Below are 57,671 nucleotides of genomic sequence, written 5' to 3' on the forward strand. Positions count from 1 at the left end.
GTGTCGCCAGGGTCAGGCCCAGCGCCACCACGGCCACGAACTGGGCGGTGCGCCACAGGATGTGACCTCCACGGCGCACCGGGACCGCCAGAGCGGCCAGGACGGCGCCCACCGATATCGCGACGACCATCAGGGTGAGCAGATCACCGGCGTGCTCCGCGGGAAGGCCGGCCCTGCTGTCCCAGGCGACGTAGGCGAGAAGGCCGTACGCGGGAAGGAGGGCGAACATCAGGACGCAGGTCTGCCGCACGTCCAACGGGGGTCGCACACCGGGTCGGCGCACCTCGACGAGGGCCGCCGTGGAGGCCCGGACCGACGCGAGGCGCTGGGAGATGACCGGTGTGGGGGACGAAACGGAATTCTGCATGCCGAACAGGGTCGCGCGCGCAACGTTCCCGTGCAAGGCGTCCACCGAACCCGCGTACGAATGGTGATCCGACGGTGATGTGTCCGCCACCGCGCCGCCACGGCCCCTCAGTCCACGACGCTCCGCGCCTTCGCCTCCGGCAGGCGCGATCGCACGTACTCCAAGGCCTGTTCGAGGAGCGTCTCGACGTCCTCACGGACGTCCATCTCCAACCCCGGCTCTCCGCTCTCCAACGGCTCCAGGGTGTCGAACTGCGATTGCAGCAACGCGGGCGGCATGAAGTGGTCCTTGCGGGTCTCCATCCGCTCCCAGATCACCTCGGGGCTCCCGCTCAGATGCAGGAAGTACACCTCGGGCGCGCCCCGGCGCAGGACGTCGCGGTAGTCGCGTCGCAGGGAGGAGCACGCCATGACGGTGGAATCACCGTGGGCGTCGTGCTCGGTGATCCACCCGGCCAGTTCGCGCAGCCACGGCCATCGGTCATGGTCGGTCAGGGCGATACCCGCGGCCATCTTGTCGATGTTGGCCGGTGGATGGAAGTCGTCGGCCTCGGCGAAGGGGAGTCCGAGCCGTTCGGCCACTCGTCGGGCGACGGTGCTCTTACCGCTGCCGGCGACTCCCATGAAGACGAAATGCATGGCTTCTCCGTGTCCTGGTGCCCCTGCACGGCCGCAAGCGCCACCATGAATAGTGATATCAATCAGTCCGGCTAGGCTTCAGCCTGACCCCTGGCCGGATGTGGCCAGGCCGGACCCGTCCCGGAGCCCGAGGAGAACGATGGGAACTGACCACCGCACGCTGCACAACCGGGTGCTGGCGGTGCTCGGGCCGGCCATCGCCGCAGGTGAGTACGCGACCGGTCACACCTTCACCCTCCAGGGCCTCGAACAGGACTTCGGCGTCTCCCGGACCGTCGCCCGCGAGGCCGTCCGTGTCCTGGAGTCCATGCGGCTCGTGGTCAGCCGCCCCCGCACCGGTATCCGTGTGCGCCCCCGCGGTGACTGGAGCGTCTTCGATCCCCAGCTGATCCGCTGGCGCCTGGCCGGACCGCAGCGGATGGAACAGCTCCGGTCCCTCAACGAACTGCGCTCCGCGGTGGAACCCGGTGCCGCCGCCCTGGCCGCCGAGCGCGGTGGCACCGAGGAACGTGCCGGGCTGGTCGTGATCGCCGACCAGATGGTCCGCACCGGCCGCAGTGGGGATCTGGAGGCCTTCCTCCAACTGGACATCACCTTCCATCGCCGCATCCTCGAACTGTCCGGCAACGAGATGTTCCTCGGCCTGTCCCAGGTCGTGTCCGAGGTTCTGGTCGGGCGCACCTCCTATCACCTGATGCCGCGCAACCCCCGACCCGAGGCCCTGCGATTGCACAAGGCCGTGGCCCAGGCCATCCGCGACGGTCTGCCCGACGTCGCGGAGGCGGCGATGCGCTCCATCGTCACCGAGGTCTCCGCGGCCCTGGAGGAGGAGCCCCAGGGCGACCTCGACACGCAGCCGGCGCGCTGACGGGGCGGGCGCCGGACCGCGCCCGCCCCGACGGCTCACAGCACGAGGCTGAGGCCGAACGCGAGCCCGAAACCGATGAAGCCGATCAGGGTCTCCATGACGGTCCATGTCTTGAGCGTGGTCTTGACGTCCATACCCAGGAAGCGTCCGACCAGCCAAAAACCCGAGTCGTTGACGTGCGACAGGGCGGTGGCCCCGGAGGCGATCGCGATGACGATCAGCGCCAGGTCGACCGAGGACAGGCCGGTGGAGGCCTGGACGGCCGGGGCGATGAGGCCGGCCGCCGTGGTGATGGCCACGGTCGCCGATCCCTGGGCCACGCGCAAGGCGAGCGCGATGACGAAGGCGGCCACGATGACCGGAAGACCGGTCGACTCCAGGGTGTGGGCCAGGGCGGCTCCGATACCGCTGGTGTGCAGTACACCGCCGAACATGCCGCCCGCACCGGTGATGAGGATGATGGCGCAGACCGGGCCGAGCGCCCCGCCGACGATCTCCTCGACCCTTTGGCGGGTGAAGCGGCCCCGGCTGAGTACGAGCATCGCGTAGATCACGGTGATGAGCAGCGCGACCGGGGTCTGCCCGATGAGCTGGGCCGCCTGCGTCCACAGGGCGTTCTCGGCGAAGACGCCGGTGGCGACCAGGGTGGTCACACCCGTGTTGGTGAAGATGAGCAGCATCGGCAGCAGCAGGACGCTGAGCACGGTGGCGAGACCGGGCGGGTTCTCGTGCGTGACCGTGCCGTCGGACATGATGTCCTCGGGAACCGGGAGCTCCCACTTCCTGCCCGCCCACAGGCCGAACAGATAGCTGGCGAGATACCAGGTGGGAACGGCCAGGACGAGGCCGACCAACAGCGTGAGGCCCATGTCGGCGCCGATCTCCACCGCGGCGGTGACCGGACCGGGGTGCGGGGGCACGAAGGCGTGCATGACCGCGAAGGCGCCCGCCGTGGGCAGGGCGTACAGGAGCACGGAACCGCCGACACGGCGGGCCACGCTGAAGACGATCGGCAGCATGACGATGAGGCCGACGTCGAAGAAGATCGGGAAGCCGAAGAGCAGCGAGGCCACTCCCAGGGCCATGGGGGCGCGCTTCTCCCCGAAGGCCTTGATCAGCACACCGGCCAGGACGGCGGCTCCGCCGGTGACCTCCAGCATGCGGCCGATCATCACTCCCAGGCCCACGAGCAGGGCGACACTGGCCAGAGTGGTGCCGAAGCCGCCCAGGAGTGTCGGCACCACCTCCGACACGGGGATGCCGGTGGCGAGCGCGGTCAGCAGGCTGACCAGGACGAGCGCGATGAACGCGTGCAGTTTGAAACGGATGATCAGGAACAGCAGGAGGGCGATGGCGCCCGCGGCGATCCCGAGGAGGGGGCCCGTTCCGTAAACGGGTTCGAAGTTCTCCACGGCGGAAGCCTTCCGTCGGTGTGCGTGGGTGTCGGGCCGCCTGGGGGTACGGCTTCGTCCCGCACGGAGGCAGGCGCCGAGAATGGTAATACCATTTGTGAGGTTCTGTGAACGCCGACGCTCTCACGTGTGACGAACACCAGGTCGCTCGGCTTCGAAAAAGCCGATCATATGATGACTTCCGCGTTTGGTGTGATGTATGACACCCCCAGCCCCAGGGGGCGCGGGGCGCCGATCCCGGCGGGCCGTTCGGAGGTCCCACGCCGCCCCTGGGGCGGGCTTCATCCGGCACATCCCCGCGCCAGGGGCGTTCTCACCCGGAGGATCGAGGGAGGAGCCGCTCATCCGACCCGGGCGAGGTGGCGGCGGACCACCTCACACCCGTGTCAGATGGAACAGACACCGGTGGACGGGCACCAGGGTCGATCCGCGCCGACTCCCTCGCCCCTCCCCCCGTTACCGCTTACCCCTCCGTGCCGCCCGTCTCATCCTTCCGGCCCGCTCCAGGACCTGGTTCCTCTGCGTGTCGCGTGCGGCCTCCTCTTCGCGGGGGGAGGAGTGCGCGTACCCGACGATGGCGCGCACCGTCCGCGCCGAGTAGACGACATGCGTCGGCACGTCCCAGCCCAACTCCTGCCGCAACCTCGCGGTCAGGGCGAGCACGGTGATGGAGTTGGCCCCCAGGCGGAAGAAGTCACTGTCGGGCGTGACCTCCCCCTGCCCCAGCAGTTCCTGCCAGATACGGACGACCGTGCCCGTCTCCGGGTGCTCGACGTACGGGCCGTCGACCACACCGGGACGATTCCGGACCTCGCTTCTCAAGGCGCCGTAGTCGAGCTTGCCGTTCTCCGTGAGGGGAAAGGCCTCCAACACGTGGACGAGATCGGGCACCAGGTAGCCCGGCACGCGCTCGTGCAGCCATCGTCGCAGCTCATGGCCGTCGATCCCGTCCGCCTCCACCGCGGCCCGCAGGGTGGACGTCCCCGCTATCCGCTCCGCGTACGCCGCGGCCCTGCGCACCGACGGATGCGCCTCCAACTCGGCCTCGACCTCGTCCGGTTCGACACGGTGGCCGCGGACCTTGACCTGGCGGTCGAGACGACCGAGGTACTCGAACGAGCCGTCGGGAAGCAGCCGGGCCCTGTCTCCCGTGAGATAGGCCCTCGCCCCACCGAAGCCCTCCAGGGTGACGAAACGGCGTGCGGTCAGCTCGGGGTCGTCGAGATACCCGTGGGCGAGGCCGTGGCCGGTGACCGCCAGCTCTCCCGGCACACCCACCGGCAGCGCGTTCAGAGCGTCGTCGACGACCACCGCGCCGGAACCGTCGACCGGCGGCCCGATGGGCGTCGAACGCAGGCCCGACAGGTCGCGAGAGACCCGGTAGCAGCAGGAGAACGTGGTGTTCTCCGTCGGACCGTAACCGTTGACGAGGTTGGCGCGGGGGACATGGGCCGAAGCCCGTACGAACAGGTCCGGGGGCACGGGCTCGCCACCCACCAGGAGGTGGGTCATACCGGCCAGCCGAGCGGGCTCGGCCTCCAGTAGCCTCTCGAACAAGGAGACGGTGAAGAAACCGGCGGTGACACCGTGGCGTTCGACCGCCTCGCACAGCCTCCTGGGGTCTTGCAGCTCCCTGTCGCCGGGCACCACGAGCCTGCCTCCGTTGGCCAGGGCTCCCCAGAGCTCGAACGTGGCCGCGTCGAAGGAGGTGTTGGAGACCAACATCGTGGTGTGGCCGTGGTCCAGTGGCAGGGTGCGGTTGCCGCGGACGAGGCGTACGACGGCCTTGTGCGGGACCCCGACGAGCTTCGGTTCCCCACTCGTGCCGGAGGTGGGCATGACGTAGGCGAGGTCCTCGGGCCCCGGGGCCGCCGCCACCTTCTCTCCGCTCGAATCCGTTCGCGCTTCGAGGGCGTCCACGAGGACACACGGCAGCTGCTCGGACAGACCGAGGTCCTCGGCGATGTCCGATCGTGTCACCCAGGCGCTGACCGCGGCACGTCCGACCAGCCGGGGAAGGCGGGTCCGGGCGTGCTCAGGGGCCAGGGGCAGGTAGGGGGCACCCGTGCGCAGCACGGCGAGCAGCGCGGCGGGCAGATCGGCGCACTTGTCCAGGACGACGGCCACCGGACCGTGTCCGTCGGGGACCGTGCGCCCCAGGGCGAGGGCGATCCGGTCGGCGCGCTCGCTCAGCTCCCGGTAGGTGATCCGGTGGTCGCCCTCCTGGACGGCGACCGTCTCCGACCGCTCCCGCACTTGTTCGGCCACCAGGTCCACGACGCTCTCACCGACCGCCTCCGTGCTCGGCAGAGCCGTCGTCCTGATGAGCTCCTCCTCGTCCGGGCCGAGGTGTGGCAGATCGGCCAGCGGAGCGTCGGGATCGGTCATCGCCGCCGCCCAGAAGCCGCTGAAGGCCTCCGCCACGGACTCCAGAGCGCCGGGCGCGCATGCGGTCCCGACCCATTCGACACGGGGTGGGCCGTCGCCCCCTTCGTCCAGGAACAGAGTGAGTTCGTGGTGGGAGTTCGAGGGCAGACCCGGCCACCTGCGGATCCGTTCCTCTCCTCCGTCCTCGCCGGCTTCGGGAAGCCCCTGGACCCGCTGTGCCAGGACGACCCTGGCGTGCGCGGGGTTCTCCCGACGCGTTCCTTGGTTCAGGTCCGCGGCCATGTCCTCGAAGGAGAGGTCGCGGTGTTCCATCGCCTCCCGAAAGAGGCTCGCCACCGCCTCCAGGTAGGTCCGCAGACTCCGCCCCTCGCCGGCCCGGTCCACATGGTCGCGCACCGGGAGCAGGTTCACCATGTGTCCGATGGCATCGGTGCAACCGATGTCGTGACGCCGGGACACGGCAACCGAGACGGTGTTGTCAGGATGGCCCTGACGACGCCGGGAGAGGGCCTTGAACACCGCGAGGACGAGAACGAACGGCGTCGTTCCGGACTCACGGGCCAGTTCCCGTGCCCGCTCCCAGAGGGGGAGTCCTCGTGTGAGGCGGAACCGTCGCGTTCGGTCCGCGTCCCGTTCCATCGGTGAAGGCAGGGCGGGCACGTCCGGGACGTCCCTCAGTCGCTCCTTCCAGTAGGCCAGGAGCGCCTCGGCGCGCTCGGGGTCCGGACCCGCCAGTGCCTTGATCGAAGCGGTGCCGGGAACACCCTCTGACCGGGAACCGGTCGGTCGTCCCTCGCAGGCGTGGACCAGATCGCGTTCGAGGATCGCCGCCGACTCTCCGTCGAACACGAGGTGGTCGGCCGCGAAGAGCAACGCCCCGAATCCGGGCCCCCGGAGCAGTTCGGCCGTCCACGGCCGAGACCCCGCGTCCAAGCGCCGGGTGAGCGCCTCACGGACCCGTACGTCCACCTCCGACCTGTCCGCCACGCGGACCACGGGCAGGTCCACGGAGACCGTTTCGGCGACGTGCTGGGCGAGAGTCCCCTCCTCGGTGCGTCGAAAGGTCGTCCGCAGGGCCTCATGCCGGGCGACGACCTGTTCCAGCGCCTCACGCAGACACTCATCGGAGAGGGACTCCGGTATGTACAGCGCGTGCACCACCGTGGTCGCCGACGAGTCCGGGTGGAGTTCACGCCAGGCCCACAGTCCTTGCTGCGCACGGGTCGCGGGGTAGCGCCCGGTGGACGCGGGAGGCTCCGTTGCCCGAGGAGAGGTGTCCATGTCCGCCAGGGCGCGGACGGTACGTGCCGACAGCACGTCGGAGGCCGTGGCGGGTATCCCCTCCTCCCGTAGCCGGACGGAGATGCGCACCGCGTCCAGGGACACGCCGCCCAACCAGTGGAAGTCGTCATCGACACCCACCTCGTCGAGGCCCAGCGCACCGGCCCAGGCCCGGCACATGAGTCGTTCCCGAGGTGTGCTCGCCGCCACGTACGGAGGGCCGTCCGTAGGCCGACGCCGTCCCTCGGCGAAGAGGGCCTCCACGTCCACCTTCCCGTTACCGGTCAGCGGGAAGGCGGAGGTGACGACCACACGGGAGGGCACCATGTAGGCGGGGAGTTCGGCCGCCGCGTGTTCCCTCAGGGAGGAGGGCCGCGTGTCCTCGTCCGCCTCCACCGCCGCGACCACCTTCCGTCGCCCGGGATCGCCGACCACGCCGACGACACAGCGGCGCACCCCCGGCACTCGACTGAGGACCGCCTCGATCTCACCCGGCTCCACGCGGAACCCGCTGACCTTGACCTGGTCGTCCCTGCGCCCGACGAACTCCAGTTCACCGCCGGGCAGAAGACGGCCGTAGTCCCCCGTCCGATAGGCCCGCCGACCGTCCAGGAGGACGAACCGCTCCGCCTCCTCCGCCTCGTTCCTCCAGTAACCACGTGCCAGGCACGCGCCCGACACCACGATCTCGCCGACTTCGCCGGACCCCACCGGGCGCAGGCTCTCGTCCAGGAGGACGACACCGCTCCCCGCCACGGGCTTCCCGATGGGAGTCCGCCGAGCCGGATCCGACACCCGGTCGAACAGGTGGAGGGTGGCGGTGATGGTGGTCTCCGTGGGACCGTAACCGTTGACGACTCGCAGCCCGGGGCAGGCCTGACGAAAACGCTCCAGGACCCCCTGGGAAAGGGGTTCGACTCCCACCAGCACGCGCTTCAGGCCGAGGCCGCCGAGGTGTTCGGCCGCCTCGACCACGGGAGCCACCAGACCGGGGGGAACGTAGACGCTGTCGATGTCACGGTCGGACAGGAACCGCCACAGTTCCTCCCCTCCTCGGAGGGACGAGGGCGGGGGCACGTGGAGTGTGCCGCCGTAGGCGAGAGTGGAGAAGATCTCCCACACCGACACGTCGAATGCCGTGGGCGCGACCAGGCAGCCGGCGAACTCCGAGGGCGAGGGCGCCAGCGCCTCGTAGGAGTCCAGCATGTTCAGCACGCCGGCGTGCTCGACGAGGACGCCCTTGGGCCGCCCGGTGGAACCCGACGTGTACATCACGTACGCGAGACCGTCCGAGGGACGGGACACGGGAGGAGGTACCGGGGCATCCGCCGGTGGTCGCTCCACCTCGTCCAACCGCAGGCAGGGTCGCCCGCCGTCATAAGAGGCACGAGGGTCGGCGACGACCAGGGCGTCGGGCTCCAGGTCGGCGATGAGCAGTTCGCGGCGTGAGGCCGGGAGTGCGCTGTCCACCACGCAGTAGGCGGCGCCGGCGTACAGCACCCCGAGCAGGGCCACGACCGTCTCGGCCTCCCGTCCGCCGAGAACGGCGACCCGCCCTCCGGGACGCACCCCCCGCTCCGCCAGGGCGGTGGCCGATGCGGCCGCTCTGCCGAGCAACCGGGAGTAGGTCAGACCCGGCCCCGTGGCGGGACGGAGTGCCTCCCGGTCGGGGTGGAGCGCGGCCTGCCTGGCGAACGCCTCCTGGAGCGTGCGCGGTCGTCCCTCGCCGTCCCAGTGGTCCCGTTGACGGCTTGGCAACTTCATTGAGGCTCCTCCTCGGGTCTTCGGCGGTCGTGTCCCAGGCGCGTCCGGTGTCAGGGGCGCCATACGAAACGGCCCGAGGCGGCGGGGCCACGCCGGTCGAAGAGCTCTTCGACCGGGGTCCGGGGGCCCCTTTCCGCCAAGAGTTCGAGAAAGCGTGTGACGCGCGCCAGCAGGCGTTCCACGCTGGAGGGAAGGTACCGGTCGGCCGCGTACAGGGCATGGACCAGCAGTCCATCGCCACGGGGCAGGAATTCCACGGCCAGCGGGAACTTGGGGGTGGTGGGCAGGGGGACGTCGATCGGCCGCACCCCGCCGTCCGTCGACTCGGTGTCGAACATGGTGGCGATGACGGCGAACAGAGGGTTGTCCTCGTCCCCGCCGCCTCGGCCCAGGTGGTGGACCAGGTCCAGGTACGGAACGTCGGCGTGGGTGAGCGACTCCGAGAACACGGCCCGTGTCCTGTTCAGTACCGACCCGAGTGTCTCCTCCGCCCCTTCCCCGCCCACGTCCAACCTCAGCACGACGGGATCGACGAACATGCCCACGACGCCCTCGAACTCCGCGCGGGCCCGGTTGGCCCGGTTGGTGCCGATGACGACCTCGGATTCTCCGCACCACCGGGAGAGGGCCAGCGCCAGTCCGGCCAGTCCCGCGGTGTAGAGGGTGGCCCCGGCCTCGCGGGTGATGCCGCGCAGGGCTTCGAGTACGGACGACGGTAGGAGACGCGTCGCGACCGCCACCTCGCGGGGCGCGTCCTCGGCGATCTCACGGTCGGCCGGCGGGACGGTGGGGCCGACATCCGCCAACCGGTGCTTCCAGTGGTCCAGGTTTCCCGGGTATTGGGGGGCCGCACGGATATCGTGCTCCCACTGGACGAAGTCGCCGTACCCGCCTGGAGCCGCCGGTTCGGGCAGGAGCCTTCCCTCCAGAAGGTCCTCCAGCTCTTCCTGGATGATCTTGATGGACCAGGCGTCGATCGAGATGTGGTGGCAGACGAAGAGGACGTGCACCGGGCCCTTCCGGCTGTGCGTTATGAGCACGCGGGTGGAGAAGGACGCCAGATCGAAGGAGAGGTCCACCCGGGTACGGGCCGTGGCCGCGAAGGCTTCCACGGGATCACCGTGATCCAGCTCCTCCACCTCGACGGGCACGTCTTCCACGCCGAGCACGACACGCCGGGGGACCTGATCCTCGTCCCAGCGGTAGGCCGAGCGCAGGACCTCGTGCCGGGCGAGGAGCTCGCGGACGGCCTCCCGTGTCCGCTCGACGGTGAAGCCGTCGGGCAGTACCCAGCCGAAGGGGACGTTGTAGTCCGTCCTGTCGGGGTCCAGCTGGTAGAGGTACCAGAGGCGCTGCTGCATGCTGGACATGGCGCCCTCCCCCACCCTGTCCGCCTCATCGCCCGTCGTCCGCGGCCCGGGCTCCTCGGCCAGGTCGACGATGTCCGCGACCGACTCGGCCGCCAACAGGGTGCCCAAGGACACGCTCCCGCCCAGGGCCGGCCTCAAGCGGGCGGCGATCTGCATCATCTGCAAGGAGTCGATGCCCAGACTGGCGAAGCTCCGGCCCAGGTCGACGTGCTCGTGTCCGCTGACCTCCCGGACCGTGGCCAGGACGATGTTCGAGGTCTGGTCCTTCGAGGGGTCCTCCGTGTCGAGCCGTGCCGCCTCGGCGACCTTGGCCAGTTCCTCCTCCACCAGCGCGCGCCGCGACTCCACGTCGCGGACCGCGGGGACCACGACCGGCCTATCGACGCGCAGACTCCTGAGGAGCAGTGCGGCGCCGTCCGCGGTCCCGAGTCCGTCGGCGGTGCTTCCACCGTCACCGTTCCAGCCGTCCCAGACCGCCGAGATCCACCGCCCGCCCGGCCCGTCCGCCTCGGTGGCGAGCGCGTCCAGATAGGCGTTGGAACTGACGTAGGCGCCGAAACGCAGTGCGCCGATGATCGTCGATATGGAGGAGAAGAGGACGACGAAGTCGTGGTCTCGCCCGTGCAGGGCACGGTACAGGCCGGCGGCCCCCACCACCTTGGCCTCGGTGAGGTCGAGCGCGGAACCGGTGTCCAGGTCCGCCAGGAGCGGGAAGTCCCCGGTCTCGGTGTGCGCGGCCAGATGGAAGACTCCGTCCACCCGCCCGTGTTCGGTCGTGAGCTGATCCAGCAGTCGCTCCAGTGCCCCTGGTTCGACCAGGTCCACCTTGCGGTGGACGACGACGCAACCGCGATCCCGCGCTGTGTCGAGCAGGGACCGCACATGCTCGTCGGGTACGCGATCGGGGTCCCGTCCGGTGAGGACGATGGTGGCCCTCACCTGTGAGGAGATGGCTTCGACCACCACGGGACCCAGCTTGCCGGTGCCTCCCAGCAGCAGGTAGGTGCCCCCTTCCTTGAGGGGGCAGGGCAGGTCCTCTGTGGCGGGTTCGTGGAAGAGACGGTAACGGATGCCCTGACGCAGGGCCAGGTCACGCCCTCCGGGAGAGGCCAGCTCTGCGACGATCGCCTCGACCTCCTTCTCCGGAGACTCCGCGGACCGCGGGTCCAGGTCGACGGTGGAAACGGTCAGTCCCGGCCATTCGTGCGGCGCGCACCTGATCAGGCCGACCACCGCGGAGGACCCGGCGTCACCGGATTCTCCGGGTGTCACGGAGCACCGTCCCCGGGTCACCACCATCAGCCCGGACGGAGCGCTCTCACGCAGATGGCGCAGAGGGCGCATCAGACCGTGTTCCAGCCATGCCTCCAGTGCCGGACGGTCCAGAGGGGCGCCGACGGCCGTGTCCGGTGCCGTCAGGGTGAGGTCCACCAGGACCGGAGCCGGACCGTCCGGATCGGGCAGCGGTACGGAGGAGGGGTCGGAGAGCGACCGCGCGTCCACACCGGCGTCGGCCAGCCGCGCGGCGAGCGCGGGGCCGAGCCGGTCTCCCTCCGTGTGCCGGATGAGCACGCGGGAGGGCAGTGTGCCACGGGCCCCGCCCGTCGGCGCCGGGTCGGGACGCCACACCGGTACGTCGAGCACCCGGTCCGACCGCGTGCCGGGCCGGACGGACGCGGGCGTATGCCCGGCGGGTGTGTGGTTCCACAGGCGGCGCCTCTGGAAGGGGTAGGGGGGCAGGATCGTGAAACGCTCGCCTCGCGTGCCGTTGGCGAGGTCCCAGCGAACCGGTGTCCCCCTGACCCACGCCTGGCCCACTCCGCGGAGCAGGCCGGTCAGGGGGGCCTCACCGTCGACCGCTCCGACGGTGAGGGCTTGTCCACCGTCGACGTTCCTGCGCACCAGCTTGGTGAGGGAGTCGCCCGGTGAGGCTTCGACGAAGTCGGTGTACCCGGCCTCACGCAGTGTCCCGAGGGCCTGCCGCAACCGGACGGGGCGGCACAGGTGCCGCACCCAGTGGTCGGGGTCCTCGGCTTCTCCGGGGTTCGACCAGGAACCGGTGAGCGTGGACACCACGGGGCGCCGCGCGGGTTCGCGCCGGACGGAGGTCAGTACCTCCCGCAGTTCGGCACCCGCCTCCGACATCAGGGCGCTGTGCGGTGCGATGCGGCCGGGCAGGACGCGGGCGTCGATCCCATGATCGAGCAGAGCGGTGAGCTGTGCGCCGACCGAGTCCACCGGACCGCTCAACAGGACCCGGTCGGGGGCGTTGTCCCCCGCCAGTTCCATTCCTGGCAGAAGCAGGTCGACCGCCTTCTCGGCGGAGCACGACACCGCCACCATGCGGCCCTCGGGGGTGGCCCGCATGAGTCGGTCACGGGCGGCGAGAACGACCATGAGCTCCTCCCTGCCGAAGACCCCTGCCAGGTGTGCGGCGGCGTACTCGCCGACGCTGCTGCCGCACAGCGCTCCGGCCTCGACCCCCAGGTCCTCCAGGAGTCGGACCAGGGCCACCTGTACCGCGGCCAGGGAGGGCTGATAGGCCAGCTCGCGCATGCCCGGGTCTCTTCCGCTCACTCCGTCCAGGAGTTCGCGGTCGGACATGCCGTGCGCTTCGGCGAAGCTCCTGATCTCATCGCGGAACACCCCGAAACGCTCATAGAGGTCCCAGGGCGCGTAGGACACCTCCGCTCCCTGCCCGGCGAAGAGGAACGCCAGAGCGGGCGCCTGTTCGGGCGCGGGTCGCGTCTGGACCGGACCGGTGAGGGAGCGTCGCGCCTCGGCGGGGTCGCCGACGACCGCGACGCGGCGGTGGGCCCGCTCCCTGCGCCCGGCGCCGAGCGTGTGCGCGACCTCGGTGAGGTTTCGGCCGGAGGCGTCGATGAGGTCCGCCACATCCGCCGCGAACCCGGCCAGGGAAACCGGATCGTGAGCGGACAACGGCAGGGCCACCGGACCCGTGTGCCTTCCGGGGGTGTCGTCCCGGGCCGGGCCGTAGTCCTCGACGATGACGTGCGCGTTGGTGCCGCCGACCCCGAAGGAGCTCACACCCGCGCGGCGAGGTCCCTCCGTGGGCCAGGGGGTCGCGGCCCTCGGCACACGGAAGGGGGAATGGTCCAGATCCAGTTCGGGATTGGGGTCGTCGAAACCGAGGAGAGGGGGGATGACCCCTTCCTTCACCACGTGCACGGCCTTGACCAGGCCGGCGACCCCGGCGGCGCGGTCGAGATGACCGAAGTTGGCCTTGAGCGACCCCAAGGCGCAAAAACCGGTCCGCTCCGTGAACAGCCCGAAGGCGGACCGAGCCGCCTGGATCTCGATGGGATCGCCCAGGCGCGTCCCCGTTCCGTGCGCTTCCAGGTAGCCGATGGTCTCAGCCGGCACATCGGCGGCCGCCAGGCAGGTCGCGATCACATCGGACTGGCCCTGGACGTTGGGTGCCATGAAGCCCGACTTGGCACGCCCGTCGTTGTTGACGGCGCTTCCCCGGATGACCGCGTGGACCGGACGTCCCGAGGCCAACGCGTCCCCCAGACGCTGCAAGGCGACCACCGCGCCTCCGTTGCCCGGGACCGCGCCCCTGGCTCGGGCGTCGAACGGCAGACACCTGCCGTCGGGGGAGGTGATCATGCCCTCCTGGTGGACGTAGCCCAGGTGCTGGTCGGGGTCCACGGAGACGCCTCCGGCGAGGGCGATGTCGCTCTGCCCTCCACGCAGGCTCTGGCAGGCCATGTGAACCGCCACGAGCGAGGACGAGCAGGCCGTCTGCACGTTCACCGCCTCGCCCCGCAGGTCCAGGAGATAGGCGACCCTGGTGGCCAGGAAGTCCGGGCTGTTGGCGATCATCCGTTGGTAGCGCGCGTTCTCGTCCCCGGTGCCTCCCGGCTCGGGGCGGTACCGGCTCGGCGCGGCCGCCGCGTACACCGAGACCGGGGCGCCCCCGTCCGGTACCACGGCCGACGCCTCCAAGGCCTCCCAACACATCTCCAGGAACAACCGGTGCTGCGGGTCCAGAAGCTCGGCTTCGGCCGGGCTGACACCGAAGGCCTCGGGGTCGAACAGGTCCTGGTCGGCGACCAGGCCCCCCGCGAGGACCCTGCCCTCGCCCGTGGGTCCCTCCCACCTGCTGACGCACTCGTCACCGTCGCGGCATGCGGCCCAGAACGAGGGGATGTCGGGGGCCTGGGGGAATCTGCCCGACATCCCGACCACCGCGATGTCGAACTCGGGGTCGTAACCGGTTTCGTTCATGTCAGAGCTCCCGCACTCCAAGGTCCAGTGGCGTTCGGTCCTCCGTCGTCCCCCGAGACGGAGAGCGAGGACAGCAGCCGGGCGACGAAAGGCGCGTTCTCCTGGCTCATCACGCTGTAGTGGGTGCCGGGCACCCAGGCGATCCGGGGCGCCGAGCCGAGCGCGGCCGACCACCCCAGGTCCTCCGGAGCGTCGTGCCACCCCTTCTCGTCACGCCCTCGCACCAGCAGGAAAGGGGCGCGGGGACGCACCGCGTCCCATCCCCGGCGTACGACCTCCAGGTGCCAGAGATAGGCGTCGACGAAGGGACGGAGGTCGTCGGCCTCCACGGCGTCCGTTCCCCGCTCTCCCCGCAGCCACGCCGCGATCGTCTCCAACGCGTCCTCGACCGTCTCCGTCCGCCGGGCCAGTTCCTCGGGGAACACGGCCGGGTCCACCTCGAAGAGTCCCGCGAGGCGGCCCAACAGCGTTTCCTCCCGCGAACCCAACAGGTCGGGGGTGCCCGAGTCGATGGCGGCCACACCCAGGATCCGATGTCCCTCGGCCTCGGCGAGGGCGGCCATGGCCACGGCCACCGGGCCCCCGAAAGACCATCCCGCCAGCACCAACGGTCCGGGATCCTCCCGCCGCAGCTGGCCCCAGTAGCACTCGGCCAGAGCTTCGACGGCGCACAGCTCCGGCGGGCCCGGTTCGAGGTTCTCGTACGCGTAGACCGCGCTTCGGCCCGCGAGGTGCGGGAGCAGGCGACGGAAGGAGGTGGAGAGCCCGCTGGCGGGATGGACGAGGGCGATGGCCGGCTCGTCGCCCTCCCGTAGCAGGACAAGGTTGTCGCTCTTGTGGTTCATCTGCTTTCCACATGGGTGGACCGGAGCGTGCCCGCCCCGGGCGTGCGGGCGCTTCCCCGTAGGACGCGGTCCGACGCCTAGGGGGCGGGCACGAGCCCCTGTCATGAGAGGGTCAGGAGGTGTGGTCGATCAAAGCCGCTATCGAGGCCACGGTCGGGTTGCGCACCACCTGCCGCAACGACAGTTCGCGGTGGCCTCCGGCCCGGAGCCGGTTCACCAGCCTCGCCAGGAGGAGGGAGTGTCCGCCGGCGTTGAAGAAGTCGGTGCGGGGATCAGGCCACCCCTGCTGGAGGATCTCCTTCCACACGGTGGCCACGGCGAGCTCCCGCGGTGTGTACTCCTCGGGTGAGAACGCCTCCCGCTCCGCCGAGCGTTCCAACAGCGCCTTGCGGTCGACCTTGCCGGTCACCCCTGTGTCGAGGCGCTCCAAAGGCGTCACCGAAGCCGGCAGCATGGGCGTCGGCAGTACCTCACGTAGGCGTTCGAGGACGTACTCGGCTTCGGCCCCACCCGTGGTGAACAGCCGCAGACACCGCTCCTCGGAGCGATCGTCGAGGACCACCACGGCGTCCTGGACGCCCTCGATCCCCTGGGCCACGCGCTCCAGTTCCCCGGGGTCGATACGCCAGCCGTTGATCTTGACCTGGCTGTCCGCGCGGCCCATGAGCCGCAGGTCTCCCTCGCGGTCGATGTACCCGACGTCTCCGGTGCGGTAGGAGGGACGGGAGGACCCGGCCAGGTCGAGGGGGGTGAACGGCGACGGGCCCTCGTGCCCCGCCACATAGCCGCTGGACAGTCCCGGGCCGGTGATGACGACCTCACCGCGGACGCCTCTGGGCAGGACGGCGCCGTGGGAGTCCACCACCGCCAGCCCCGCGCCGGCCACAGGCCGGCCCACGTGAACACGGTCGGGGTCCGTGATCCGTCCGGCGGTGGCGGTGGCGGTGGCCTCCGTCGGCCCGTAGAGGTTCCAGATCTCGGCGTCCGGGTAGCGTTTCCCCACTCGACGTACCAGTTCGGAGGGCAACGGCTCGCCCCCGACCAGGAACCGCGTGATCGGCATGACGGTCTCCCGGCGTTCGTCGGCGGCCAACAGCTCGGACAGGTAGCCGGGAACACAGTTGAGGACGATCCGGCCGTCGAGTCCGGCGAGCTCGTCGCGCACGGCCTCCGGGTCGAGGCGGTCCGACTCCAGTAGGCGCACGGCCGCACCGGAGTAGAGGGATCCCAGCGTCTGCTTGATGCTGGCGTCGAAGACGGGGCTGGAGACGAAGGGGAACTCCTCGCCCTCACCCAACAGGGACTCCTCCACCCATCGCAGATAGTTGTCCAGGCTCCCTCGGCTGATCTCCAGGAGCTTGGGTCTGCCGGTCGACCCCGACGTGCGCATCATGTACGCGGGTGCCTCGGAAGGCATGTCCGCGGGTGCGGTCGGAGAGAAGGGCCGTGTGTCCAGTCCGGCGAGCTCGATTCGCTCGCAGGAGGGCGGCAGACGGAGCTCAGGGCCTCCTTCCCCCTCCACGATCAGCGCTGACGCCTCCGAACGTTCGAGCGCGTCCAGGAGGCGGGCGGGGGGTTCGTCCTGGGAGAGGGGGATGAACACCGCTCCGACCCACAGGACGGCGGCCTGGGCCGCCACCAAGTCGAACCCCGGCTCCAGTGCGACCGCGACCACCGCCCCCCGTGGCAGGTGGGACAGGGCCTCGGCGATCCGCCCCATCCGGTCCCGGAGCATGCCGTAGGTCCAGGTCCGCTCTCCCTGACGGCAGGCGGGGACGTCCGCGCGTTCGGTGAAGTGCCTCTCCAGGCGTGCGGTGACCGACTCTCCGGAGGGCCGTTCCCTCTCCTCCATGAAGCCGGCCGAGACCCCGTCGGGGAGGAGTTGCAACTCCGAGAGTCGGGCTCCGGGGCGGGCGATGAGGTCTCGGAGCAGCCCCGACCACATGGCGACCAGGGCCTTGAGCCGTTCGGCTCCGCCTCGCTCCGTCTGCGCCCGAAGTTCCCAGACGCCGTCATGTCGCCAGGAACCGAGAGCGATACCACCGCCGACCGGGTTCCACCAGGAGAGGATCCGCCAGCCTTGGGGGGCGACCGGACCGCCCGTACGGTCCAGGACCAGGCCGGGCCGGTCCGTGTAGGGCTGGAAGGCCGGACCCCCCGACATCTCGGCGTCCTTTTTCCGCTGCTCGGTGAGGGCTCCCAGGGAGTCCCGTGCGGTACCGAGGAGATCGACGAGGGCACCCGAGCCGGGGACCACCTGGCCGAGGGGACCGATGGTCCCCTCCAACCCCATCAGACCCCGGGCGTCCTCGAATCGACCGAGGACGCCCGGAGCGGCTCCCAGGCGCAGGAGGACGGTGTCGAGCGCCAGTTGGGCGAGATCGGCGACCTCACAACCCAGGCTCTCCGCCAGGGCGTCCAGACCCTCGGATTCCTCGGGGGTGAGCGGACGTCTCACGTCCGCGGCCGAGGAGTCCTCCTCGGTGTCGGATACGGGCATGATGTCGTCCAGGCCCAAGCCGTCACCGGCGTCCTCACGGCGACGTGCCCAGTAGGTCTCCTCCGCGTCCAACTCGCCCTCACGCAGCATCGCGATGTGCCCGGGGGCCACGACGAAGAAGTCCACGGCCGGTTCGGGGGTCCTCCCTTCCAGGTGCAGGGAGACGTTCGCGAGCAGCAGGTTCAGGGAGGAGGTGTCGGCGAAGGCCGCGCTACAGACGATCTCCAGCTCGCGTCCGGCGTCGGAGGCCGTGACCGTCGCGCGCAGCGTCCCTCCCCGGACGACCCATTCTCCGTCGTCGCCCTTGTCGACCGTGCAGGGCGTGCTGACCTGCCGTGGCACCCGCATGCCGGGAACCTCGACGTGCTCGGCCGTGAGAACGGGCGCCGCCGTGACGGCCGCGACGACCGCGTCACGCAGTTCCTCCACCGGACCGGCCGGGGCCAAGGCCCGGAGCACCACCATGTGCGGAACTGTCCCCATCGCCGCGCGCTGGAACGGGCCGAGGTCGCGGGGTTCCTGCCCGCTCTCCGTACGGGTCATGTCCTGAGTCGTGCTCACGCCTGCACCGCCTGGGTCTCCTGGTAGGACTCGGCGATCTTGAGGAGGATGCGTCGGGGCCCGGTGAAGGGGCGGCGTCCGTGGGCCGCCAGCATGTTGTCCACGATCAGGATGTCTCCTTCACGCCAGTCGAACTGGACGGTGCAGCGTTCGATGACGTCATTGACCACACCGATGATCTCGCCGTCGATCTCGGATCCGTCTCCCCAGTAGACGTTGTTGGGCCACAACTGTTCGTCCGTGTCGTCGGGGGACGTGGAGAGCGCCTCCCGGATCCCGCTGTCCATGCGGGAGATGTGGAACCCGTGGGCGTAGTTGAACCACACCTCCTCCCCCGTCACGGGGTGGCGGGAGATCGCGTCGCGTCTCTCGTATGTGCGCAGTTGATCGTCGCCGACCCACTCGACCCGTCGGCCCTCAGCGGCGCACAGGGCCTCGACCTCCTCACGACTGTCCGTTTCGTAGGAGCGCTGCCAAGTGCGGTTGTAACCGTAGCCACGGACGTAGAGCAGGCCCCGTTCGGCGAATTCTTCGCGGATCTCCTCGGGGATCTCGCGCATGAGCAGCCTGTTGTCCGTCAACGGGGTCTGGCCGCGGTCCTTCGGCTCGATGTCGCACTGGAAGAACAGGAGCATGGGCCAGTCGTGGGCGTAGCAGAACTCACTGTGCTGGCGAATGTCCAGCTCTTCGGGGTACTCGCTGGCGGTGTAGGTGGAGTTGTCGACCCGGCTGCGTATGGCCGCGCCGCCCTGGTAGTCGACGGGCTTTCCGCTGAAGGAGTCGTAGACCGCGTCGAAGTCGGGACGTCGGGGGGAACGCAGAAGAAGGGCTCCGTGGCGGTGGAGGTCGTCCCTGAGTTCCTCACGGTGCTCACGTACCCACACCGCCATGTCGATGTCCTCATGGAAGTGAAGGGCCAGAGGAAGCCCCTGGTCGTTCAGGGTTCTACGCGTGACCGCGCCGGCTTGGGACGCAACCGCTCCGGGCACCGTCAGTTTGGCGAATTTTCCCGCGGACATGATATCCCCTTCTCTGCCGAGATCCTGTGTGCGCCGGAAACCGAGCAGACGAACCCGCTCGACCGGGAGATCTCAGCCGAACCTGTGACCGGGCATGGCCCTGTGCGGCCGCCCGGGACATGGATGGACTGCTTTTCTCTGACTCTGTCTTCCTTCGCGCCCCGCCCTCGGGCGAGGGTTCATCCGGCCGGGGCGGGACTACGGTCCGCGCCCTTGGCGGAAAGTCCTTTGGAGCCGACGGGGTACAGGAGGGAGTCCCCGCCCTCCACGGCGCCCCGTGCGTCACCGAGTACCCCGCAGATGTCCAGTGCCGGGGCGCGGGTGGCGAGTCCCCGGTACTCCGTGTGCGGTGCTGTGACGACAAGGACGTCGGACTCGTCCAGGACCTCGGCCAAGGGCCGCAACGACGGATCGCCGGTCACGTTCGGGTCCGTACACAGAACACGCGCGCCTCGCTTCTCCAGCTCGTCCCGGACCACGTAGGCCAGACTGTCGCGGATGTCGTCGGAATCCTTCTTGAAGGACATTCCGAGCAACCCGACGACCGTGCTCCCCAGGTCGTACCGTTCGGCCAGCCGGCGGACGAGGTAACGGGGCAGCCCCTCGTTGATCTCCAGAGCGGCCGCACCCAACGTGAACGACCTGCCGGCGAACGCGGCCAACTGCGCGGTGTCCTTGGGAAGGCAGGGGCCGGCGGAGAAACCGGCCGCGGGCAGCCCCGCCGCTCGCGGATACCCGTATTGGAGCCCGTCCCTGATTCGCGCGTAGTCCAGCCCGTGGTCGCTCGCGATCATGAAGAGCTCGTTGGTGATCGCGAATGTCATGTACCGCCACGCGTTCGTGGCGAGCTTGGCGAACTCGGCCTCCTCCGTCACCAGGTGGACGGGCTCCGCCCCGAGTCGCTCGAAAAGGCGTGCCGCCCGATCACGAACCGCCTCGCTCCGCCCTCCCACGAGTTGCGGCAGCTCGCGCAACTCCCTCATGGCGTGGCCCTCGGCTATCCGCTCAGGGCAGTAGGCCGTGTCGACATTCTTCCCCGAACTCTTGAGGGCCTTCTCGAAGGAGGCGGTGACCCCGGGGAAAACGGTACTGCGCAAGATGAAGAGTTGCCCGTGGCGAAGATTGGCGCGGCACGCCTCGACGGCGCTGTCGAGCGCCGTGCTGTCGGGGCGGAGCTCTTCGTCCACCGGTGTGCCCACCGCGATGACCACGGTCTCCGCCTGACCGATCACAGAGGGGTCCGCGGTCGCGTGCAGCCGCCCACGGGACAGGACCTCGCTGAGGACCAGTTGTGCCCCCTCCTCGTCGAAGGGCATGACACCCTTTTTCACTTTTTCGAGGGCCGAGCGGTCGATATCGTGTACCGCCACTTCCAGACCACTTTCGGCCAAGGCGATCGCCAGCGGAAGGCCAACGCGTCCGCAACCACCCACGACAGCGACATCAAAAACAAAATCAGAGCGCAAGAGAACGCCTCTCCCGACAGATGGAGAAAAAATTACACTAATCCCAGACAAGACTCCGGTATTCTGGGTCGCAAATCCACCACTTAGAGGCGATAATACGCTTCTTGCCGGACTTTTGATCGTCAGTGAAGGCCGTTCGACCGTGAATGCAGTGCCTGTTGTTGAAGATAAGACCTCGCCCGGCGCGGTCCAATTTTGTGAACGCAGAGCCATGTGCACCGAAATGCGAATGGGCGATCAGGAAATCAATGGCACGGGACGCCGCGGGGTGCTGCGACCGACTGCCGACCTCGTACTCGTCATTCGGCTCCCGAAAGAACGAATAGGTCCATCCGTTCTTGGTGTACAACACCGGGGAGGTCGCGACGACGGTGTCATCCTTTGTCCGTCGGATGGTGACCGCGTCGTCCACGAAAAGGCTGTGGAACGCCTCCTCGTCACGGCCCCTCAGTTCGAGCGCGAGCCTCACGATGTTCTGCCCGTACGTCGAGGCGGCGTGCAGCGGCGCGGAGTCGGCCCACAGACCCGTCACCGACAGCACACCGCGCAGACTCAGCCATCCGTCCTGATGGGCGGCCATGCCCAGCGACGTCAGGGACCTGCTGTCCTGCGGCGTCCCCAGGTCGTGGATCTTGGTCGTTCCGTCGGGTCCGTCGGAGCGGTTGTCGACGGCCCAGCGCGCCGGGATGTGCTCGCGGAGCCGCTCACCGATCCTGGCAAGCGGGTGGAGGCCGCCGTCCGAGGCGACCCGCTCGCATTCGAACGCCACCATCCCGAAACGAGAATTGAATGCACTTGTGAGCTCTTCGACCTCGGAATCCGTGAGGTCCATGGGGTCGGCTATCTTCACACGCGACAGCTCGACAGCGGGCTCTCGGTCAGATATCGACAGTGACGGTATTTCTTCGGTCTGCCATTCCTCTTGCAATGCCTCAAGGAAGGCGGAGGCCCTCTTGGCCGCGAGCTCGTGCATTCCTGACAGCTGCCCTCTCTGCATCACTCAAACCTTGATCGGTGTCTCCCGGACACTCTAGCCACACCGAGGGCAAAATGGTAGGGTTTCCACCATTAATCATGCAACTGCAACCTACGGGCGAGATGCCCGCATCGTGAAACAGCACGGAACGTAACCCTGCCAGGGCATGCCCAGAAAGATCCGACATTGCCAAGCAGCACCAAACCCAGTGACCGCCCCGAAATACCATCGGACGATGGCCCTGAAATGCACATCGACGACGTGATCGACTACTCGGAGGCCGCTGAATACGCTCGGTCGCTGGATATGATCATGAGTTCGGACGGCTTTCGCTCTCCCGGTTCGCCCATTCCACTACGGCCCGTGCTGATGGCCCCGGACCGGTACGAGGACATGGTCCGGACCGCCCAGCGGGTCATGCGGCTCCTCCGGGAGGTCGCCTTCAGCCGTGCCGGGGATTATCGGGACCTGGCCCGGGCGGTGGACTTCGAGTACCCGCCGGTCTCCCTGTGGAGCGACTCTCCTGTACAGAACCGCTGGGCGTCCGCCATGGCGAGGCCGGACATCGGCATGGCGAACGGCGTCCCGAAGGTCTTCGAGGTGAACGTCAACAGCGCCCTCGGCGGCATGACCCAGCTTTCCAGGTTGGACAGGGCCTTCTTGAGGAGGGCCGACCTGCGGGAGGTCTGGCGGGAACATCCGGTTTCTACCAATGGTGTCGCATCCGCTCTGTCACGACTTCTGTGCGCGGTCGGCGACTCGATGGATCGACGCGTGCCGCACGTCGGAATCGTAGGCTTCCGACACGATGAGGACAAGGGGGGAAGCGAAGAGACCTACATCGATCTCATCGACGAACTGCGCACCCACGGGATACCCGCCGTGTACGTCCCGGCACAGGATGTCCGGGTCCGGCACGGAAAGGCCTACGCGGGCCGGGTCCGCCTCGACATCCTCCTACGGATGTTCGTTTCCGCGGACGCCCCCGCCGCCGGTATCGACATCGAGCCGTTGCAACGCGTCATCGCCGAGGACGCCGCCGTCGTGCTCTCCCCCGAGGCCGCGGGACCGCTCGCGAGCAAACGGATCCTCGCCTGGATCACCGAGGCCGCCGATCGTATGTCCGCCCAGGACCGCGCCTTCGTCGAACGGCACATCCCCGAGACGCACATCGTGGAGGCTCCCGGCACCCTCGGCTCCAGCAGGCGAGCCGTACGCGAGCGCCTGCTTCGCGAACAGCACGATCTCCTCTTGAAGGGAAACCAGGGGCATTCGGCGCATACCGTCACGGTGGGACGCGAGTGCACCGAATCGGAATGGCTGTCCCTCGTCGACGAGGCTCTGGGATCCCGTGATCATGTCGTACAGCGACGGATCGAGACCGATCTCCTGCCGATCCCGGTCTACTCGGATGTCCACGAACGGGTGATGCGGCCGGAAAGCCGTGTGGTGTACGGTCCCCTGCTCATCGGAGAACGGTGCGGGGGCATATTGGTCCGTCATTCGGACTCGGGGCTGGGCGACGTGGTCTCGGGGATCACAGGAGGGGTCGCCAACACGACTTTCCGTATGCACACGCCCGAGTAGCGCACCGCTTCCCGATCCTGTCCGACCCCACACCCCTGGGAGTCTTGTTGAGGTCTGTGAACTCCACGGAATCCGCCCTGTCCCGGCAATGGCACACGCTGCTGACCGAGCGGGCACCCGAAGTACCCGAACTGGCCGAGGCGGTCAGATCCGGCCTGTCGGTCGCCTCACCGTACAACCCGGAGGTCCCCCTCCCCATCAGCCCCGTGCTCCTGTCAAGGCGGACCGCCGACGAGGTCGCACACGCCGGCCGCGAGGTGGTCAGGCTCGCGGTGGAGGAGTGCATGCGGCGTACCTCCTCACCTCGGCGGCTGGCCCACCTCCTGGGAATCGAGCCGAGCCCGCTCCTGTCCGAACGCGAAAGTTACAATCGGTGGGCCGCCAGCCAGGCAAGACCCGACATCGTCGTCTCGCAGGGCGTTCCCAAGGTCCTGGAATGCAACATCGGAAGCGCCATCGGCGGGATCGAGGACCTCGCCCGACTGGATCCGCTGCTCTGGGGAAGCTCGGCCGCGGAGAAGTTCCGTCGGGAACACGGCGTCCGATCGGGCCGCACGGTCCAGGCCAGACGCGAGCTGCTCACTCGCATCGCACGCGACAGGGGCGCTCTCGGACGACTGCGGATGGGCATCGCGGGGCACAGTGAGGCCACCTTCGCCGAGGTCGTCGAAGACGCGGCGGCACACGGTATCGACGCCTTCTTCGTCGAACTGGAGGATCTGACCGAGGACGGCGGGCTGCGACGCGGGTCGGAGCCGCCGATGGACCTCTTCCTTCAGAAGTTCATCGCGGCGGGGGCGTACAGGGACGGTGAGCCGATGGCGGCCCTGGAGGCGGCCGTGGACCGCGACTCGACGTTCGTCGCCAACCCCGACCTGTCGTCCCTGTTCTCCAGTAAGACCGTGCTCGCCTGGCTGACCTCCTCGGCGGAGGACCTTCCCGAGAGAGACCGCCGGACGATCCAACGCCACGTCCCCTGGACGGCCGAGCTCCAGGACTCACGGGTCGTGTACAAGGGGGTCCGGCAGGAGTTGCTGCCCCTGGTCCTACGCGACCGGGAGGAACTGGTCCTGAAACCCGTGGACGGCTTCGGCGGCCATGGCGTCGTCGTGGGGAGGACGACCGGAGAGGCCGAGTGGGCGGCCGCGGTCGACGACTGCCTCAAGGAGAGGTACATCGTCCAGGTCTACACCCACCCGGACACCTTCTCCCTCTCCTGTTGGCACGGGCCCTCCGCCACGCACGAACTCCTGGACACCGCTGCGGTCATCAGTCCGTTCGTGATCGACGGTCAGGTGACCGGCTACCTCGCCAGGACCGGCTCCCTCATCGGCTCGGGCGGTGTGATCAGCGCGGAGACCGGAGCACTGGCGAGCGTGTTCGTGGTCGACTGACCCCCGTCGGACCCCTCCGCGGGAGCGGCGGGGCCGCACCCTCCTCGAAACCGGGGGCGGCGGCTCGTTCCTCCCGGCCCGAGGTGGACACAGAGAAGTCTCCTTCGGTCCTCGGGCGCTCCGGGCGGGAGGGGCCGACGCCTTCCGAGGCGCGAAAGCCCCGACCGTCCTTGTTCTCGTCGGCTTCCCCGCCTGAGGCGGGGAAGCCGACGAGACCGGACGGGAAACGGTCTAACCGCGCCCGGGGAAGGCGATTCCCCTGATGCCCCAGACGACGAAGACCATGAGGAGAGTACAGGCCCCCGCGGCGGTGAAGGCCACCCCCGTGCTGGTCGCGGCCGCCAGAGCGCCACCGGCGAGCGCACCGAGCGGCGCAAAGCCCCAGGCGCACATCCGGTAGGCGGAGTTGACACGCCCCAGGAGATGGTCCGGGACCGCCGCCTGCCTGTAGGAAACGGTGACCACGTTCCAAAGGACGACGAAGAAGGAGCCCCACGCCAGAGCGAGTCCCACGAGCACCGGTTGGGTGGAGGGAAGCGTGAACTGCATCAGGGCGACCGCGATGATGGCGGAACGCAGGCACCACACCGTGGGAAGTCGCTTGAGCACCCGCTCGGAGGTCAGCGATGCCAGGACCGCCCCGATCCCCGAAGAGGCGACGAGCAGGCCGTAGCCGGCCTCGTTCAACCCCATCGGTCCCGGTTCGACGACGTGCACCGGCAGGATCACACCGATCGCTCCCATGGTGAAACTGACCGCCCCGACCAGGATGGACAGCCGTCGCAGCACCGCGTCCGCCAGGAGGTACCGGAGCCCCTCGCGAATCCCGACCACCGTGCCCGCCACCGAAAGGCTTGGCCTGGATCCCGAAACCGACGGACCGACGGGTTCCACGGACGACGTTTCCGGCCGTACCCGCGGGCGGAAGTCTCCGGGGATGGAACGCACGAAAACGGCCGCGCCGAGGTAGGCGACGGCCCCGGCCGCGATGGCGGTCTGCGAGTCGAGGACGACCAGCAGCCCTCCCAAGGGCGGGCCGATGAAGGTGTTCGCCGTCGCCTCGATCCCGAAAAGCCTGCTGTTCGCCGCCGGAAGGGAGTCCTTCGGGACCACGGACGGAAGCATCGTCTGCGAGGCGGAGTCGTACAGGACCTCGGCGGTGCCCAACAACAGGGCCAGAACGACCAATTGCCAGACCGCCACCAGGCCCGTGACCACGGAGACGGCCAGAACCGCCAGTCCCACACCTCGGAAGATCTGGGCACCCACCATGAGCGCGCGGCGGTCCACGTTGTCGATCACGGCGCCCACCGGCAGCGCGAACAACAGCCATGGCAGGCGCGTCGCGGCGGCGACCGCAGCGACCGCAAGGGCCGACCCGGTGGACTGGAGCGCCACAAGCGGTAGGACGACGCTGACCAGGCCGTCGGAGAGATTCGACACTCCGGACGCGAACGCCAGGCGCCAGAATCGGGCTTGCAATCGCATGCGCACACCCTTCCAGAGAAGGAGAATGAAGTCAAGATATTAGCTTTGATCAACCAGATACAAAAATGAGGCGATATCGAAACGCGATAATAAATATATTGCGTCCCTCGCCGCGCCTCGTCGGAGGACGACCCGAGCGGAAAGGGGATCCGCTCCGACCCTTCCCCCACCGGGAGGACCTGGGCCGGGAATGCCTCCGGTCGCGTCCCCTCTCATGGGCCGCCCCCGCGTGGGAGGGCCCGGGTCCGTGAGCGTGTCACCGAGCACGGGCGCCTCCCGATGGAACTTGCGCGTGCCGAAGTTCCTCAGGAGAAGGCTCTGACGGCGTTCCCTCAAGGACCACGCTCCGCATGGACCGCGCGCCGCCATGCGCGGGCCGCGGGCTCCACTCCTCGGAAGAAGGACGCCCCGCCTGGGGCCCTCGACCACCGGACGCACAGGTCCGCCGAACGGAACAGACGTACGCGCGTCCTGGGACCAGGACGGTCCCGACCCTCTTCCACTCGTGCCCGAAAAAGGTCCCTAAAGCAAAGGAACCGCACTTCCAATCCCTTTCTCTTGCCTACTGAAGAAGACTTTGGTCTATGCTGAAAGGCATGCTTCCGAGTGAAAATGAGCATGCCCCGATCGAACCTTCTCCTGTGCACTATGAATGGGGTAGACGTCTCGCGGAGATTCCTCCCGGAACTCTCCGCGACGAAGTCGGCCGTATCCGCGACCACGCGAGCCATCTGAGCATCTGGAACGCAGGGGGCCTGATCCCGCTCCAGCCGTTCGTCGTTGCCCGAGCCGCGGTCGCCCGCCTGCACGGACTGGGACGAAGGCTCCACAAATTGGCGGTCGAACACGCCCTGGCCCTGGCGGACGGAGACCTCCACCGCCTGGCCGACCACGTCGGATGGCCGGAGTCGGAGCGGTGGATCCTGAACACGGGGAAACCACTGGGGCCGGCGGTGGAGTCCTGTCGAACCGACTTCCTGGTGTCCGGGGGGACCCCGTACGCACTCGAAGTGAACATCGGTACGTGTCTGAACGGCTCCACCTCGACACCGGTGCTCAACGAGACCCTGTTGGAAACGCAGGTGGGCCGTTCCCTCTCCCAGGCCCACGAGCTCGTGGCCGGAAGCTTCTTCGCCGGGTTGGCGGCGTGGCTGCGTACGGGTGGAGGAGACACGGCCGGTCGCGTCGCTCTCGTCTCGTCCGTGGACTCCTCCGACGAGGGGGCGCTCCGATGGGCGGAGCACCAGGCGCGGTTCCTCTCCTCCCGTGGCATCACCGCCGATTTCGTGCCGGTGGAGGAACTCGACGTCGACGACGGCGTGTTGGTCTGGCGAGGACGACGCTACACGCGGGCGGTACGGTACTTCATGCTCTCGGGCCGTCTGGTGGAGCACCGGGACGCGATCATCGCACTGGAACGGGCGAGCGGCACCACCTTCCATGGGAGCCTCCTCTCCCAGCTCTTCACGAGCAAGGCGATCCTCGCCGACCTTCGGCAGAGCGAACACCTGTCCGCGGCGGATCGTCGGGTGGTCGACCACATACCTTGGACGGCCCGCCTCTCCGAACACCACGCGCTCAGGGACGGGCACAAGGTCGATCCGGTCACGTGGGCCTTGGACAACCGTGAACGGGCGGTCCTCAAGCCCTTCCACCTCTTCGGCTCCCGGGGCGTGGTGATCGGCCGCTTCACCGACGAGAGCCGGTGGCGGCAGGAGGTCGAACGGGCCGTCTCCTCCGAGGACCACATCGTCCAGGAACTCGTACAGCCGGACTCCTGGCGCTCCCTGTACTGGAGTATCGAGGAGGAGCGGATGGTCGCCGTCGACAACCCCGTCTTCCTGGGTCCCTACGTCGTCGACGGAGCGGACAGCGGGATCTTCGCCCAGCAGCCGGCAGGAGAAGGTTGGCCCGGCCTGCCCGGCTCGACCGCCGGCTCCTCCCTGGGCACGGTGATCGGGGCCTGAACCCGATCCATGTCCGACCCAGGGACCGAGAGGTCGTCCCGGGCTTCGCCGGGCCGCCGGAGGAGGGGAGCCGCTCCTCCGGCGCCCGAGGCTCGGGGTGTCCCCGGTGAGGGTCGGTGGCGGGAGGCCTCCCATCGCCGCTCACTTCGCGGCCGCGTGCCTCCCGATCGGGTTCAGGATTCCGCGGGATCCGCCGGAAGCACGATGTTCAGCGCGGCGCCTCGGGCGTGGTTGACGACTCCGTTCCGCCCCTTCTGGACATGACGAACCGTGCATCCGGCGCTCACTCCGTCGACGATGTAGGGACCGAGCACGTAGTCGACCTCAAGGTCCCGGACCCGGCCGGAAGCACGGTCCCAGAACTCCATCCGACCCGCGTCCGGTTCGATGTACTCCTGGAGCACGTGGTTCCCCGAGCCGAGCGCGGCCGTCAGAGCCGCCTTCCATCGCTCGTCCGTGGTGGCACGGCCGACCACGACCCCCTCCCCTCCGCAGGCGTTCACCGGTTTGAGCACGAACTTCTCTCTGGAGCGGAGCGCCAACTCCTCGATACCGTGCTCCCGCCCCTCGAAGTCGACGGGACCGGCCACGACCTCGCGCGTCCACGGAACATGGCGTCTCACGAACTCCCGCTCACTCTGCGACAGAGGGACCTGGCCGGAACCGAGCCACGCGAACACACGTTTACTGGACAGACTCAGGCCTGAGTCCGAGACCATGAAAGCCGATTCCCGATGCGCCTTGGAAATTCCTTCCAAGGGAATCCCGAGCCGAATCCACTCCTCGGGAAGAAAGTGCTTCTGTACGACACTCCACCGCCGTGGGTCATCGGCCAGCTCCTCGGGTTCGACAAAAGAGCTTTCAATCCCCACCGACTCCAGATACTCGGCTTCGACGCCAAAATAACGCGGGTCGTCGATATCCTCTTCCCGCATCGTCCCCAAAATCGCGACCCGAAGCGGAACTCCCCGCTTCTCACAGATTCTCCTATAGAAGTCGGCACGTGCCTCGAAGGCACCTTCGGCTTCTCCCCGAAGCGGTCGGGGTGAGATCCCGTAGAGGGAATGATAAGTCTTGCGGAGCATGTGCGAGGTGATCGGCCCGCTGTTCGCCGCACCGAAGTTGCACTCAAGGAACATCGGTGTTCCGTCCACTATGTACGCGTCGGGTCGAACGTTGCACGCGGCGAAAGACCATTCGTCCTCGACCCCGCCCGCCCCGATGAACGGCACCTGGTCGGGACGCATCCCGGACAGTCGGGCCAGCTCCCACGGGTCCTCGGTGAGCCGCCGGCACACACGCTCGACCAGGCTCACGAGCTCTCGGGCCGCGCTCCCCAGCTCGTCGAGCGCCTCGCGCCGCATGACCATGGGCCGTAGGGGGACCAGGTCCGGGTCCGAACTGAAGGGCAGCCCCTCAAGAGCCCTGGTGAGCGCGTCGGCGGCGCGCTCGGGGTCCGCGTGGTCCGCGCCGAAGGTCGCGTCCTGCCACACCACACTGTGTGCCCGTCTTGTCACCTGACATCTCCCACTCCTGATCGGGAATCCGCCTCGGAGCTTATGTCGACCTTTGACTTCCATGAAACTCAGGCGGCCACGGTGTTGAAAGTTGACTCTCCCGAACCTACTCTTGGACGAGGTCGGGGTTCGAACCCCGACCTCGTCCAAGCATGTCGACAGCCCCCATTATCATTCAGGAAACCAAGAGCCTGATCACGATCACCCCCGAAGCGAGCCCCCTATGAATCCCGTGTACCGCCGGACGCCCGTTGCCTCGGAGAAAGAGCTTGACCTACTCGAACTCCCCGTGCGCCAGGCATTTGAAGAATTTCTGCGGGAGAACGGTTTACACGGAACCGACGAGCCGATCCTCGGCATGAGCTTCATCAACGGCGGTCTTCACTTCGCCGTGAAAGCTCTCGAATTCATACCGAAAGACGTCCACATCGTCCTGGTCTGCGCGAATCTCGCCGAAAAAGAGATCGACTACCTTTCCGCAGCCGGCCACCTCGTCTTCAACCATCCCTTGAACTTCGACAACGAGCTGATGTACGAGATGCTGATGGACAGCACCTCCGGTGACTTCGGCTGGGTCGACGCGGACTGCTTTGTCCTGGATCCCTCACTGTGGTCGGAACTGTTGGCCGACATCGACGAGACGACCAGTGCGCACGCGGCTTTCACGTACGAACCGCTCGGCTTCGCGAAGACACCGCTCGTCATGTGGTCGCGGAACATCCGCAAACCCTTGGCGGACACGGGCACAACGCTGAACAGCTACGCACAGGTGCCCACCAACGCCGGCCGCATCTCCCCTTACGCGATCTCACGCGTCGCCGGACAGCACCAGCTGGACGCACTGGGCGACGTGCTCGGACGTGAGGACGACGGCTCCCTGAGTCCTCACGACGGGCTGCTCGACATCTACGCGAACGGCCGGACCGTGAACAGCCGCAACCGCGCCGGAGCGGTGGGGTGGTTCGGTCCCGACATGCCGCGCACGGGCTGGCTCATCGACACCCCGATCCTGGCCGAGGCCGTACTCCGTCAGAACGGCCTGCGCGCCCGGCGGCTGAGTGAGGGGAACCGACAGATCACGGACAGGATCATCCACGTCGGAGCGAGCGGGTACCGGCAGCGTATGAGGAACGAGGGCGCGAGCAACGAGTACCTGGCGAGGTTTCGCCTGACGGACCTGTTCGAGGTCCTCCTGGCGGACGAACTCTCCGACAGGGGTCTTTCGGAACACTACGCCGAACTGAGCGCCCGCCAGGCCGACCAGCTGGCCTCGGAGGCGGGCATCGCGTCGGACGAGATCAAGGGGTACGCCCAGTCGATGCTCCGGGACCATGGTCTGGACATGGAGAAGCTCAGAGCGGACCATCGCATGGGCTTCCTTTTCTGACACTCTCCCACAACGTTCACCGCACCACGGTGAGAACCGGCCCGCGTGCCACGGGCCGCACAACCAAGGTCAACGGCTTCATCGGAGAGGCAGAACCCTCAGATGGTCAGAACACTGGTGACGGGGGCCAACGGCTTCATCGGCCGTTATCTCGTCCAGGAACTCCTCACCCGCGGACACGAGGTCGTGGGGGTCGACGACAACTCGAAATACGGAGACGCGGTTTCTCCGATCGTCCACTCCAGGTACGAGTTCATCCTCGACGACGCCAGGAACGTCGATCTCATCACCGACCTGGCGACGGGATGCGACTACTTCGTGGCCGGCGCGGCCCTGGTCGGGGGCGTCCCCTATCTCCACACCTTCCCTTATGACATCCTCGCGACGAACGAGCGCATCACGGCGGCCGCGTGCGACGCCGCCATCGCCGCACACCGGACGGGGTCACTACGGAAAGCCGTCTTCATCAGTTCCTCCATGGTCTTCGACGCCTCGACCTCGTGGCCGACGGCCGAGGGCTCGGAACTGACGATCCCACCACCCCGGATGGCCTACGGTTTCCAGAAACTGGCCGTCGAGTACTTCGCCCGGGCCGCGCACGAGCAGTACGGACTGCCGTACACCATCATCCGACCCTTCAACTGCGTCGGCACGGGAGAGGTCAAGGCCGTGGGCGTTCCCACGACCCAATCGGGCGACATCGACATCGCCATGAGCCACGTCGTGCCCGACCTCATCCACAAGCTGCTCTTGGGCCAGGATCCCCTCCGCATCCTCGGCTCCGGTCAGCAGGTACGCCACTTCACCGCCGCGCGCGATCTCGCCTCGGGGATCGCGACGGCGATCGAGCACCCCCGCGCGCTGAACGAGGACTTCAATCTCTCCTCACCGACAGGGTGCACCATTCGGGAACTCGCCGAACTCATCCACCTCAAGGTCCGGGGACCCGAGGCCGTGCTGCGGATCGAGAACGACCCTCCCTACCCGACCGACGTGGCACAGCGCCAACCCGACGTCTCCAAGGCCCGTGAGCTCTTGGGCTGGGAGGCGACGACCACGTTGGAGGAGACTCTGGACGAGGTGGTCCCCTGGGTGACCAGGGCCTACAAGGAGGGCCTGCTCTGAGACCGCCGCGGTGGACACCGGCGGAGCCCCGTCCACCGCGGTCCCGCTCCCTTCTCCTCCGGCCCCGCGCTCGGGAGCGCGCCAGGCTCCCGGCGCGGTCCTCTCCCGGTCATGGCCGGGGGCGTGGCTCCCGAGACCTCCGACGTGGAGGGGATCCGGCACCGCGAAGTCCTCGGTGGACTCCAAGAGCGGGTCGGACACACCCTCCGGCGGGCGCGCACCGTGCTCCACGAAGACGCCTTCTCCCACCACACGGGGCCGCCTTCCTCCGCTCTCACGCGAAGAGCCCACGAGGCCGTCCCCCGGCACCCCGTGGACGGTCGAGGACACCGGCCCGGCCCCGCCGTGGCTCGTGTCTTCGGTGGACGGACCACGTGGGCCGAGCACCCTGGCGACGCGCCCCCGTGAGGACGTCCGATCTTCGGATTCGGGCCCCCTTTCCCGCCTCCACGCAATACCGTGGTGCCCCGAGCACGTACGGGACCTGGAAAGCCCTGCGGATCGGCCGCCCGCTTCGTTGACAGCACCTTGTCGAATTGACAGCATGCTGCTATGAAAGAAGACACCGGGAAGACCGTCCACCTCGCCGTCTACGACCAGCTCGCCGACTGGGAGATCGGGCACGCCACCGCGACGATCCGCGGTGGCGACCGGCAGCGCGGTCCCGACCGCTACGACGTGGTGACCGTCGGCCTCACCGGAGCACCGGTCACCACCGCCGGAGGGTTGACCATCCTTCCGGACCTGACCCTTCCTCAGCTCAAACCCTCCGCCAGCGCCATGCTGATCCTGCCGGGGGCCGAGGGTTGGGACACCGACCCCGAGTCCCTCTCCCCCTTCGCCTCGGCCGCGGGGATCTGGCTCGACGCCGGAGTGCCCGTCGCCGCCATCTGCGGGGCCACCGCCGGCCTCGCGCGCGAAGGTCTGCTGGACCACCGCGAGCACACCAGCGCGGCACCGGAGTACCTGCTGGCCACCGGCTACGCCGGTGTGGGGCGTTACCGGGACCGGCTCGCGGTCCGCGACGGCGGCCTCGTCACCGCCGGCCCCACCGCGCCCATGGAGTTCGCCCGCGAGATCTTCGCCGTCCTGGACCTGTACACACCCCGCGTCCTCGACGCCTGGTACCGGTTGCACGCTGAGCACGACCCCAGCGCCTACCACGTCCTGGTGGAGGGGACCTGAGAATGGCGCACACCGAGAACGGCCCCTCCGAGCTGCTCGCCGGAACCGCGCTCACCGTCTTCCGCCTCAACGGCCAGCTCCTGTCGGTGGCCGAGGAACTGGCCCGCTCGGCCGGGCTGACCGCCGCGCGTTGGCAGGTGCTGGGCGCCGTGACCACGGAGCCCCTGTCGGTGTCGGCCATCGCGCGGCGCCTCGGCACCACCCGTCAGAGCGTGCAGCGCCTCGCCGACCTGCTGGTGGAACAGGGGCTGGCCGAGTACCGACCGAACCCGGCGCACAGCCGCGCCAAGCTGCTCGCCCCCACCGAGCGGGGCCTGGACACCCTGCGCCGGATCGACCCCGACCACACCCGGATGGCCGAGGCCCTGGTCACCGAACTCGGGGAGGAGGACAGCCGACGGGTACTGGAGTCGCTGCGCCGGCTCTCGCTGGCCCTGGACCGGATCGGGGACGGGTGAGGACGGGACAGTATCGTCGTTGACGGACCCCGCACCGGGCCCGTGTCCCACCAGGAGGAAACAGCCATGATCGACCTGCGCTCCGACACCCTCACCCGCCCCACCCCGGCCATGCGCAGGGCCATGGCCGACGCCGAGGTCGGCGACGACGTGTGGGGCGAGGACCCGACCGTGCGGGAGCTGGAGGAGGAGACCGCGGGCCTCCTGGGCAAGGAGGCCGCGCTGTACGTGCCGTCCGGGCACATGGCCAACCAGCTGGGACTGTACGTGTCCGTCCGCAGTGGTGAGGAGGTCTGGGCACACGAGCACCACCACCTCATCGGGAACGAACAGGGCGCCACGGTGGTGCTGGCCCGGGCGTTCCCCCGCCTGTACTCGGAGGGGATCTTCCCCACCGACGAGCTGTTGGAGTCGTGGATCGCGGGCCGCGACGACGTCCACCGGGCCGAGCCCGCCCTGGTGTGGCTGGAGAACACGTTCACCGGTCGGGTGGTGCCGTTGCCCGAACAGCGTCGAGTGACCGGTTTCGCGCATCGGCACGGGCTGCGCGCGCACCTGGACGGGGCACGCCTGTGGAACGCCTCCACCGCCTTGGAGGCGACGCCCGCGGAGGTCGCCGAAGGGTTCGACACGGTGTCGGTGTGCTTCTCCAAGGGACTGGGCGCCCCCGTGGGCTCCGCCTTGGCCGGGGACGCCGACAGCGTGTCGCGGGCGCGACGCGGACGCAAGCTGCTCGGCGGGGGCATGCGTCAGGCCGGCGTCATCGCCGCCGGTGCGCTGTACGCGTTGCGCCACCACCGGGAGCGGATGGTGGAGGACCACGAGCGCGCCGCGGAACTGGCCCGGATGATCAACGAGATGTCGGGGCTCACCGCGCTGGCCCGAACCAACATGGTGCTGGTCCAGGCCCCGGGCGGACAGGGCTCCCGCTATGCCGAGGCCTTCGCGCGCCACGGCGTCGCCGGGGTCGGCATCGGCGACGCCGTCCGTCTGGTGGTGCACCTGGAGATCACCGACGACGACATCGACCGGGCCGCTCGGGGCGTGGCCAAGGCCGCCGCGGACCTGTGAGGCCCTTTTCGGGGTCTCCTTTCGGGTCTCCGTGTCCTCGGGGCACCCCGGGGCCGGCCCCGGGGTGCCCCGAGGACGCGGCTCCGGTGCGTTCGCATACGACGACGATGATCATGGGAGCACTCCCGTAGCCCTCTCGTCGTGAGACGGACACGCCCGCCCCTCTTCCGTCGGAGGCCTTGCCCCGCGCGGCGACTTTCCCGCTTTCCCTCCACCTGGCACTTTTTACGTGACAAGCACACAAGAGCGTCAGAATGCGCTGCCGTGGGAAGGAGACGGAAGAAAACCGACTCCGCTCCCATGTCGGCGTCGCACCCGGGGCGGCGGGTACGCCCGAACTCGCGTACGCCCGACCCTGGCCGGAGCCCTCCACCTGAAGGTGAGCACCCGATGAGCCAGCAATACATCGCCGCGATCGACCAGGGGACCACGTCGAGCCGCTGCATCCTCTTCGATCGGGACGGGAACATCGTCTCGGTCGACCAACGTGAGCACAAGCAGATCTTTCCCAGACCCGGATGGGTCGAGCACGACGCGGAGGAGATCTGGACCAACGTCGAGACGGTCATCCGCGAGGCTCTGGCCAAGAAGGACGTCTCTCCCGACCAGATCGCCGCCATCGGCATCACCAACCAGCGCGAGACCACGCTGGTCTGGGACCGCGAGACCGGCGAGCCGGTGCACAACGCCATCGTCTGGCAGGACACCCGTACCGACACCCTGGTCCGCCGGCTCGGAGGCGAGGCCGGTCAGGACCGCTTCCGCGAGAAGTGCGGACTGCCTCTGGCCACCTACTTCTCCGGACCCAAGCTGCGCTGGCTGCTGGACAACGTCGAGGGCCTGCGCGAGCGCGCCGAACGCGGCGAGGTCCTGTTCGGCACCATGGACTCCTGGATCATCTGGAAGCTGACCGGCCGCCACGTCACCGACGTGACCAACGCCAGCCGCACCATGCTGATGAACCTGGCCACCCTACAGTGGGATCCGGAGATCCTGGAGGCCATGGACATCCCCGAGGCCGTCCTGCCCGAGATCCACTCCTCCTCGGAGGTCTACGGCCAGGCGCGAGGACACCTGGCCGGGACCCCCGTCGCCTCCGCCCTGGGAGACCAGCACGCCGCCCTGTTCGGCCAGACCTGCTTCGACCCCGGTGACGTCAAGGGCACCTACGGCACCGGCACCTTCCTGGTCATGAACACCGGCACCGAGCCGATCACCTCCCAGAACGGTCTGCTCACCACCTTGGGCTACAAGATCGGCGACCAACAGGCCGTGTACGCCCTGGAGGGGTCCATCGCCGTCACCGGGGCCCTTGTGCAGTGGCTGCGCGACAGCCTGGGGCTGATCTCCACCGCTCCGGAGGTGGAGGACCTGGCCCTCACCGTGGAGGACAACGGCGGCTGCTACATCGTGCCGGCCTTCTCCGGTCTCTTCGCCCCGCACTGGCGCAGCGACGCGCGCGGGGTCATCGCGGGACTGACCGGTTACGTCAACAAGGGCCACATCGCGCGCGCGGTGCTGGAGGCCACCGCGTGGCAGACCCGTGAGGTCGTCGACGCCATGGACGCCGACTCCCCCGCGGAACCGACCGCGCTGAAGGTGGACGGCGGCATGATCGAGAACGACCTGCTCATGCAGTCCCTGGCCGACGTGCTCGACACCGAGGTCGTCCGTCCGCTGGTCGCCGAGACCACCTGTCTGGGCGCCGCCTACGCCGCCGGGCTCGCCGTGGGGTACTGGCCGGACATGGAGACCCTGCGCGCCAACTGGCACAAGTCGGCCTCGTGGTCACCGAAGATGTCGTCCACCGTCCGCGAGCGCGAGTACCACAACTGGAAGAAGGCCGTGCACCGCACCCTGGACTGGGTCGAGCACGAGGACGCGTGACAGGGGGTGAACACCCCACCGAAACCACTCCCAGGGGTCCCGGCTGCCACCTTCGACCCCCGGGAGCGGTCCGCGGGGCGCGGAACGCGCTCCGCTTCCATCCCATTCCTGTGACGGGTGCGTCCGATTATCCCGTACACACCGCGCCGTGAACCCGCGCGGTCGGGTGAGACCTCCCGTGACCCGGCTCCCCCTGAAGGGGCGGAGGTCCTCATGGTGTATCTGGCGGAGTTCATCGGTACGGCGATCCTGACACTGCTCGGCTGCGGCGTCGTCGCCGGAGTCCTACTCGCACGGTCCAAGGCCCTCGGCGGCGGCTGGATCGTCATCACGTTCGGCTGGGGTATGGCGGTCGCGATCGCCGTCTACGTCGTCGGCGCCACCAGCGGCGCCCACATCAACCCGGCCGTCACCCTCGGCCTGGCCAGTATCGGCGACTTCGACTGGGCCATGGTGCCCGGTTACATGGCGGCACAGGTGGTCGGCGGATTCACCGGCGCCGTCCTGGCCTACCTGGCCTACCTGCCGCACTGGGAACTCACCGAGGAGCCCGAGACGAAGTTGGTCATCTTCAGCACCGTCCCGGCCGTACGCCGCAAGGCCGCCAACTTCGTCACCGAGGTGATCGGCACCGCGATACTGCTCCTGGGCGTCCTGGGCATCGGCGCGAACTCCGGACACGTGTCCGTCGAGGGCGGCGCCGACCTGAGCGGCCTGTTCACCACCGGCATCGCCCCGCTGCTGATCGGTCTTCTGGTGCTGGGGATCGGACTCTCCCTGGGCGGCCCGACGGGGTACGCCATCAACCCGGCCCGTGACCTGGGTCCCCGCATCGCCCACGCGCTTCTGCCCATCCCGGGCAAGGGGTCGTCCGACTGGGGATACTCCTGGGTCCCCATCCTCGGTCCGCTGCTGGGCGGTGTGATCGGCGCCTGGATCTGGAAGCTGACCGGGTTCGGCGCCTGAGCCGCGGCCGTCATCGGCGAACGAGACGGGGTGTCCGGCGAACGGCCGGACACCCCGAGGGGCCGGACGCGCATGGCCCCGAACAGGAGTCGGCACCGCAACGAGAACGCCCCGGAAGGCTCTGCCTTCCGGGGCGTTCTACGACGTTGTGCGTTCTAGAGAGCGACGACGTTCTCGGCCTGCGGGCCGCGAGTGCCGTTGACCACCTCGAACTCCACGCGCTGGTTCTCCTCCAGGTTACGGAAGCCCGAACCCTGGATGGCGCTGTAGTGAACGAAGGCGTCGGGGCCACCGTCGTCGGGAGAGATGAAGCCGAAGCCCTTCTCGCCGTTGAACCACTTCACAGTTCCCTGAGCCATATTGATCTCCTTCAGCTCGGTGTACACGGGCGCATACTCACGCCCGCAAATTGCCGCGAGCCGACTTCTCAGAGAAACCGCCCGCCGGTCACAAACTCCGCGGGCAAGACACCAACTGCGAAATTCAACGACTAACAATCTTCCTCGAAGTTACCACAGTCGGGAGCGGAAGCGAAGCATTCCGATGTGGCAACACGCACGGCCGCGGAGGGAATATTCGGAGCCCCGAGGGGTAAGGGTGTGGCCCACGTGACGGACGCACCACCGACGACCGCTGGTGGGTCCACGGCCACCGACCCCCGGTTCACGCACTTCAGGGCCGGTCCGCCCACCCTCCCCGGCCATGAGCGGGCTCGGATCCGGCGCGGGGTCCCGGTGCCGAGGCGCACGAAAACCCTCAAGGAAGCACACTTCCCCGTAAAACCGCGCCCAGGGCTCGGGGGGCGTGTCACATTTCGGTTTTTCCGAAGCCACCGCGGCCTCCGTACGAAGAACCGCCGTGTTCGTCCGGGTACCGCCCCAGGACTTCCCCGGTCGGCGTTTTCTCGGGAAGGGGTCGTCCCCGGGGCGAAACGCCCCGGAAGGAGGTACGCACGGCGGAAGGGCACGGACCCAAGCCGAGGCGCCCGCGGGGACGGCGGGCGCCAGGCGAGGGGGCGGGGCTCAGCCCTGGTCGATTCCCACGAAGTGGCCCTCCTCGACCTCCAGGAGCGGCGCCGAGGCATCGTCCGTCGCCACGGGCAACACGACGTCCTCGGGCGGGTCGGCCTCCAGTTCGGCGTCGACCTCCGCCCATGTCCTGTGCAGCTGCGGCACGCAGGAGAGCAGGTGGCGACTGTAGGGGTGCAGCGGGTTGTCGAACACCTTGGACGTGGGACCCATCTCCGCGATGGCGCCCTTGCGCAGGATCACCGACCTGTCGCTGACGTAGTTGCCCAACGACAGGTCGTGGGTCACGAACAGGATGCCGAGCCCGCGTTCCTTGAGATCGGCGAGCAGGTTGAGCACGTCGATACGGGTGGAGGCGTCCAGCATGCTGATGATCTCGTCGGCCACCAACAGCCTGATGTCCAGCAGCAGCGCGCGGGCGATCAGCAACCGCTGGAGCTGGCCGCCGCTGAGCTGGTGCGGATACTTGCCGAGGACGTTGTCGGGATCCAGACGCACCGTGGCCAGCGCGTCCAGGACCTTCTCCCGCCACACCGGGGTCGAGGTCTCCGGGAAGTAGGAGGTACGGATCATCTCGAAGACCCGGTCGGCCTTGAAGATCGGGTTGAAGCAGCTGAACGGGTCCTGGAAGACCCCCTGCACCCGGCGGTAGTACTCCTTGCGCGCGGAGTGGCCCCGGATCGTGGTGATGTCGGTGCCCTCGAAGGTGATGCTCCCGGCCGAGGGCCTGGTCAGGCCCAGCACCATCTTGCCGATGGTGCTCTTGCCGCTGCCGCTCTCACCGATCAGCGAGACGACCTCGCCCGGCTCCACCGTCAGGTTGACGTCGCGGACGGCGCGCAGGCGCCCGCCGCCGAACGCGCCCACCCTGTACACCTTGTGCACGTGTTTGAGTTCCAGCACGGTCTACCTCACCCCGTCTTCCAGCAGGCGGCCCAGTGGCCGGGTTCGATCTCCACCAGCGGCGGCCGCTCGGAGCACTTGTCGAACGCCAACGGGCAGCGGTCCTTGAACCGGCAGCCGGTGGGCGGGTCGAGCAGTCCCGGCGGGGTACCGGGGATGCCCTCCAGTCGGCCCTGCACCGTGGTGGAGCCGACCTCGGGCAGCGCGCCGATGAGCATCTGGGTGTAGGGATGCCTGGGCTCGTTGATGACGGTCTTGGCCGACGCCTTCTCCACGATGTGGCCCGCGTACATCACCATGATCGTGTCCGCCATCTGGTACACGAGCGAGATGTCGTGGGTCACGAAGATCATGCTCTTGACGTACTCGCGATCGCGGAACTCCACCAGCGACTCGGCGACCGCCCGCTGCGTGGACACGTCCAGGGCCGAGGTGACCTCGTCGGCGATGAGCAGCGAGGGGTTGAGCAGGGTGGAGATCACCATGACCACGCGCTGCTTCATCCCGCCCGACAGCTCGATCGGGAAGCGGTCGAGCACGTCGGGGTCCAGGCCGACCAGCTCCAGCCGCCGCTTGAGCTCGTCGGCGATGTCGGCGGGGCGGACACCGCGTGCGCGCAACAGCTCGTTGACCATCCGCCCGATCTTGCGGGTGGGGTTGAGCGCGCTCATCGCGTACTGCGGGATCAGCGAGATCTCGTGGTACCTGAACGGGACCATCGCCTCGTCGTCGCCGACGGGCACGTCCTTGCCGTCCAGTTCGACGGTGCCACCGACGTGGCGCATCCGCGAGTCCAGGCGGATCAGGCTCTTGCCCAGGGTGGTCTTGCCACAGCCGGACTCGCCGGCCAGGCCCATGATCTCCCCGTCCGCGAGGTCGAACGTGACGCCGTCCAGGGCGTGGACGTCCCCGCGCAGGGTCTGGTAGTAGACCTTCAGGTCATTGACGCGAAGAGTCATCACAGCTCCCGCAGCTTGGGGTTGAAGACCTCGTCCAACCCGACGTTGAGGATGTACAGCGAACCCACGATCACCGTGATGCCAAGCCCCGGCGGAATGAACCACCACCACATGCCGAGTTGCAGGGCGCTCCACTTCACGGCGCTCTCCAGCATCAGGCCGAGGGACACGCCGTTCGACGGACCGAGGCCGATGAAGTCCAGACCCGCGGCGGTCAGGACCGCGCCGCCGAAGAGCAGGATGAAGGACATCACCAGGTAGGAGCTCATGTTGGGCGCGATCTCGGTGGTGATGATCTTCCAGGTGCGCCGCCCGCTGAGCCGGGCCAGGTCCACGTAGTCGCGGGTGGCCAGCGACAGGGCCTGGGAGCGGACCGCACGCGCCGCCCACGGCCAGGTCGTCAGGCCGATGAACACGCCCTGGACGAACAGTCCGCGCACGTCCAGGTAGGCGATCGCGACGATGAGCACGACCAGCGCGGGCAGCACCAGGACCACGTTGGTGAGCATGTTGAGGATCTCGTCGATGATCCCGCCCTTGTAACCGGCGACGAAACCGACCGCGGTGCCGATGAGGAAGGCGACGCCTCCGCCGAAGACACCGATGAGGAAGGTGGCGCGCACCCCGTACACGAACTGGGCCCAGATGTCCTGGCCGAAGGTGTTCGTGCCGAGCCAGTACTCGCCGTTGGGCGGCCGGCTCTTGGGTCCGACGTAGTCGTTGGGGCTGTCACTGACGAAGAACGGGCCGATGACGCCGATGAGCAGGAAGACCAGGACGATGCCCAGGCCGATGAGCAGCTTGGGGTTGCGCCGGGCGAAGTGCAGGGTCTCGGAGCCCTTGCGCTCGCCGGCCGGTTCGGGGGCGCCCGCGGCGTCCGCGGTGCCCGGAGCTCCGGCGACGTTCGTCATGAGGAGCCTCCCGTCATCTGGACCCGGGTACGCGGGTCGATCAGCACGTAGACGATGTCGATGATGAAGTTGGCGATCAGTACGCCGACGACCACGAACAGGAAGATGCCCTGGAGCAGGAAGAAGTCGCGGCTGTTCAGGGAGTTCAGGATGAGGGTGCCAAGACCCGGGTAGTTGAACACGATCTCGGTGAGCAGGGCCCCGGCGATGATCGTTCCCAGCTGGACCGCCAGTCCGGTGATCTGCGGCAGCATCGCGTTGCGGAACGCGTAGCGCCGGACCAGCCTGCGCGGGGCGCCGAGGGCCTGGAGGTAGTTGGCGTAGTCCGCCTCCAGCTCGTAGATGATCATGTTGCGCATGCCGATCGCCCAGCCGCCGAGCGCCACGATGAACAGGGACAGGAAGGGCAGGAACCAGTGGGTGAGCAGGCTGGAGATGAACATCCAGCTGAAGTCCGGGCGTAGGGAGTAGCTGTAGCCGCCGGCGACAGGGAAGACCCCGGCGACGATGCCCAGGCTCCAGGCCAGCAGCAGGGCCAGCCACATGTACGGCGTTGCGGTGAGGATGTACCCGACCGGCAGGACCGTGTTGTCCAGCACCTTGCTGCGAGCGGCGAAGGCGCCGAAGCGGTTACCGATGATCCAGCTGAGCAGGATCGCGGGGATCAGCAGGCCCAGGGTGTAGGGCACCGCGCGCAGGATGATGTCGAGGACGGGTTGCGGGTAGAGCATCGTGCTGATGCCCAGATCGCCCTTGAACAGGCCCGACCAGAAACTCAGGTACTGCTGGTGCAGCGGCTGGTCGAGGCCGAAGACCTCGTTGTAGTAGTTGGTCATGCGCTCCAGGGCTTCGGGGTCGCCCACCGAGGCACGGGAGAGCATGCTCCGGACGGGGTCGCCCGGCATGAAACGCGGGATCATCCAGTTGATGGTGACCGCGACGATGAACGTAAGCAGGTAGACGAAGAGCTTACGACCGATGTAGCGCCACACACTTTCCTCCAGGTGATGGCGACGGACAGTCGAGGGCCCCGGCGGGGCGCGGCGTGGATCCAGTGGGGGGATCCGCGCCGCGCCCGCCAGGGGCTCCCCGGCCGGGCTTTTCGCGCCGGGCCTCGGCCGGGGATGGGAGCGGTCAGCGGAAAGGGGAGAGGTGTGGCTCCCCCGCTCCTACTCGACCGGTTCGATCTCCGCGAGGGTGGTGATGGCGCCCAGTTCGAACCATCCGTTCCAGAGGGTGGCCGGGCTGTTGGGCGTGCCTTCGTGCTCGCTGGGCCAGTTGGTCCAGTACTCGTTGGTGGACTGGGCCCAGAGGCCGTTGTACCAGAGCGGGATGGCCGGGAGATCGGTCAGCTGGATCTCCTGCAACTGCGAGGTGATCTCGGCCGCGCCCTCGACGTCGTCCACGGGCACCGCGGCGAGCTGCTCGGTGAGGGCCCACGCCTCCTCGTTCTCGTAGCGGTGGAAGTTCACCGTGCTCTGCTGCTCCTGGACCGGCAGCTGGAAGAGGTAGTCGTAGTAGGTCCACGGCGTGTTGCTCAGCTGCCGTTCGTTGTTGATGATCAGGTCGAACTCACCGGCGTTGCGGTTGTCCACCAACAGGTCGAAGTCGGGGAACTGGGCCTCGATGTTGATGCCGACGTCCTGGGCGTTGGTCGCGATCAGTCGGGCGGCCTCCATCCAGTCGGTCCAGCCGGAGGGGACCTCCAGGGTCAGGGAGATGGGCTCGCCGTCGGGCGTCTCGACGTAACCGTCGCCGTCCTCGTCCAGGTAGCCGGCCTCCTCCAGGATGGCCACGGCCTCGCTGGCGCTGTAGGTGAAGCCCTTGTCCTCGACCAGTTCGTGGTCGATGTAGTCGTCCCACTCCGGCAGCAGACCAGTGGGGCTGGCGGGCTGCACGAGGTTGGCGTAGGGGCCCTCGACGATCTGCTCGAGGTCGATGGCGTGGGCGAGCGCCTGACGGAAGTCCGGGTCGTCGAGCGGCTCACGGGTCAGGTTCGGCACCAGCCACGCCGTGTTGGCGCTCTTCATGTACGGGGGGCCGTCGTAGAAGCTGGTGATGTTCTCGTTGCTGTTGAGGACCTGGTCGATTCCGGGGAGGAAGTTGTTCGACAGGTCGACCTCGTTCTGGTTCAGCATGCCCATCGTCACCTCGTTGGAGGCGTTGACGATGTCGACGATGTAGCGCGCGTCCATGTCCAGGTCGAGGGCTTCGGTGGCCCACCAGTCGTCGTTGCGCTCCCAGACCATGCGGTCGTCGGTGTGGGACTCGTAGACGTAGGAGCCGGTACCGACCGGGTTCTCGTTGGGCCCGTCGGTGACGTCGGTCTCCGACAGCTCGCTCCAGATGTGGTCCGGAACGATCGGGTTGGCGTAGGCCCAGTTCATCCACTCCTGCGGACGGTTCTCCGAGAAGGTGACGGTGACGGTGCGTTCGTCGGTGGCCTCGACGCTCTCGACGTAGTTCCAGACGTTGCTGTAGGGAGACCCGTCGAGTTTGCCGAGCTCCAGGGTGGTGACGACGTCGTCGGCGACCAGGGGCTCGCCGTCGGTCCAGGTCACGCCCTCACGCAGGGTGATCTCGTGGACGTTCTCGGAGGGCCACTCGTCGCTCTCGGCGAGCCAGTGCACGTACTCGCCCGTCTCTCCGTCGAAGAGGAAGAGCGGCTCGTAGACCAGACCGATCGTGCCGACCGTGTACTGTCCCCGCATCATGGGGTTCCAGCTGGTCGGCGGACCCCACGCGGTACCTGTGGTGTACAGGGTTTCGTTACGGGGGTATTCTCCCCCGCCGCCGCTGTCCCCTCCGTCGCTCGAGCAGGCAGTGGCCGCGATGGCCAGCGCCGCGAGCGCCGCGGGAAGCCGCAGGACTCTCATCTCGACTCCTCCTTCCACCCGGTCGGCCTGTGGGGGGAGTCCCCTCCGAGAGCCGGAGGGGTGGGAGCGCTCCCAGGGGTGAGCGCGCAGGACCGTTGCTGAACCGGGTAAGTGAGGTTAACAACAACATGCCCGCTGGAAGTCCGTCAATCCCCATGACTTCGCTGTTATTGGCTTGTAACAGCGCAGATGCGGGTATGCCAGTCAGTTTGCCCGCGCTGAGCTGGTGGTGGGGGCATGCCCCCGCGCCTCCGCCCAGGGTCGCCGGACCTCGCGCGAACGCGCACGGCGCCGTCGTGGAACGGAAGGATCACACGGCCCGCGGACCCGTGCTGGCCCGCGGATACAACTCGCCCCGGGCCGTCTCCCGGTCCTCCACCCGTCCACCCGCGATCGCCTCGCCCAGCATCAGCGCCACCTGGCGCCCGTAGGACACCACGTCGCGGACGATCGCGGTCAGGGAGGGGCGGACCAGACGACACAGCACCGAGTCGTCCCAGGCGACGATGGACAGCTGGGAGGGCACGTCCACACCCATCTCGTGCGCCACGCCCAGCCCCGCCACGGCCATGAGGTCGTTGTCGTAGACCAGGGCGGTCGGCCGGTCGGTGGCGGCCAGCAGTCTGCGCGTGGTCCTCGTGCCGGCCTCGCCCGTGTAGTCGGCGTGCACCGAGCGGGCCCGGTCGAGTCCGGCCTGCGCCGCCGCCTCCCCGAAGGCCTCCACACGGGTGCGGGTGTGCACGAAGTGCTCCGGTCCCGCCACCTGGACGATGTTCCGGTGGCCGAGCGCGGCCAGGTAGTGCACGACCTCGCGCACGGAGGCGGCGTCATCGGTGTACAGGCACGGCAGGGAGCCCACGCCCTCGGGACCGCCCAGCATCACGGCGGGCAGCGAGAGCTCCTCCACCGCCTCGACCCGTGGATCGTCCACCCGCAGGTCGACCAGGACCACACCGTCGACCCGGCGTTCGGCGGCCCAACGTCGGTAGACGGCGATCTCGGCCCCCGTGTCCTCGGTGACCTGCAACAACAGGTCCACCCCCGAGGCGGCCAGCTCCGTCTCGATGCCCGAGATCAGTTGCATGAAGAAGGGTTCCAGTCCGAGCGAGTGGGCGGGACGGTCGATCACCAGACCGATCGCACCGATCCGCCCGCCGGGGGAGAGCGCCCTCGCCGGGCCGCTGGGCGCCCATCCCAGTTCGCGGGCGATCTCCAGGATGCGCTCACGGGTCTCCTTGGAGACGCCCGGACGTCCGTTGAGGGCGTAGGACACGGCCCCCTTGGAGACCCCCGCGGCCTTGGCGATGTCCACGATGGTCGGACGCCGCATCAAACCCCCCATCAGCCCCCCTGAGCACACAGAACTGAACCGGTTAAGCAAACGGTTGGGGATTCTACTTCATGAACCGGATGGTCATTCCGGGGTCGTCCCGGCGTCCTCCTGGCATCCCGGACACCAGTAGAGGGTGCGTCCGGCCAGCTCGCGGGCGGCGATCGACGAGGAGCAGACCCGACAGGGCTCCCCCGTCCGGTAGCAGACGTAGAGGGTGTCCGGGCGAGGGACGGGGTACGCCTCCGGATCGGGGCGGTGCTCGGGACGCGTGGTGATGATGTAACCGTCGCGCACACCGTCACGGAGCAGACCCGCCAGGTCCTCCCACAATCGGGTCCACTGATCCCGGGTGAGGTCGCGTCCGGGGGTCATGGGGTCCAGGCCAGCGCGGAACAGCGACTCGGCTCGGTAGATGTTGCCGATCCCCGCCACGACGTCCTGGCGCATGAGCAGCGCGGCGATGCTCGTCCGGGACCGGCCGATCACACGCCAGGCCTGTTCGGGGTCGGCGTCGTCCCGTAGGGGGTCGGGTCCCAGCCGGGAGCGGACGGCCTGTTTCTCCTCCTCGGTGATGACCTCACAGGCCGAGGGTCCGCGCAGGTCGGCCCATCCGGAGGAGTTGACCAGACGCAGGCGTACGGCACCGACGGGTTCGGGGGGCACGACGAAGCCCTCCTCGTCGCGGACCAGTTCCGAACGCGCCCCTCCCTCGGCGCGGGGCGCGCCCAGGTGACTCTCGCCGTCGGCGTCCCCGAAGGTCCAGGCACCGTACAGGCCCAGATGGACCCGCAACCACTCTCCCGAGTCGAACCCGAGAAAGAGATGCTTGCCGTGCGCCTCGCTCTCGACCAGCACCCGGCCGTCCACGCGTGCGGCGCCCTCGGCGAAACGCCCCTGCGGGCTGGTCGCGCGCACCGTGCCACCACCGAAGGTCTTGTCGAAGTGCGCCGCCAGTCGGTGCAGTGTGTGCCCCTCGGGCAACCCTTTCCCCTCTCACCTCGGCCCGGACCGACGAACGAACCACCGCGTTCCGGGCGTCCGGCTCCAGGGTAGTGCCCGGTCCTCGTCCAGGACGCCCGCGGTGACCGCCCTGGGAGAGCCCCGCTCAGGCCGGTGCCGCCCCGCCGCTCCGGGCGAGGAGAGGGCGTCTCCCCCGGGCCGCGCCCCTTGGTGGAGGCGGGGCACGGCGCCGGGTTTCAGTGGGCGGTCAGGATCTCCTTCACGAGCGTGCGCGGGTCGGCCAGGCAACGCCAGGCGGGCACCACCACCACGGACTCCCCGGTGGCGCGGTTGAGGGAGTCGCCCCGGGCGAGCAGGTGGCGCAGGGAGCGGCCGTCGGGTTCACGGTCGAGCAGGAGCAGCAGGCGACGGGAGCCGAAGCCGACCGCCATGTCCGCGGCCAGGCCACCGACCTCACCGGGGAAGGTCACCTCGGTTCTCGCTCGGCGCAACTCCTCCACCAGGGCGGACACGGCCGGATCGGTCCGGACCACGGTGCCGGAGGCCGAGGCGTCCAGGTCCGCCAAGGGGGTCTCCCGACCCGACCAGTAGCCACGGTCGCCCACCACCACGAGCCTCCTCCTGGTGCGGGTCAGCACCGACGACCACAGGTGACTCATGCGCAGGATCCGCCGTTGGGCGTCGGCCGGGGCATGGGAGGCGAGGACGGGTGAGAGCACGGTGACGTCCACCGCGTCGCGGTCCACGGACAGGAGATCGGGGCCACCGACCCGTACGTCACGGCGGTGGACACGCCGGCTCAGCAGGCGCCGGATGAGCGCCACCTGCGGCTGCGTCGGAGCGATGACCACGAGCGACAGGGCGGGCGGCAGGTGGGCGTCGAGTTCGTCGACCACGACGGTCACACGGTAGGCCTCGTCACGGTTGACGTGTGAGGCGCCCGGCGCCGGCTCACAGACGCCGGCGACGTCCCACCACTCGAACACCGGTTCTCCCGTGAGATCGGGTGCGGTGCGCACCGAGAGCCTGCCTCCGTAGCAGTGCCGTGAGGCGGTCTCGGCCAGGCCCGGCGGCGCACCGTCGTGCTCGTCCAGCCACAGCATCGGAGGTGCCGACCGGTACAGGGCCCGCATCGCCGATCCCGTGCCGTGGCGCAGGCCCCTTTCGTCGAGACGCTCCACGGTCAGGCCCGCGGCGGCCGACGCCAGGCTCTCCTCGGCGGGCTCCAGGGCACTCGTCGGTCCCGGGTGGACGGGGTCGCCGAAGACCACGGCGCGGTCGGCGCGGTAGAGCACCGGCAACAGCTCGGCCACGCGGGAACGTTCCGCGCCGAGCACGACGACCAGGTCGAACAGCCCCGCACGCGGCGGCAGCGCGCGTACCTGGTCGGTTCGACACGCCCACGCGGGCAGGGTGTCCAGCACGTTCTCCAGTCCGGGCCGGCCGTTGCCGCGCTGCCAGTTGAGCGCCTCCAACCGGTTCTCGATCGCGGCGTGCCCCCGCCGCAGCCGCGGCTCGACGACCGCTCGCAGACAGCCGGCGCTGGACCTACGGTGCCGGGCCAGGGCGTCGGTCAACTCCTCTGTCAGCTCTCCCAACGGCGCGCAACGGGTACGCCGGTCCACCGCCGCGCGCCACTCGCTCTCCAACCGCGCGACCTCGCACAGCTCGGCCAGAGCGGCGGGGTCCGTGGCCACCCCCAGTTCACGGCGGATCGCGGTGCGGTGGTGCAGTCCGACCATCCCCTTCTGCCTGGCGCGCTCCGCCCGCCGCCACCAGTACTCGGGGCCTCCCCGCTCCGGTGTGAAGAGGGCGTCGGGGTCCCAGCCTCGGGCGATGGCGCGCCCGCGCTCCTCGGCGAGGCGGGCGAGTGCGTGTCCCCCCGAGGCCATGGTGTCCATCGCCCGCCACATCCGGCGGACACGTGCCCAGTCCTCGGCCAGAGCCGCCCGGTGCTCCTCCGGATCGGCCCCGTATGGATCGGTGCAGGGTTCGGACAGGCTGCGGGCACGCTCCAGGAGAAGGCGGTCGAGCATCGGTATCTCGGCGGAACGGTGCTCGTGTCCGCCGGTCCGGATCAGAGGGAGGGCTGGCGGTGCCTCGGCGCGGACGTCGATCCGGGCGAGGTCGGCCTCGGTCTGTGCGCACACCAGTACGCGCCGGCCGTTGCCCACGGCGGTGCGCACGAGGGAGTCGACCAGGTCGTGCACTCCGCTCCCCGGAGGCGCGGCGACCACGGTGAGCCTTTCTCGCATGGCCACGCGCAGGACCTCGTACTGGGACTGGCCGAGTTCGGTGACGCAGATCGGGACGACGGAGTCGTCGTCCCCGGCCGTCTCCGTGGAAGGGGGGAGCCCGCGTGCGCCGTGCCGGGAGTCCGTCCGTCCGCCACGGCGGGTCCCCGCCGTGGGAACGGTGTCCACGCCCTCGCACGGAGCCACGGGTCCCGGCCCGAGAAGGGCTCCCAGAGCCGTTCCGGTGACGGCGGCGGGATCGAGTCCGTTCTGGCCGGAGGAGGGGTCCAGGTCCGCCAGGACGTCCTCGACGTCCCGGGGCCCCCAGGCGTCGGTCTCCTCCCTCCCCCCGGGCCCCGCCCTCAGGAGCACGGCGACGTTGTGGGCTCCGCGGGTGTCGGTGCGCGGAGCGCCCCGAGTGCCGAGCGGTGCGATGTCGTCCACCCTCTCGATCTCCAGGTGGGCGAGCAGGAGGCGGACCCTGGCCGCGAGGTCGGACACGGCTGCGGGACGCCGCGCGGGATCGGGCGCTCCCGCGCGCAGCCGGGCGCGGATCTCGAACAGGTCCTCGGGGTCGGTGACGTCGAGCAGCCGCAGGAGGGCGGGGTTGACGTCGGGCGGTCCCACCGCCCGGACCAGCGTGTCGCCAGAGGCGGGGGAGGCCTCCTGGGAGTCGTCCACGGGCGCCACGTCGACGACGAGCAGGGGCAGGGCGACGCGATCGGCGCCCTCGCCCAGGATCACGAGCGGATAGCCGTAACGCGGTGTCTGCCCGAGCCTTCGGGCCACGCTCAGGACCCGGGCCGCGTCGGAGGGGAGCACGAGGGTCTCGCGGGCGCCGCTGAACAGGGTCTCATGCCCCGCGGGCAGGCAGACGCAGGCGTCTGTGCCCAGGTCCCGCGCGTGGACCGTGTGCGCGTGCACGGCCTCGCGGCGCAGGCAGGAGCGGAGGTAGGCCAGCAGGGAGAGCACCTCGGAACGGTCGACCGGAGGCTTCCAGCGGAGCGAGGCGGCCCCCACGCCCACGGTCGGCCCCGGGGGCACGGGCGGGGCGCCCGGTGACCTCTGCGGGTGCCCGTACCCGATCTCGTGCTCGTCGTCCCTCAGTGATCTCAACGCCGCCCCGCCCCCAGGTGTGTGATCGACCGGCCGCCCGATGACAGCAAGGCCATTGTGGAGGACGGAGCGTGGCCGAACCCCTCGAACGCCGAAATCCGCCCCGGCTTCCGGTTCCGATGGAGAGGCCCGGGGTTCGCGGGCCGCCTCCCCGGTCCCGCCTCATTCCCGCCCGTCGAGGCCGTGGACGCGAAGGGCGATCCAGAGTTCGGTCCGGTAGTCGGGATCGTCCAGGTCCCCCGACAGCAGGTCGCGGATACGGCGCATGCGGTAGCGCAGCGTGTGGCGGTGGACCCCCAGGACCTCGGAGGCGGCGTCCCAGCGTCCCGAGGCGGCGAGGTAGGCGTGCAGTGAGGCGAGCAGTTCGGCGGAGGTGCGTTGCCGCAGGAGCGGGGCGAGCAGTTCCTCCGCCATGCGGGCTCCCGCCGGAGTCCGTGTCAGTCCGAGGAGCCCCCCTGGCAGGTCGCCGAACCGGAGCAGGTCCTCTCCCGATCCGTGCGCCGCCTCCCACGCCCGCTCGGCCTGGGACAGGGCTCCCGGAAGCTGGGCGTAGGAGGAGGGGTCGCTCACCCCGACGGGTCCTTCCAGTACCTCGCCGATGACGCCGTTCGCCGTGTCGGCGCCGGCCAGCAGCAGTGCGCGTCCGTCCTGTTCGGCGATCAGGACGCCCTCGGGCGGGTGCGCGGGGCCGCTCCGCTCCGCCACCGCCACCACGACGGGTTCGGGGGGCAGGGCCTCCCGCAACCTCTCCGCCCCGGGGTGGAGGGGGTCCAGGGCCCCGGCGAGCAGGGCGGTGAGCACCCCCTCGCGAATCCTGGCGGGGACGCTGTGGGCGGCGCGCTCCAGTTCGAGGGAGAGCAGTGACACCGCGGCGTTGACCAGTGTACGTTCGTCGGAGCCCAGTCCGCCCCCGGCGCCCACCGCGAGGAAGCCGCGTATCCGTCGGCCGGTACCCAGGGGTTGCACGGACACGTGCTCGTCACCGGAGGTGACCGAGACACTGGCGCGCACGCCCGCGGCGCGCAGGCGGTCCAGTTCGTCCGTCAGGCCGGCGACGTGCTCCGCGGCCGAGGCGGGGGCCGCGTGTCGGACGACGCCGTCGTTGGACAGCAGCACGACCCAGGCCCCGAGGTCGCGGGACAGACGGCCCACGATCGCCGAGGCGCCGGTGAGCGCCGCACGGGTGAGTTCACGTTGGGCCGCGAAGGCGCGGCTCAGTCCCTCGTACTCCTCCTTGGCCAGGAGGCGGGACACCTCCTTGCCGATCGCTATGAAGGGGGTCTCCCGCCCGACCTCCACCAGGGTGAGTCCGGACTCGGCGGCGGCCTCGCGCAACCGGACGGGTGTGCGCTCCAGGACCACGCCCGCGGCGAAGCCCAGGCCGGTGATCCGGCGCTCGGCCAGGCGTCGCGCGTAGTCGCGCAGGTCGGGGACGCCACCGGCCCACCGCACCCCGGTGGTGAGCAGGAGCTCACCACCCGCCAGGTAGGGGGTGGGGTCCTCCAGCTCGCTGACCGCGACCCACTCCACCTGGCGGTCCAGGTTCTCCTGTCCGGTGAGCAGGCTCAGCCGCAGGCGCGGTGTACGCATCAGAGCGCCCAGGGTCGGCGGCATCCTGTCCTCCTCCCCCGTGATCGCATGTGCACAAACCTGACGTGTTGGCGCAAGTACCCGTCTTGATTATCCACTGTGTCCATGTGCGCGGTGCTCGGCGCCTCCTAATGTCGTGCCAGGTCGGCGCACCCCTCTCCGACCTTCTCGACTTCCCGTCCACCCATCGCAGAAGGAGGCAGCCGTATGGCAGCGACCGAGGTCGCCCAGTCCCGCCGGGTCGTCACCGAGATCCCCGGCCCCAAGTCCCGCGCGATCCAGGAGCGCCGCCGTTCGGCCGTCGCCCAGGGCGTCGGCAGTGTCCTGCCCGTCTATGTCGAGCGAGCCGGCGGCGGCATCGTCGAGGACGTCGACGGCAACGCCCTGATCGATTTCGGTTCCGGTATCGCGGTGACCAACGTCGGCAACGCCGACCCGCGCGTGGTCGAGCGTGCGTCCGAACAGCTCGGCCGGTTCACCCACACCTGTTTCATGGTGAACCCCTACGAGGCCTACGTCGAGGTGTGCGAGGCCCTGAACCGGATCACCCCGGGAGACCACGAGAAGCGGTCGATCCTGCTCAACTCGGGCGCCGAGGCGGTGGAGAACGCGGTGAAGATCGCCCGCAACGCGACCGGCCGCCAGGCGGTGGTGGTCTTCGACCACGCCTACCACGGCCGCACCAACCTCACCATGGCCCTGACCGCGAAGAACATGCCCTACAAGCAGGGCTTCGGTCCCTTCGCCGGCGAGATCCACCGTATGCCGATGGCCTACGCCTACCGCTGGCCGACCGGCCCGGACAACTGCGGCCCCGAGGCCGCGGACATGGTGATCGACCAGATCACCAAGCAGATCGGCGCCGAGAACGTGGCCGCGGTCGTGATCGAGCCGATCCAGGGCGAGGGCGGGTTCATCGAGCCGGCGCCCGGCTTCCTGCCCGCGATCGTGGACTTCTGCCGCGCCAACGGCATCGTGTTCGTCGCCGACGAGGTGCAGACGGGCTTCGCCCGCACCGGCCACATGTTCGCCTGTGAGCACGAGGGCATCGTCCCGGACCTGATCGCCACCGCCAAGGGCATCGCGGCCGGTCTTCCACTGGCGGCCGTGACCGGCCGCGCCGAGCTGATGGACGCCGTGCACGGAGGGGGCCTCGGGGGCACCTACGGCGGTAACCCGGCCGCGTGCGCCGCCGCGCTCGCCTCGCTGTCGGCGATCGAGTCCGACGGCCTGGTGGAGAGGGCCCGGGAGATCGGCGAGCTGATGCTGGGCCGTCTGCGCGACATGGCCGGCAAGTACGACGTCATCGGCGACGTGCGCGGACGCGGTGCGATGATCGCGGTCGAACTGGTCAAGGACGCCGACCGTACACCCGACCCCGAGTCCCTGGCCAAGGTGATGTCCTTCTGCCACTCCCGGGGCCTCGTGCTGCTGAGCGCGGGCACCTACGGCAACGTGATCCGCATGCTGCCGCCGCTGGTGATCGGCGACGATCTGCTGAACGAGGGCCTGGACCTGCTGGAGGAGGCCTTCTCCCTGCTGTGACACTCGGCGGGTCGTGGGTGCCGTCCACGTACCCACGACCCGCTCCCTGAGACGGCGTCGCGAACACGGCCGGTCGTGGCCAAGCGCGCGGCTCCTGAGTCAGACTGGAGGCATGTCGGAACTCCTTGCGCGTCACCGCGCGGTCATGCCCGCCTGGCTCCCTCTGTACTACGAGTCCCCGCTGGAGATCGTCAGCGGCAAGGGCTCACGTGTCACGGACGCCGATGGCAACACCTATCTGGACTTCTTCGCCGGGATCGCGACCAACACGCTCGGCTACGACGTGCCCGAGGTCCGCGAGGCCGTGGAGCGGCAGATCGCCAAGGGGATCGTGCACACCTCCACCCTGTACCTCATCCGCGGTCAGGTCGAGCTGGCGGAGAGGATCGCCCGTCTGTCGGGGATCCCGGACGCGAAGGTGTTCTTCACCAACTCCGGTACCGAGGCCAACGAGACCGCTCTGCTGTTGGCCACCTACGCCCGTGGCAGCGACGAGGTGCTCGCGATGCGCGGCGGCTACCACGGACGCTCGTTCGGCACCGTGGCGGTGACCGGCAACCGGGTGTGGAAGAACTCCTCGCTGTCACCGTTGAACGTGCACTACCTGCACGGGACCGACCACGCCTCCCCCGCCTTCCGCACGATGAGCGACCAGGAGTACATCGAGGCCTGTGTCGCCGACCTGCGGGACGTACTGGACACGACCGCGCCGAACGTGGCGTGTCTGATCGCCGAGCCGATCCAGGGCGTGAACGGGTTCGCGATGCCGCCCGACGGTCTGTACGCCGCCTACAAGGAGGTGCTGGACGAGCACGGCATCCTGTTCGTGTCCGACGAGGTGCAGACCGGCTGGGGCCGCAGCGGCACGAGTTTCTTCGGTATCGGCAACCACGGGGTGACCCCGGACATCATGACCTTCGCCAAGGGGCTGGGCAACGGTTTCGCCGTGGGCGGGGTCGTGGCGCGCGGCGACCTGATGGACCGGCTGGGCGCTCTGGGCGTGGCCACCTTCGGCGGCAACCCGGTGTCGATGGCCGCGGCCGGAGCGACCCTGGACTACGTGCTGGAGCACGACCTCCAGGACAACGCACGGCGGCAGGGCGCCCTGATCCTGGAGGGGCTCAGTGCCCTGACCGCCCTTTCGAGCGTGAAGGACGTGCGCGGCAGGGGGCTGATGTTCGCCGTGGAGATGATGGATCCCGCGACCGGGGCACCGTCCGCGTCGTTGGCCGGGAAGGTGTTGGAGGCCACGCGTGAGCGCGGGCTGCTGGTCGGCAAGGGAGGGGTGCACGGCAACGTGCTGCGGATGGCACCGCCGATGACCCTGTCCCAGCAGGAGGCCGTGGAGGGTCGCGACATCCTGTTGGAGACCGTACGCGAGGTGGACTCCGGAGCCTGAGAGGGGGCGGGGAGCGACCCGCGCCGGGAAGGTGCTCCCTACGAGCGGGGCGTCCTCGCGGGCCTCCCCGTCGAGGGGCGGTGGAAGGAGCGCGGACGACGGGGGCGAATTCCTCTCACTTGCAGTCGCGAAGTCGACACAGGGAGTAGTATTACTCTACGACGCGCCACGCGGGGCGTGGTCGGCGACGCAGACCGACCAGGAGCCGTTTCTCCCGGAGCGCCTCCTTCGGTGCCCTCCTCCCCGTGGGAGGCGAGGGCGCCGAAGGAGGCGCTCCGGGCCCCTCTCCCCTGGGGACCCGGAGCGCGATCGTCTCCTCCTAGCGGGCGGCGAACAGCCGTTCGTCGGCGGAAACCGAGGGTTCCGCACCGACCAGAGCCGCGCACTCCTCACAACCGAACACGTGACTGCCGTCGGGCAGGTGGCCGAGGACCCGGCGGGGCCGGGGCCATTTGGTGTGGCAGACGACGCAGGCATCCCCCATGCACTGCGCCCAGCTCAGCAGGCCCGGGTCGTAGGCGTAGGCGTCGACGGCGGGCCGTGTGTCTGGTTCGCACATCATGCTCGTTCCGCGCAATGTCCTTGCTCCCCCCGTGGTTTAGGACAGTCTGGCGGGCCGATAGTTACCGGCTCTTTATTGAATCAGAAGCTCTTGGCACCGAGAAGGGGTCGGACCGATCCCCATCACATCATGCAGGTGAATCATAACCGTACGTAACCAACCCTGGGAAGGCCCCTTACTCTACGAAGATTTTCACCTGTTTTGCCGGATTATCTACCGAGCGATAGCAGCCCGAACCTCAATCATCTGCTCGCGCAGAGACCGAAAAACGGCGCAGAGACAGAGCCGGATTGAGCTCTCGCACCTCTTCCACACGAGCGGCCGAAACCCGGGTCGAAGCGAGAGCGAAGCCCTGCTCTCCCAACGCCACGAGCGGTGTCCCCATGGGATCGACCACCATGCTGTTGCCCGCACCCGTGGGAGCCGACTGCCCTGAGGCGGCCACGTACACCGTGTTCTCGATGGCGCGCGCCCGCACCAGCGTCCGCCAGTGCTCCTCCTTCAACGGGCCCGGCACCCACTGCGCGGCGGCCAGGACCACATGCGCACCGGCGTCGACGATACGGCGCGTCACCTCGGGGAAACGCAGGTCGTAGCAGGTCTGCAACCCGAACACCACGCCGTCCACGGTGAAGGTCTCCGGCTCCTCGATCGGGCCCGGCCGTAGCACGTCCGACTCCCTGACCCCGAAGGCGTCGTACAGGTGGATCTTGCGATACAGCGCGACCCGCACGCCCTCCGGGGAGAGCGCCACGAGCGTGTTGGCGAAGCGATCGGCGCCCTCCGCCCCGACCTCGTTGACTCCGAGCACCACGTACACGCCCTCCCTGCGCGCGGTCTCGGCCGCGGCGGTGACGAAGGGGCCGTCGAGGGGCTCGGCCACCTCCACATAGGAGGGGCCGATGCGCGAGGCGGTGAACATCGTGTACTCGGGGAACAGGACCACGTCCGCGCCCTCCGACGCGGCCTGGGCCGTCAACCGCGCCACCGAGCGCTGATTCTCCTCCTTGTCCTGCCCCGGGGCGAACTGGGCGACCGCGACCTGCACCATCGGACCTCTCCTCGTCGGCGTGGGCGCTCCAGGGGCGCCGTGCACCGAGTGTACGACCGGCCCCCGGACCGCCTCCGCCCCACACGGGACCGCCCGCGACCCCCGTCCCCCGAGGAGCCGGGCACGTCCGGAGTCTCGTGCTTGCCTTGAGATTGAACCGTCGTTTAGTCTATTGAACATGTGTTCAGCAATCAGGCGCGACGGCGGATCGGACCTCACCGCACGCGCCCGCATCCGGGACGCGGCCATCGCGTGCTTCGGCCGACACGGCTTCGACGTGACCGTGCGCGCCATCGCCGACCAGGCCGAGGTCTCCCCCGGGCTGGTGATCCACCACTTCGGGTCCAAGGCCGGGCTCCAGCGGGCCTGCGACGACCATGTGGTCGGCCTCGTCGGCGCGTTGAAGACGGAGTCGGTCACCGCCCACGACGACCAGGGCTTCCTGCGACAGCTCGCCTCCATGGAGGAGTACGCCCCCTACCTCGCCTACATCCTCCGGGCCCTACAGACCGGAGGCCCCCTGGGAGCCTCGCTGTTCGAGCGCATGGTCGCCGACGCCGAGCTCTACCTCGCCGCGGGGGAGGCCGAGGGCACGATCCGTCCGAGCCGGGACCCGGCCAGGCGGGCCCGCTGGCTGACCGCCGGTGCCCTCGGGTCGATCCTCATGCTCGTCACCCTGGGCCGAGCGGGTCAGGAGATCGACTTCGCCGAGGTGTTCCGGGAGTGGGAGACGGAGTACATGCTCCCGGCCCTGGAGCTGTACACCGAGGGCCTGTTGACCGAACGCACGCTCCTCGACTCCTACCTCCGACACACCGAAGAGCACTCCGAGGAGGCCGACTGACAGACCAGGTTCCCGAGCCCACCACCTCCACAGGAGTCCCACCATGTCCTCCCCCGTCATCGAAGTCCGCGGCGCCGACAAGTACTTCGGCCGGTTCCAGGCCCTGGACAAGCTCGACCTGACCGTCCACAAGGGCCAGGTCGCGGGTTTCCTCGGCCCCAACGGCGCCGGAAAGTCCACCACCATCCGCATCCTGCTCGGTCTGCTCAGGGCCGACGCCGGGTCGGTCCGCCTGCTGGGCGGCGACCCCTGGCGCGACGCCGTCGCCCTGCACCGCCGTCTGGCCTACGTCCCCGGCGACGTCACCCTGTGGCCCAACCTGACCGGAGGGCAGGTGATCGACCTGCTCGGACGGCTGCGAGGCGGGATCGACCCCGACCGCAGGAAGGAACTACTGGCCCGCTTCGAGCTGGACCCGACCAGGAAGGCGCGCACCTACTCCAAGGGCAACCGTCAGAAGGTCGCCCTGGTGGCCGCGCTGGCCTCCGACGCCGAACTGCTCATCCTGGACGAGCCCACCTCCGGCCTGGACCCGCTCATGGAGGCCGTGTTCACCGAGTGCGTCCTGGAGGCCAAGTCCCGTGGCCGCACCGTCCTGCTGTCCAGCCACATCCTGTCCGAG

The 57,671-nt window shown here is 69.0% G+C and carries 39 protein-coding genes (2 of these 39 cut by a window edge); 15 read left to right on the forward strand and 24 right to left on the reverse strand.

Features of this window, described 5'->3' with window-relative positions; genetic code table 11:
- On the reverse strand, positions 1-367 hold the 5' portion of the coding sequence (locus PFX91_RS18165; RefSeq protein WP_285733442.1) for a hypothetical protein. It extends 125 nt beyond the left edge of the window; the window shows 367 of its 492 coding nt (coding positions 1-367); the start codon lies at positions 365-367; the stop codon falls past the left edge of the window.
- Positions 368-474: 107 nt separating this feature from the next.
- Positions 475-1,005 carry a gluconokinase gene (locus PFX91_RS18170; protein WP_285733444.1) on the reverse strand — a complete coding sequence of 177 codons (531 nt, stop codon included), beginning with the start codon at positions 1,003-1,005 and terminating at the stop codon, positions 475-477.
- Positions 1,006-1,144: 139 nt separating this feature from the next.
- On the opposite strand from PFX91_RS18170, the gene PFX91_RS18175 reads away from it, so the two are divergent.
- Entirely contained in the window at positions 1,145-1,873 is a 729-nt protein-coding gene (locus PFX91_RS18175) for a FadR/GntR family transcriptional regulator (RefSeq protein ID WP_285733446.1), read from the forward strand.
- A gap of 35 nt (positions 1,874-1,908) precedes the next feature.
- Here PFX91_RS18175 and PFX91_RS18180 read toward each other — a convergent pair whose 3' ends face one another.
- The 8 genes from PFX91_RS18180 to PFX91_RS18215 all read right to left on the reverse strand — a co-directional run bounded on the left by PFX91_RS18180 (position 1,909) and on the right by PFX91_RS18215 (position 21,703).
- Positions 1,909-3,285, reverse strand: a complete 1,377-nt coding sequence (locus PFX91_RS18180) for a GntP family permease (protein WP_285733447.1) — start codon at positions 3,283-3,285, stop codon at positions 1,909-1,911.
- 456 nt (positions 3,286-3,741) lie between these two features.
- Positions 3,742-8,718, reverse strand: a complete 4,977-nt coding sequence (locus tag PFX91_RS18185) for a non-ribosomal peptide synthetase (protein WP_285733449.1) — start codon at positions 8,716-8,718, stop codon at positions 3,742-3,744.
- A gap of 50 nt (positions 8,719-8,768) precedes the next feature.
- The gene (locus PFX91_RS18190; protein ID WP_285733451.1) at positions 8,769-14,339 is read right to left on the reverse strand and encodes a type I polyketide synthase; all 5,571 of its coding nucleotides are present in this window, start codon (positions 14,337-14,339) and stop codon (positions 8,769-8,771) included.
- The gene (locus PFX91_RS18195; RefSeq protein WP_285733453.1) at positions 14,336-15,184 is read right to left on the reverse strand and encodes a thioesterase domain-containing protein; all 849 of its coding nucleotides are present in this window, start codon (positions 15,182-15,184) and stop codon (positions 14,336-14,338) included. Before PFX91_RS18195 ends, PFX91_RS18190 begins: the two co-directional genes overlap by 4 nt.
- Positions 15,185-15,296: 112 nt before the next feature.
- Positions 15,297-18,245, reverse strand: a complete 2,949-nt coding sequence (locus PFX91_RS18200; RefSeq protein ID WP_285733455.1) for an AMP-binding protein — start codon at positions 18,243-18,245, stop codon at positions 15,297-15,299.
- Entirely contained in the window at positions 18,242-19,264 is a 1,023-nt protein-coding gene (locus tag PFX91_RS18205) for a TauD/TfdA family dioxygenase (RefSeq protein ID WP_285733457.1), read from the reverse strand. Before PFX91_RS18205 ends, PFX91_RS18200 begins: the two co-directional genes overlap by 4 nt.
- A 179-nt stretch (positions 19,265-19,443) precedes the next feature.
- Positions 19,444-20,697, reverse strand: a complete 1,254-nt coding sequence (locus tag PFX91_RS18210) for a nucleotide sugar dehydrogenase (protein WP_285733458.1) — start codon at positions 20,695-20,697, stop codon at positions 19,444-19,446.
- Positions 20,698-20,767: 70 nt separating this feature from the next.
- The gene (locus PFX91_RS18215; RefSeq protein WP_285733459.1) at positions 20,768-21,703 is read right to left on the reverse strand and encodes a Fe(II)-2OG oxygenase family protein; all 936 of its coding nucleotides are present in this window, start codon (positions 21,701-21,703) and stop codon (positions 20,768-20,770) included.
- A 249-nt stretch (positions 21,704-21,952) separates the two neighbouring features.
- Here PFX91_RS18215 and PFX91_RS18220 point away from each other — a divergent pair, with 249 nt between their 5' ends.
- Both PFX91_RS18220 and PFX91_RS18225 read left to right on the forward strand, forming a co-directional pair.
- Positions 21,953-23,293 (forward strand): hypothetical protein, encoded by a 1,341-nt coding sequence (locus tag PFX91_RS18220; RefSeq protein ID WP_285733460.1) that lies wholly within the window; start codon positions 21,953-21,955, stop codon positions 23,291-23,293.
- 56 nt (positions 23,294-23,349) lie between these two features.
- Positions 23,350-24,687, forward strand: coding sequence for a hypothetical protein (locus PFX91_RS18225; protein ID WP_285733461.1), 1,338 nt, complete (start codon positions 23,350-23,352; stop codon positions 24,685-24,687).
- 231 nt (positions 24,688-24,918) lie between these two features.
- Here the strand turns inward: PFX91_RS18225 and PFX91_RS18230 are convergent, their stop codons facing one another.
- Complete coding sequence (locus PFX91_RS18230) at positions 24,919-26,175, reverse strand: MFS transporter (RefSeq protein ID WP_285733462.1); 1,257 nt, start codon at positions 26,173-26,175, stop codon at positions 24,919-24,921.
- 641 nt (positions 26,176-26,816) lie between these two features.
- Here PFX91_RS18230 and PFX91_RS18235 point away from each other — a divergent pair.
- Positions 26,817-28,142 carry a hypothetical protein gene (locus PFX91_RS18235; protein WP_285733463.1) on the forward strand — a complete coding sequence of 442 codons (1,326 nt, stop codon included), beginning with the start codon at positions 26,817-26,819 and terminating at the stop codon, positions 28,140-28,142.
- A gap of 173 nt (positions 28,143-28,315) precedes the next feature.
- On the opposite strand, the gene PFX91_RS18240 is transcribed toward PFX91_RS18235, so the two are convergent.
- Positions 28,316-29,809 (reverse strand): ATP-grasp domain-containing protein, encoded by a 1,494-nt coding sequence (locus tag PFX91_RS18240; RefSeq protein ID WP_285733464.1) that lies wholly within the window; start codon positions 29,807-29,809, stop codon positions 28,316-28,318.
- 73 nt (positions 29,810-29,882) lie between these two features.
- Here PFX91_RS18240 and PFX91_RS18250 point away from each other — a divergent pair, with 73 nt between their 5' ends.
- The 7 genes from PFX91_RS18250 to PFX91_RS18280 all read left to right on the forward strand — a co-directional run bounded on the left by PFX91_RS18250 (position 29,883) and on the right by PFX91_RS18280 (position 37,738).
- On the forward strand, positions 29,883-31,046 hold the full coding sequence (locus tag PFX91_RS18250; protein WP_502888333.1) for a hypothetical protein: 1,164 nt from the start codon (positions 29,883-29,885) through the stop codon (positions 31,044-31,046).
- A gap of 102 nt (positions 31,047-31,148) precedes the next feature.
- Positions 31,149-32,171, forward strand: a complete 1,023-nt coding sequence (locus tag PFX91_RS18255; RefSeq protein WP_285733467.1) for an NAD-dependent epimerase/dehydratase family protein — start codon at positions 31,149-31,151, stop codon at positions 32,169-32,171.
- A 552-nt stretch (positions 32,172-32,723) separates the two neighbouring features.
- Positions 32,724-33,356 (forward strand): DJ-1/PfpI family protein, encoded by a 633-nt coding sequence (locus tag PFX91_RS18260; RefSeq protein ID WP_285733468.1) that lies wholly within the window; start codon positions 32,724-32,726, stop codon positions 33,354-33,356.
- A 2-nt stretch (positions 33,357-33,358) separates the two neighbouring features.
- Positions 33,359-33,814 (forward strand): MarR family winged helix-turn-helix transcriptional regulator, encoded by a 456-nt coding sequence (locus PFX91_RS18265; RefSeq protein WP_285733469.1) that lies wholly within the window; start codon positions 33,359-33,361, stop codon positions 33,812-33,814.
- A 66-nt stretch (positions 33,815-33,880) separates the two neighbouring features.
- Positions 33,881-34,885, forward strand: coding sequence for a threonine aldolase family protein (locus tag PFX91_RS18270; RefSeq protein ID WP_285733470.1), 1,005 nt, complete (start codon positions 33,881-33,883; stop codon positions 34,883-34,885).
- A 390-nt stretch (positions 34,886-35,275) separates the two neighbouring features.
- Positions 35,276-36,772: a glycerol kinase GlpK gene (glpK, locus tag PFX91_RS18275; protein WP_285733472.1), complete on the forward strand. Its 1,497-nt coding sequence runs from the start codon at positions 35,276-35,278 to the stop codon at positions 36,770-36,772.
- Between the two features lie 213 nt (positions 36,773-36,985).
- Entirely contained in the window at positions 36,986-37,738 is a 753-nt protein-coding gene (locus tag PFX91_RS18280; protein WP_285733474.1) for an MIP/aquaporin family protein, read from the forward strand.
- A 155-nt stretch (positions 37,739-37,893) separates the two neighbouring features.
- Here PFX91_RS18280 and PFX91_RS18285 read toward each other — a convergent pair whose 3' ends face one another.
- The 10 genes from PFX91_RS18285 to PFX91_RS18330 all read right to left on the reverse strand — a co-directional run bounded on the left by PFX91_RS18285 (position 37,894) and on the right by PFX91_RS18330 (position 51,672).
- Positions 37,894-38,097 (reverse strand): cold-shock protein, encoded by a 204-nt coding sequence (locus tag PFX91_RS18285; RefSeq protein WP_285733475.1) that lies wholly within the window; start codon positions 38,095-38,097, stop codon positions 37,894-37,896.
- 663 nt (positions 38,098-38,760) lie between these two features.
- Positions 38,761-39,669 (reverse strand): ATP-binding cassette domain-containing protein, encoded by a 909-nt coding sequence (locus PFX91_RS18290; RefSeq protein WP_285733477.1) that lies wholly within the window; start codon positions 39,667-39,669, stop codon positions 38,761-38,763.
- 8 nt (positions 39,670-39,677) lie between these two features.
- The gene (locus tag PFX91_RS18295) at positions 39,678-40,628 is read right to left on the reverse strand and encodes an ABC transporter ATP-binding protein (protein ID WP_285733478.1); all 951 of its coding nucleotides are present in this window, start codon (positions 40,626-40,628) and stop codon (positions 39,678-39,680) included.
- Positions 40,628-41,539 (reverse strand): ABC transporter permease, encoded by a 912-nt coding sequence (locus PFX91_RS18300; RefSeq protein WP_285733480.1) that lies wholly within the window; start codon positions 41,537-41,539, stop codon positions 40,628-40,630. Before PFX91_RS18300 ends, PFX91_RS18295 begins: the two co-directional genes overlap by 1 nt.
- The gene (locus PFX91_RS18305; RefSeq protein ID WP_285733482.1) at positions 41,536-42,531 is read right to left on the reverse strand and encodes an ABC transporter permease; all 996 of its coding nucleotides are present in this window, start codon (positions 42,529-42,531) and stop codon (positions 41,536-41,538) included. Before PFX91_RS18305 ends, PFX91_RS18300 begins: the two co-directional genes overlap by 4 nt.
- 177 nt (positions 42,532-42,708) lie before the next feature.
- On the reverse strand, positions 42,709-44,415 hold the full coding sequence (locus PFX91_RS18310) for an ABC transporter substrate-binding protein (protein ID WP_285733484.1): 1,707 nt from the start codon (positions 44,413-44,415) through the stop codon (positions 42,709-42,711).
- A 310-nt stretch (positions 44,416-44,725) separates the two neighbouring features.
- Positions 44,726-45,745 (reverse strand): LacI family DNA-binding transcriptional regulator, encoded by a 1,020-nt coding sequence (locus tag PFX91_RS18315; RefSeq protein ID WP_285733486.1) that lies wholly within the window; start codon positions 45,743-45,745, stop codon positions 44,726-44,728.
- Between the two features lie 84 nt (positions 45,746-45,829).
- Positions 45,830-46,729 carry an Fpg/Nei family DNA glycosylase gene (locus tag PFX91_RS18320; protein ID WP_285733488.1) on the reverse strand — a complete coding sequence of 300 codons (900 nt, stop codon included), beginning with the start codon at positions 46,727-46,729 and terminating at the stop codon, positions 45,830-45,832.
- A gap of 215 nt (positions 46,730-46,944) precedes the next feature.
- A complete protein-coding gene (locus PFX91_RS18325) occupies positions 46,945-50,058 on the reverse strand; it encodes a DEAD/DEAH box helicase (RefSeq protein ID WP_285733489.1) in 3,114 nt (1,037 codons plus the stop codon).
- Positions 50,059-50,220: 162 nt separating this feature from the next.
- On the reverse strand, positions 50,221-51,672 hold the full coding sequence (locus PFX91_RS18330; RefSeq protein WP_285733491.1) for a PucR family transcriptional regulator: 1,452 nt from the start codon (positions 51,670-51,672) through the stop codon (positions 50,221-50,223).
- A gap of 183 nt (positions 51,673-51,855) precedes the next feature.
- On the opposite strand from PFX91_RS18330, the gene gabT reads away from it, so the two are divergent.
- Both gabT and PFX91_RS18340 read left to right on the forward strand, forming a co-directional pair.
- On the forward strand, positions 51,856-53,193 hold the full coding sequence (gene gabT, locus PFX91_RS18335; protein WP_285733492.1) for a 4-aminobutyrate--2-oxoglutarate transaminase: 1,338 nt from the start codon (positions 51,856-51,858) through the stop codon (positions 53,191-53,193).
- Between the two features lie 112 nt (positions 53,194-53,305).
- On the forward strand, positions 53,306-54,592 hold the full coding sequence (locus PFX91_RS18340; protein WP_285733493.1) for an aspartate aminotransferase family protein: 1,287 nt from the start codon (positions 53,306-53,308) through the stop codon (positions 54,590-54,592).
- A 319-nt stretch (positions 54,593-54,911) separates the two neighbouring features.
- Here the strand turns inward: PFX91_RS18340 and PFX91_RS18345 are convergent, their stop codons facing one another.
- The gene (locus tag PFX91_RS18345) at positions 54,912-55,154 is read right to left on the reverse strand and encodes a hypothetical protein (protein WP_285733494.1); all 243 of its coding nucleotides are present in this window, start codon (positions 55,152-55,154) and stop codon (positions 54,912-54,914) included.
- A gap of 238 nt (positions 55,155-55,392) precedes the next feature.
- Positions 55,393-56,205, reverse strand: coding sequence for a carbon-nitrogen hydrolase family protein (locus PFX91_RS18350; RefSeq protein ID WP_285733496.1), 813 nt, complete (start codon positions 56,203-56,205; stop codon positions 55,393-55,395).
- A gap of 178 nt (positions 56,206-56,383) precedes the next feature.
- Here PFX91_RS18350 and PFX91_RS18355 point away from each other — a divergent pair, with 178 nt between their 5' ends.
- Positions 56,384-57,049, forward strand: a complete 666-nt coding sequence (locus PFX91_RS18355; RefSeq protein WP_285733498.1) for a TetR/AcrR family transcriptional regulator — start codon at positions 56,384-56,386, stop codon at positions 57,047-57,049.
- 43 nt (positions 57,050-57,092) lie between these two features.
- A protein-coding gene (locus tag PFX91_RS18360; protein ID WP_285733500.1) for an ABC transporter ATP-binding protein crosses the window boundary here: on the forward strand, positions 57,093-57,671 show its 5' portion. 345 nt of this gene lie beyond the right edge of the window; only the first 579 of its 924 coding nucleotides appear in the window; the start codon lies at positions 57,093-57,095; its stop codon lies beyond the right edge, outside the window.

Source organism: Nocardiopsis sp. ATB16-24 (genome assembly GCF_030271535.1).
In the GTDB taxonomy this organism is placed as follows: Bacteria; Actinomycetota; Actinomycetes; order Streptosporangiales; family Streptosporangiaceae; genus Nocardiopsis.

Coding starts and splice junctions, on each gene's coding strand:
- PFX91_RS18260 (WP_285733468.1), top strand. CDS start 32,724: ATGAAAGAAGACACCGGGAAGACCGTCCACCTCGCCGTCTACGACCAG.
- PFX91_RS18255 (WP_285733467.1), top strand. CDS start 31,149: ATGGTCAGAACACTGGTGACGGGGGCCAACGGCTTCATCGGCCGTTAT.
- PFX91_RS18265 (WP_285733469.1), top strand. CDS start 33,359: ATGGCGCACACCGAGAACGGCCCCTCCGAGCTGCTCGCCGGAACCGCG.
- PFX91_RS18205 (WP_285733457.1), bottom strand. CDS start 19,264: ATGTCCGCGGGAAAATTCGCCAAACTGACGGTGCCCGGAGCGGTTGCG.
- PFX91_RS18195 (WP_285733453.1), bottom strand. CDS start 15,184: ATGAACCACAAGAGCGACAACCTTGTCCTGCTACGGGAGGGCGACGAG.
- PFX91_RS18340 (WP_285733493.1), top strand. CDS start 53,306: ATGTCGGAACTCCTTGCGCGTCACCGCGCGGTCATGCCCGCCTGGCTC.
- PFX91_RS18295 (WP_285733478.1), bottom strand. CDS start 40,628: ATGACTCTTCGCGTCAATGACCTGAAGGTCTACTACCAGACCCTGCGC.
- PFX91_RS18270 (WP_285733470.1), top strand. CDS start 33,881: ATGATCGACCTGCGCTCCGACACCCTCACCCGCCCCACCCCGGCCATG.
- PFX91_RS18185 (WP_285733449.1), bottom strand. CDS start 8,718: ATGAAGTTGCCAAGCCGTCAACGGGACCACTGGGACGGCGAGGGACGA.
- PFX91_RS18190 (WP_285733451.1), bottom strand. CDS start 14,339: ATGAACGAAACCGGTTACGACCCCGAGTTCGACATCGCGGTGGTCGGG.
- PFX91_RS18285 (WP_285733475.1), bottom strand. CDS start 38,097: ATGGCTCAGGGAACTGTGAAGTGGTTCAACGGCGAGAAGGGCTTCGGC.
- PFX91_RS18170 (WP_285733444.1), bottom strand. CDS start 1,005: ATGCATTTCGTCTTCATGGGAGTCGCCGGCAGCGGTAAGAGCACCGTC.
- glpK (WP_285733472.1), top strand. CDS start 35,276: ATGAGCCAGCAATACATCGCCGCGATCGACCAGGGGACCACGTCGAGC.
- PFX91_RS18280 (WP_285733474.1), top strand. CDS start 36,986: ATGGTGTATCTGGCGGAGTTCATCGGTACGGCGATCCTGACACTGCTC.
- PFX91_RS18345 (WP_285733494.1), bottom strand. CDS start 55,154: ATGATGTGCGAACCAGACACACGGCCCGCCGTCGACGCCTACGCCTAC.
- PFX91_RS18250 (WP_502888333.1), top strand. CDS start 29,883: ATGAATCCCGTGTACCGCCGGACGCCCGTTGCCTCGGAGAAAGAGCTT.
- PFX91_RS18330 (WP_285733491.1), bottom strand. CDS start 51,672: ATGCCGCCGACCCTGGGCGCTCTGATGCGTACACCGCGCCTGCGGCTG.
- gabT (WP_285733492.1), top strand. CDS start 51,856: ATGGCAGCGACCGAGGTCGCCCAGTCCCGCCGGGTCGTCACCGAGATC.
- PFX91_RS18175 (WP_285733446.1), top strand. CDS start 1,145: ATGGGAACTGACCACCGCACGCTGCACAACCGGGTGCTGGCGGTGCTC.
- PFX91_RS18350 (WP_285733496.1), bottom strand. CDS start 56,205: ATGGTGCAGGTCGCGGTCGCCCAGTTCGCCCCGGGGCAGGACAAGGAG.
- PFX91_RS18220 (WP_285733460.1), top strand. CDS start 21,953: ATGCACATCGACGACGTGATCGACTACTCGGAGGCCGCTGAATACGCT.
- PFX91_RS18310 (WP_285733484.1), bottom strand. CDS start 44,415: ATGAGAGTCCTGCGGCTTCCCGCGGCGCTCGCGGCGCTGGCCATCGCG.
- PFX91_RS18315 (WP_285733486.1), bottom strand. CDS start 45,745: ATGCGGCGTCCGACCATCGTGGACATCGCCAAGGCCGCGGGGGTCTCC.
- PFX91_RS18230 (WP_285733462.1), bottom strand. CDS start 26,175: ATGCGATTGCAAGCCCGATTCTGGCGCCTGGCGTTCGCGTCCGGAGTG.
- PFX91_RS18215 (WP_285733459.1), bottom strand. CDS start 21,703: ATGCACGAGCTCGCGGCCAAGAGGGCCTCCGCCTTCCTTGAGGCATTG.
- PFX91_RS18355 (WP_285733498.1), top strand. CDS start 56,384: ATGTGTTCAGCAATCAGGCGCGACGGCGGATCGGACCTCACCGCACGC.
- PFX91_RS18300 (WP_285733480.1), bottom strand. CDS start 41,539: ATGACGAACGTCGCCGGAGCTCCGGGCACCGCGGACGCCGCGGGCGCC.